This window comes from Symbioplanes lichenis (assembly GCF_030709675.1).
Classification (GTDB): Bacteria; Actinomycetota; Actinomycetes; order Mycobacteriales; family Micromonosporaceae; genus Actinoplanes; species Actinoplanes lichenis.
The window spans coordinates 1-50,657 of sequence record NZ_JAUZQD010000031.1; the positions used below are offsets into that span (position 1 = coordinate 1).

General features: G+C 72.3%; 44 protein-coding genes and 2 pseudogenes. 31 read left to right on the forward strand and 15 right to left on the reverse strand.

Annotated elements, in window-relative coordinates; all coding sequences use genetic code 11:
- The 4 genes and pseudogenes from RAN62_RS40530 to RAN62_RS40545 form a co-directional block, all read left to right on the forward strand.
- Window positions 1–169 (forward strand): annotated as a pseudogene (locus tag RAN62_RS40530) (sugar ABC transporter ATP-binding protein); the annotation flags it as partial.
- Window positions 166–1,377: a sugar ABC transporter permease gene (locus tag RAN62_RS40535; protein ID WP_305790219.1), complete on the forward strand. Its 1,212-nt coding sequence runs from the start codon at window positions 166–168 to the stop codon at window positions 1,375–1,377. The pseudogene RAN62_RS40530 and the gene RAN62_RS40535, both read left to right, overlap by 4 nt.
- 79 nt (window positions 1,378–1,456) lie before the next feature.
- Window positions 1,457–2,839, forward strand: coding sequence for a hypothetical protein (locus tag RAN62_RS40540; RefSeq protein ID WP_305790220.1), 1,383 nt, complete (start codon window positions 1,457–1,459; stop codon window positions 2,837–2,839).
- A gap of 128 nt (window positions 2,840–2,967) precedes the next feature.
- On the forward strand, window positions 2,968–4,437 hold the full coding sequence (locus RAN62_RS40545; RefSeq protein WP_305790221.1) for an ADP-ribosylglycohydrolase family protein: 1,470 nt from the start codon (window positions 2,968–2,970) through the stop codon (window positions 4,435–4,437).
- 11 nt (window positions 4,438–4,448) lie between these two features.
- Here the strand turns inward: RAN62_RS40545 and RAN62_RS40550 are convergent, their stop codons facing one another.
- The gene (locus RAN62_RS40550) at window positions 4,449–4,709 is read right to left on the reverse strand and encodes a hypothetical protein (protein WP_305790222.1); all 261 of its coding nucleotides are present in this window, start codon (window positions 4,707–4,709) and stop codon (window positions 4,449–4,451) included.
- A 120-nt stretch (window positions 4,710–4,829) separates the two neighbouring features.
- On the opposite strand from RAN62_RS40550, the gene RAN62_RS40555 reads away from it, so the two are divergent.
- The 3 genes from RAN62_RS40555 to RAN62_RS40565 all read left to right on the forward strand — a co-directional run bounded on the left by RAN62_RS40555 (window position 4,830) and on the right by RAN62_RS40565 (window position 7,544).
- Window positions 4,830–5,024 carry a hypothetical protein gene (locus RAN62_RS40555; protein ID WP_305790223.1) on the forward strand — a complete coding sequence of 65 codons (195 nt, stop codon included), beginning with the start codon at window positions 4,830–4,832 and terminating at the stop codon, window positions 5,022–5,024.
- A 523-nt stretch (window positions 5,025–5,547) separates the two neighbouring features.
- Window positions 5,548–6,063: a peptidase M23 gene (locus RAN62_RS40560; RefSeq protein ID WP_305790224.1), complete on the forward strand. Its 516-nt coding sequence runs from the start codon at window positions 5,548–5,550 to the stop codon at window positions 6,061–6,063.
- Window positions 6,064–6,680: 617 nt separating this feature from the next.
- Window positions 6,681–7,544 carry a TIGR03620 family F420-dependent LLM class oxidoreductase gene (locus RAN62_RS40565; RefSeq protein WP_305790225.1) on the forward strand — a complete coding sequence of 288 codons (864 nt, stop codon included), beginning with the start codon at window positions 6,681–6,683 and terminating at the stop codon, window positions 7,542–7,544.
- Here RAN62_RS40565 and RAN62_RS40570 read toward each other — a convergent pair.
- Genes RAN62_RS40570 through RAN62_RS40580 form a run of 3 tightly spaced genes read right to left on the reverse strand, consistent with a single transcriptional unit; the run spans window position 7,541 to window position 12,298 of the window.
- A complete protein-coding gene (locus RAN62_RS40570; protein ID WP_305790226.1) occupies window positions 7,541–8,143 on the reverse strand; it encodes a TetR/AcrR family transcriptional regulator in 603 nt (200 codons plus the stop codon). The two genes, RAN62_RS40565 and RAN62_RS40570, sit on opposite strands and share 4 nt — an antisense overlap.
- A gap of 4 nt (window positions 8,144–8,147) precedes the next feature.
- A complete protein-coding gene (locus RAN62_RS40575) occupies window positions 8,148–9,371 on the reverse strand; it encodes an SGNH/GDSL hydrolase family protein (RefSeq protein ID WP_305790227.1) in 1,224 nt (407 codons plus the stop codon).
- The gene (locus RAN62_RS40580) at window positions 9,371–12,298 is read right to left on the reverse strand and encodes a glycosyl hydrolase 115 family protein (RefSeq protein WP_305790228.1); all 2,928 of its coding nucleotides are present in this window, start codon (window positions 12,296–12,298) and stop codon (window positions 9,371–9,373) included. Before RAN62_RS40580 ends, RAN62_RS40575 begins: the two co-directional genes overlap by 1 nt.
- Window positions 12,299–12,482: 184 nt before the next feature.
- On the opposite strand from RAN62_RS40580, the gene RAN62_RS40585 reads away from it, so the two are divergent.
- Window positions 12,483–13,178, forward strand: a complete 696-nt coding sequence (locus RAN62_RS40585) for a siderophore-interacting protein (RefSeq protein ID WP_305790229.1) — start codon at window positions 12,483–12,485, stop codon at window positions 13,176–13,178.
- 14 nt (window positions 13,179–13,192) lie between these two features.
- On the opposite strand, the gene RAN62_RS40590 is transcribed toward RAN62_RS40585, so the two are convergent.
- The 3 genes from RAN62_RS40590 to RAN62_RS40600 form a co-directional block, all read right to left on the reverse strand.
- Window positions 13,193–13,639, reverse strand: coding sequence for a YsnF/AvaK domain-containing protein (locus tag RAN62_RS40590; RefSeq protein ID WP_305790230.1), 447 nt, complete (start codon window positions 13,637–13,639; stop codon window positions 13,193–13,195).
- A 78-nt stretch (window positions 13,640–13,717) separates the two neighbouring features.
- Window positions 13,718–14,533: a DUF2382 domain-containing protein gene (locus RAN62_RS40595; protein ID WP_305790231.1), complete on the reverse strand. Its 816-nt coding sequence runs from the start codon at window positions 14,531–14,533 to the stop codon at window positions 13,718–13,720.
- Window positions 14,534–14,716: 183 nt separating this feature from the next.
- The gene (locus RAN62_RS40600; protein WP_305790232.1) at window positions 14,717–15,583 is read right to left on the reverse strand and encodes a hypothetical protein; all 867 of its coding nucleotides are present in this window, start codon (window positions 15,581–15,583) and stop codon (window positions 14,717–14,719) included.
- Window positions 15,584–15,714: 131 nt separating this feature from the next.
- Here RAN62_RS40600 and lon point away from each other — a divergent pair, with 131 nt between their 5' ends.
- The 4 genes from lon (at window position 15,715) to RAN62_RS40620 (ending at window position 20,635) form a co-directional block, all read left to right on the forward strand.
- On the forward strand, window positions 15,715–18,024 hold the full coding sequence (gene lon / locus RAN62_RS40605; protein WP_305790233.1) for an endopeptidase La: 2,310 nt from the start codon (window positions 15,715–15,717) through the stop codon (window positions 18,022–18,024).
- 102 nt (window positions 18,025–18,126) lie between these two features.
- A complete protein-coding gene (locus tag RAN62_RS40610) occupies window positions 18,127–18,690 on the forward strand; it encodes a Uma2 family endonuclease (protein ID WP_305790234.1) in 564 nt (187 codons plus the stop codon).
- Window positions 18,687–19,517 carry a helix-turn-helix domain-containing protein gene (locus tag RAN62_RS40615; RefSeq protein WP_305790235.1) on the forward strand — a complete coding sequence of 277 codons (831 nt, stop codon included), beginning with the start codon at window positions 18,687–18,689 and terminating at the stop codon, window positions 19,515–19,517. Before RAN62_RS40610 ends, RAN62_RS40615 begins: the two co-directional genes overlap by 4 nt.
- On the forward strand, window positions 19,514–20,635 hold the full coding sequence (locus tag RAN62_RS40620; RefSeq protein ID WP_305790236.1) for an acyl-CoA dehydrogenase family protein: 1,122 nt from the start codon (window positions 19,514–19,516) through the stop codon (window positions 20,633–20,635). The genes RAN62_RS40615 and RAN62_RS40620 overlap by 4 nt, the downstream gene beginning before the upstream one ends.
- On the opposite strand, the gene RAN62_RS40625 is transcribed toward RAN62_RS40620, so the two are convergent.
- The 3 genes from RAN62_RS40625 to RAN62_RS40635 form a co-directional block, all read right to left on the reverse strand.
- The gene (locus RAN62_RS40625; RefSeq protein ID WP_305790237.1) at window positions 20,595–23,534 is read right to left on the reverse strand and encodes a TIM-barrel domain-containing protein; all 2,940 of its coding nucleotides are present in this window, start codon (window positions 23,532–23,534) and stop codon (window positions 20,595–20,597) included. The two genes, RAN62_RS40620 and RAN62_RS40625, sit on opposite strands and share 41 nt — an antisense overlap.
- Window positions 23,535–23,599: 65 nt before the next feature.
- On the reverse strand, window positions 23,600–23,833 hold the full coding sequence (locus RAN62_RS40630; protein ID WP_305790238.1) for a 2Fe-2S iron-sulfur cluster-binding protein: 234 nt from the start codon (window positions 23,831–23,833) through the stop codon (window positions 23,600–23,602).
- Window positions 23,834–23,837: 4 nt separating this feature from the next.
- Entirely contained in the window at window positions 23,838–24,680 is an 843-nt protein-coding gene (locus RAN62_RS40635) for an FAD binding domain-containing protein (protein ID WP_305790239.1), read from the reverse strand.
- Window positions 24,681–24,757: 77 nt separating this feature from the next.
- On the opposite strand from RAN62_RS40635, the gene manD reads away from it, so the two are divergent.
- Both manD and pepN read left to right on the forward strand, forming a co-directional pair.
- Window positions 24,758–25,966: a D-mannonate dehydratase ManD gene (manD, locus tag RAN62_RS40640; protein WP_305790240.1), complete on the forward strand. Its 1,209-nt coding sequence runs from the start codon at window positions 24,758–24,760 to the stop codon at window positions 25,964–25,966.
- A gap of 52 nt (window positions 25,967–26,018) precedes the next feature.
- Window positions 26,019–28,421: an aminopeptidase N gene (gene pepN, locus RAN62_RS40645; RefSeq protein ID WP_305790241.1), complete on the forward strand. Its 2,403-nt coding sequence runs from the start codon at window positions 26,019–26,021 to the stop codon at window positions 28,419–28,421.
- 29 nt (window positions 28,422–28,450) lie between these two features.
- Here pepN and RAN62_RS40650 read toward each other — a convergent pair whose 3' ends face one another.
- The gene (locus tag RAN62_RS40650) at window positions 28,451–29,620 is read right to left on the reverse strand and encodes a UDP-N-acetylglucosamine--N-acetylmuramyl-(pentapeptide) pyrophosphoryl-undecaprenol N-acetylglucosamine transferase (protein WP_305790242.1); all 1,170 of its coding nucleotides are present in this window, start codon (window positions 29,618–29,620) and stop codon (window positions 28,451–28,453) included.
- A 274-nt stretch (window positions 29,621–29,894) separates the two neighbouring features.
- Here RAN62_RS40650 and RAN62_RS40655 point away from each other — a divergent pair, with 274 nt between their 5' ends.
- The 7 genes and pseudogenes from RAN62_RS40655 to phtC all read left to right on the forward strand — a co-directional run bounded on the left by RAN62_RS40655 (window position 29,895) and on the right by phtC (window position 35,378).
- A complete protein-coding gene (locus tag RAN62_RS40655) occupies window positions 29,895–30,065 on the forward strand; it encodes a hypothetical protein (RefSeq protein ID WP_305790243.1) in 171 nt (56 codons plus the stop codon).
- A gap of 80 nt (window positions 30,066–30,145) precedes the next feature.
- A pseudogene (locus RAN62_RS40660) lies at window positions 30,146–31,111 on the forward strand (ATP-grasp domain-containing protein); the annotation flags it as partial.
- A gap of 78 nt (window positions 31,112–31,189) precedes the next feature.
- Complete coding sequence (locus RAN62_RS40665) at window positions 31,190–32,188, forward strand: D-isomer specific 2-hydroxyacid dehydrogenase family protein (RefSeq protein WP_438874609.1); 999 nt, start codon at window positions 31,190–31,192, stop codon at window positions 32,186–32,188.
- Window positions 32,181–33,221, forward strand: a complete 1,041-nt coding sequence (gene vanA, locus RAN62_RS40670) for a D-alanine--(R)-lactate ligase (protein ID WP_305790244.1) — start codon at window positions 32,181–32,183, stop codon at window positions 33,219–33,221. Before RAN62_RS40665 ends, vanA begins: the two co-directional genes overlap by 8 nt.
- 5 nt (window positions 33,222–33,226) lie before the next feature.
- The gene (gene vanX, locus RAN62_RS40675; RefSeq protein WP_305790262.1) at window positions 33,227–33,850 is read left to right on the forward strand and encodes a D-Ala-D-Ala dipeptidase VanX; all 624 of its coding nucleotides are present in this window, start codon (window positions 33,227–33,229) and stop codon (window positions 33,848–33,850) included.
- Between the two features lie 6 nt (window positions 33,851–33,856).
- Window positions 33,857–34,678 (forward strand): hypothetical protein, encoded by an 822-nt coding sequence (locus RAN62_RS40680; RefSeq protein WP_305790245.1) that lies wholly within the window; start codon window positions 33,857–33,859, stop codon window positions 34,676–34,678.
- Complete coding sequence (gene phtC, locus RAN62_RS40685; protein ID WP_305790246.1) at window positions 34,659–35,378, forward strand: 3,4-dihydroxyphthalate decarboxylase; 720 nt, start codon at window positions 34,659–34,661, stop codon at window positions 35,376–35,378. Before RAN62_RS40680 ends, phtC begins: the two co-directional genes overlap by 20 nt.
- A 9-nt stretch (window positions 35,379–35,387) precedes the next feature.
- Here the strand turns inward: phtC and RAN62_RS40690 are convergent, their stop codons facing one another.
- Window positions 35,388–35,567 carry a putative quinol monooxygenase gene (locus tag RAN62_RS40690; protein WP_305790247.1) on the reverse strand — a complete coding sequence of 60 codons (180 nt, stop codon included), beginning with the start codon at window positions 35,565–35,567 and terminating at the stop codon, window positions 35,388–35,390.
- A gap of 80 nt (window positions 35,568–35,647) precedes the next feature.
- Here RAN62_RS40690 and RAN62_RS40695 point away from each other — a divergent pair, with 80 nt between their 5' ends.
- Window positions 35,648–36,109, forward strand: a complete 462-nt coding sequence (locus tag RAN62_RS40695; RefSeq protein ID WP_305790248.1) for a MarR family winged helix-turn-helix transcriptional regulator — start codon at window positions 35,648–35,650, stop codon at window positions 36,107–36,109.
- A gap of 24 nt (window positions 36,110–36,133) precedes the next feature.
- On the opposite strand, the gene RAN62_RS40700 is transcribed toward RAN62_RS40695, so the two are convergent.
- Window positions 36,134–37,912, reverse strand: a complete 1,779-nt coding sequence (locus RAN62_RS40700; RefSeq protein WP_305790249.1) for a multicopper oxidase family protein — start codon at window positions 37,910–37,912, stop codon at window positions 36,134–36,136.
- A gap of 58 nt (window positions 37,913–37,970) precedes the next feature.
- Window positions 37,971–39,269, reverse strand: coding sequence for an AfsR/SARP family transcriptional regulator (locus tag RAN62_RS40705; RefSeq protein ID WP_305790250.1), 1,299 nt, complete (start codon window positions 39,267–39,269; stop codon window positions 37,971–37,973).
- 58 nt (window positions 39,270–39,327) lie between these two features.
- On the opposite strand from RAN62_RS40705, the gene RAN62_RS40710 reads away from it, so the two are divergent.
- Genes RAN62_RS40710 through RAN62_RS40720 form a run of 3 tightly spaced genes read left to right on the forward strand, consistent with a single transcriptional unit; the run spans window position 39,328 to window position 41,929 of the window.
- Complete coding sequence (locus RAN62_RS40710) at window positions 39,328–40,119, forward strand: alpha/beta hydrolase (RefSeq protein WP_305790251.1); 792 nt, start codon at window positions 39,328–39,330, stop codon at window positions 40,117–40,119.
- A 19-nt stretch (window positions 40,120–40,138) separates the two neighbouring features.
- Complete coding sequence (locus RAN62_RS40715; RefSeq protein ID WP_305790252.1) at window positions 40,139–40,903, forward strand: oxidoreductase; 765 nt, start codon at window positions 40,139–40,141, stop codon at window positions 40,901–40,903.
- Window positions 40,904–40,945: 42 nt separating this feature from the next.
- Complete coding sequence (locus RAN62_RS40720) at window positions 40,946–41,929, forward strand: hypothetical protein (protein ID WP_305790253.1); 984 nt, start codon at window positions 40,946–40,948, stop codon at window positions 41,927–41,929.
- Here RAN62_RS40720 and RAN62_RS40725 read toward each other — a convergent pair.
- Window positions 41,919–43,076, reverse strand: a complete 1,158-nt coding sequence (locus tag RAN62_RS40725; RefSeq protein ID WP_305790254.1) for an MFS transporter — start codon at window positions 43,074–43,076, stop codon at window positions 41,919–41,921. The genes RAN62_RS40720 and RAN62_RS40725 overlap by 11 nt on opposite strands.
- A 236-nt stretch (window positions 43,077–43,312) precedes the next feature.
- Between RAN62_RS40725 and RAN62_RS40730 the strand changes: the two genes are divergently transcribed.
- The 6 genes from RAN62_RS40730 to RAN62_RS40755 are packed head-to-tail and all read left to right on the forward strand — an operon-like array spanning window position 43,313 to window position 50,645.
- On the forward strand, window positions 43,313–43,438 hold the full coding sequence (locus RAN62_RS40730) for a hypothetical protein (protein WP_305790255.1): 126 nt from the start codon (window positions 43,313–43,315) through the stop codon (window positions 43,436–43,438).
- On the forward strand, window positions 43,435–43,524 hold the full coding sequence (gene kdpF / locus RAN62_RS40735; protein ID WP_305790256.1) for a K(+)-transporting ATPase subunit F: 90 nt from the start codon (window positions 43,435–43,437) through the stop codon (window positions 43,522–43,524). Before RAN62_RS40730 ends, kdpF begins: the two co-directional genes overlap by 4 nt.
- The gene (kdpA, locus tag RAN62_RS40740) at window positions 43,524–45,170 is read left to right on the forward strand and encodes a potassium-transporting ATPase subunit KdpA (RefSeq protein WP_305790257.1); all 1,647 of its coding nucleotides are present in this window, start codon (window positions 43,524–43,526) and stop codon (window positions 45,168–45,170) included. Before kdpF ends, kdpA begins: the two co-directional genes overlap by 1 nt.
- The gene (gene kdpB / locus RAN62_RS40745) at window positions 45,167–47,290 is read left to right on the forward strand and encodes a potassium-transporting ATPase subunit KdpB (protein WP_305790258.1); all 2,124 of its coding nucleotides are present in this window, start codon (window positions 45,167–45,169) and stop codon (window positions 47,288–47,290) included. The genes kdpA and kdpB overlap by 4 nt, the downstream gene beginning before the upstream one ends.
- A gap of 5 nt (window positions 47,291–47,295) precedes the next feature.
- The gene (locus tag RAN62_RS40750; RefSeq protein WP_305790259.1) at window positions 47,296–48,159 is read left to right on the forward strand and encodes a potassium-transporting ATPase subunit C; all 864 of its coding nucleotides are present in this window, start codon (window positions 47,296–47,298) and stop codon (window positions 48,157–48,159) included.
- A gap of 5 nt (window positions 48,160–48,164) precedes the next feature.
- The gene (locus RAN62_RS40755; protein WP_305790260.1) at window positions 48,165–50,645 is read left to right on the forward strand and encodes a DUF4118 domain-containing protein; all 2,481 of its coding nucleotides are present in this window, start codon (window positions 48,165–48,167) and stop codon (window positions 50,643–50,645) included.
- Window positions 50,646–50,657: the final 12 nt, after the last annotated feature.

Here is a 50,657-nt window from a genome sequence, read left to right on the forward strand (position 1 = left end):
TCTCGGCGTGGTGCTCATCTCGCACAACATGAACGACGTCTTCGCCGTCGCGGACAGCATCGCCACCCTGTTTCTCGGCCGCATGGTGGCCCAGGTACGCCGGACCGAGGTCACGCAGTCCCAGGTCGTCGAGCTGATCACCGCCGGCCGCAACGGAGGTGACTCGTGACGACCGTCACCGGCTATGTGCACCGGTCGTGGGACCGCGTCCGCGGCGGCGACCTCGGCACCCTGCCGGCCGTACTCGGGCTGGTCGTGCTGTGCCTGATCTTCGGCCTCGCCCGGGACACCTTCTTCAGCGCCCTCAACTTCGCCAACCTGTTCACCCAGGGCGCCCAGGTCGTCTTCATCGCCATGGGCCTGGTCTTCGTGCTGCTGCTCGGCGAGATAGACCTGTCGGCCGGCTTCGCCAGCGGCGTGTGCGGCGCGATCATGGCCATCCTGCTCACCGAGCAAGGACTGCCGTGGTCCGTCGCGATCCCGGCCGCGCTGGCCACCGGCACGCTCATCGGCCTGGGACTCGGGCTGCTCGTGGCCAAGGTCGGGATCCCGTCGTTCGTGGTCACCCTGGCCGCGTTCCTCGGTTTCCAGGGGATCCTGCTCGTCCTGCTCGGCGGGGGCAAGAACATCTCGATCCGGGACGACTTCGTCGTGGCGCTGAACAACAGCAACGTACCGGTCGGGTGGAGCTGGGGGCTGGCGGTCGCGGCCGTCATCGCGTACGCGATCAATCAGGCCGCCCGGCTGCGGGCGCGACTGGTCCGCGGGTTGCCGGCCGACCCGATCGGCATCGTCGCGCTGCGCGTGGGACTCCTCGCGGTCCTCGTGCTGGCGGCCACCGCCGTGCTGACCCAGGAGCGCGCGGTCAACCCCGCGATCAACTCGCTCAAGGGCGTGCCGATCGTCGTGCCGATCATCGCCGCGTTCCTGGTGCTGTGGAGCTTCGTGCTCGGCCGCACCGCGTACGGGCGGCATGTCTACGCCGTCGGCGGCAACGCCGAAGCCGCGCGCCGGGCCGGCATCCCCGTCGACCGGATCCGGGTCTCGGTCTTCGTGATCGGCTCGTTCATGGCCGCGGTGGGCGGCATCATGGCGGTCAGCCGGGCCAGCTCGGTCGACCCGAACACCGGCGGCAGCAACATCCTGCTCTACTCGGTCGGGGCGGCCGTCATCGGCGGCACCAGCCTCTTCGGCGGCAAGGGGCGCGTGCTGAACGCGGTCGTCGGCGGGGCCGTCATCGCCGTCATCGACAACGGCATGGGCCTGCTGGGCTACAGCGCCGGCACCAAGTACATCGTCACCGGTCTCATCCTGCTGGTGGCGGCCAGCGTCGACGCGCTCGCCCGCCGCCGGGCCGCGATCACCGGGGCCCGCTGACCCCGCGAATGTACGACCGCTGTACGGACGGTTCCTAGCCTCCTGCTGTCACTGATTCGTCAGCAGGAGGGCACATCAGGTGAGAGCACACAGGATCCTGGCCGGTCTGACCGCCGTCGTCGTGGCGGCGGGCGGGGCGTTCGCCGCCACGCCCGCCTCGGCGGCGACCACGACCACGCTCATCGAGGACACCAACTCCGGGCAGGTGCAGTTCTCCACGGGCTGGAACCCCTGCTCGGGCAACTGCGGCGCGGCGTCGGACAACAGCTTCCGCTGGACGTCGACCGCCGGCTCGACGGCGGCCGTACGGTTCACCGGCTCGCAGATCACGCTCTTCGGCATGAAGGAGCCGTGGGCGACCATCGCGACGGCAAAGATCGACAGCGCGGCTGCCACGGACGTCGACTTCTACGCGGCGACGCCGACATCGGAGACGGTGGACGTCTACACCTCGCCGGTGCTGGCGCAAGGCCCGCACACGCTGGTGCTCACCATGACCAGCCGGCGCAACCCGGCATCGACCGGCGGCTCGTCCATCACCTTCGACAGCGCCCTGGTCACCGGTGACCCGGCGAGCGCCCACCGCTCGGGCCTGCCCTGGTCCGACGGCGGCTTCTTCACCCACAGCAGCGAGGAGGCCGAGAACTTCCAGGAGTGGCGCGGCCGCCCGGTCGACAACGTCGTGGCGTTCACCACCCGCGACAACTGGAACATCCAGCTCAACACCTGGTGGGCGGACACCGTGCCGAGCACCTTCCAGCAGGCGACCGACGACTTCATCCTGTCGGTGCCGCTGTGGACCGAGGACGGCGACTACGGCACCGACGCCCAGTGGCGGCAGCTCGCCCGGTCGATCGCCGACGTCGACCCCGACGGCTACGTCCGTCTCGGCTGGGAGATGAACTGCTGCTTCTCCCACGCCACCAACGCCACCACCTGGCGCAACCAGTACTCCCGCGCCGTCGACCTGATCCGCGGCGCCGCCCCCGGACTCAAGATCGTCTTCAACCCCAACGAGGGCGTCAGCAACAACGGCACCGTCGCCGACCCGCGCTCCCTCTTCGTCGACGGCAAGGCCGACGTCATCGCCATCGACTCCTACGACTGGTGGGAGCCCTTCACCACCGACGCCGGCGCGAACAACCACTTCACCAAGACGTACGGCTGGAACTTCTGGTACGACTTCGCCCAGTCCAAGGGCCTCCCCTTCGCCCTCGCCGAATTCGGCGTCATCTCCCGCGACACGGCCGCCAACCACTCCGGCGGCGACAACCCCAAGTTCCTGACGTACGCCTACAACTGGCTGAAGGCGAAGAACAGCGCGAAGCCGGGCTCGATCGCCTTCGTCTCCTACTTCAACGACACCAACCCGGACGGCTGGAAATCCAACGTCTACCCGGCGACCCCCAACCCGAACTCGGCCGCCCGCTACAAGCAGGTCGTCGACGCGGCCGCCCAGTAACAATCCCGTGCCAGCGGCGGCGGTCCCATCGGTGGCCGCCGCCTCGGCCACGTCGTCGGTGCTGCCGGAGACTTTTCGCGGAGGATGTGCCAAGAGAGGTGAACCGGCGCGAGAGGGTGGACGTGGGAATGCTGACGGCGATGCAGAGCGATCGGGCGGCCGGGGTGCTGCTCGGGGCGGCTTGCGGGGATGCGCTCGGGGTTCCGTACGAGTTCTCGTCGCCGCCGCCGGAAGGGCAGGCGCCGCGGATGAGCGGGGGTGGGCTCGGGGATTACGCGCCGGGGGAGTACAGCGACGACACGCAGATGGCGGTGTGCATTGCGGAGGTCGCGGCGACCGGGGCGGATCTGCGGGAGGCCGATGCGCTCGATCGGATCGCCGCCAATTTCGTGCGGTGGCGGACCGAGGGTGCGACCGATGTGGGGATTCAGACGAGCCGCGTGATCGCCGAGGTGCGGCGGCACGGGTCGAAAGGGCTCGGCGCCGCCATGCGGGAGGCGGGCCGGGCGTTGCACGAGGAGACCGGGCGCAGCGCCGGGAACGGGTCGCTGATGCGGACCGGAATTGTCGCGCTCGCGTACCTGGACGATCCGGTGGCCATGGCGGAGGCCGCGCGGGCGGTGAGCGAGCTGACGCATTTCGACGATCTGGCCGCCGACGGGTGCGTGCTGTGGTGCGAAGGGGTCCGGCACGCGGTCGTGCACGGCACTTTCGACGGGGTACGCCGGGGGCTCGAACTGATTCCCGAGCAGCGCCGCGACCAATGGGCCGGCTGGCTCGACGAGGCGGAACAGCACGAGCCACGGCATTTCCCGAACAACGGTTTCGTCGTCACGGCCTTGCAGGCGGCGTGGTCGGCGATCGTCCGGACACCGGTGCCGGCCGACGATCCGGGAAAGCCGTCGTTCGCGTGTGACCATCTGCGCGACGCCTTGTACGCGGCCGTCGGCGCGGGAAACGATACGGACACCGTGGCGGCCATCGCCGGGGCGTTGCTCGGCGCGCGGTGGGGCGCTTCGGGCGTACCCCTGAAATGGCAGCGAGCCGTGCACGGCTGGGAGCGCAACCGGGCCGCCGACCTGATGCGAATGGGTTTGCTGACCGCCGCGGACGGCAAGCCGGATCGGGTCGGATGGCCCGGGGCCGACCGGATGGAGCCGCCCCTTCCGCGTCCCCTGGCGGCGGCGCATCCCGACGACGCGGGAGTGGTGCTCGGCAATTTGATGACGCCGGTCGAGGGCATCGACGCGGTGGTTTCCTTGTGCCGGGTGGGGGTGCAGCAATTCGCGTCGGTGCCCGCGGAGAACCAGGTGCAGGTGTGGCTGGTCGATCAGGCGGGCGCCAATGCGAACACGGCCTTCACGGTGGACCAGGCCGCTCGGGCGGTGGCCGAGCTGCGCGAGGAGGGGCACAAAGTGCTGCTGCATTGCGCGGCGGGGCAGAGCCGCACGCCGGCGGTGGCCGCCCGGTACGCCATGCTGCGAACGGGCAAGAACGGGCCGGCGGCGTTGGCGGAAATGCGCACTTTGCTGGACGGGCACGGCTACTACGTGAACGACGAACTGCGCCGGGTGGTGGAGGCGTTCGATGCCGGATAGGCGCTTCGTGCTCATGCAGTCGCGGGCGCGACATTCGCGCCGGTTGCTGCCGACAACTGCGACGGCTCTGGTATCCGCGTCTCGGCCTGGTTCCGCACCTGGCGCCGGCCGGCGTCGAGCTGACGATCGGCGACTGCGGGCTGCTCGCGACCACGTTCGGGCGGCTCGATGACGATTTCGCCGCGCGGGCCGAGGGCGGTGACTGGGAGACGTGGGTCCGTCGGGCGGAAGAGCTGTTCGAGCTGAGCGACTGCTGGGACGAGCACGACCACGAGCGGTGCTTCCACGTGCGCGCCGGGCGGCATGGTGTGGGCTCAGTCCTACCGGGCGGGCCTTCATCGGGCGGCATCTGGTCGACCTGGCGGCGCGCCACCGGGCCGGGGCCGGAGTCGGTGAGCTGGCTTCCGCTGTCGAGGACCGGCTCGACTGGCAGGATCTCACGCCGGAGGGCCACCGGTGGCAGCGGCTCCTGCGACTGGCCGGCCGGGCGGGACTGCCCCACCGCACGGCTGGTGCCGGACATCGAGACGCCCGCCGAGCTGATGATCTTCGCGAGCGACGACGAGCTGGCCGTCGTTGCGGGCTGACGGCTTCTGGGCGGCGGAGGGTGGGTGTCCGTTCCGGCGAACCAGTGAGCCGATGCGGGTGCTGGCGCTGGGGGAGAGCTTGCTGCGCAGCGGCCGGTGTCGGCAGGTGGCGGTCACGCTGTGTGCTCCGGCGTTTGAGGAGAGCATTCAGCGGAGGTGGACGGAAGTGGGGCGCCTGGTGCGGTCCGCGTGCGGGTTGAGGTTGTCGTTTCTGCCGCTCGAGGTGCTTGTGGCGGTCGGCGGGCATCCGGGGGCTGAGGCGCTGGGGGAGCGTTTCGGCATCGGTGTGGCGGAGCGGGCATCGGCGCGGTCCCGAGGCGTTGATGCCCGCTCCGAGCGTGGTGGCGTTGGTGTCACTGTTGGGTAGTTCGGCGGTGGGGGCCGGGTTGGATGCGGTCGGGGCGTGGGTGTTTCGGGCGGCGGGCAGCGGCGTCGCCGGGGGCGCGTGGTGGATGGGTCGGGGTGAGGGAATGCCGCCCTGTATCCTTCGCCGGGCTCCCCACCCCGGAAGGTCTTTCACGTCGTGCGTGCGTTGTTCGTTGTTGCTGTGGCTGTGCTGGCCGGTTTTGTTCTCAGTCCGTTGGTCCGCACCGATGCGGCGGCTTGTGCGCCGGCGCCGGCGGTGTCCACTCCGGCTGGTTGGAGCAAGGAGCAGCTCGCCAACGCGCGGCTCATCGTGACGGTCGGCAGCGAGCGGCGGGTGCCGGTGGAGGGGCAGGTCATCGCGGTGGCGACGGCCATTCAGGAGTCGCGGCTGCGGAATCTGCGCGGGGGCGACCGGGACTCGGTCGGGCTGTTCCAGCAGCGGACCAGCCAGGGCTGGGGGACGCCGCGGCAGCTGGCCGATCCCGAGTATCAGACCGGCAAGTTCTACGACGGGCTGCTCGCCGTCGAGGGGTGGCGGGAGATGCGGCTCACCGAGGCCGCGCAGGCCGTGCAGGTGTCGGCCCACCCCGAGGCGTACGCGAAGCATGCCCGCGCCGCCACCCGCCTGGTCGACGCCCTCGGCGCCCCGAAGGGCTGCGCACCGACGGTGTAATAGCCCCCCAGTGTGAGAGCCCGCCGTGTGAGAGCCCACTGTATGAAAGCGCTGCCCCTGCGAGAGCGCTGCCCGTATGAGGGCGGCGGCTGAGGGATCTCAGCGCCCGCGCGGCGGGGAAGAGCTCGTCCCGCCGCGACTCGCTCGGCGGGACCGCTCACAGGCAGCAGCCGACGCTTGCTGGGCCTCATGAGCGCGCTCGCAAAGCTCAGCAGCGAGGTCGCGCAATTGGGAACTCGTGGCCAGGACCGCGGCCATGTCCACATCGCCCATCCACACCTCCCTCCCGCTTTCCGCTCGCACTGCCGCCCGTCTCGCCATGTCATTCTGCCTCGAACCGACGCAGGAAACGACGCAACATGACATATGTCCTCCATGTCGGTGACGTTTGGCATGAAAACGACCCAGGTTCCTAGGACGCCCAAGGCCACGTGCGGAGGCTCACGCGATAGGCGGCGGGCTACGAAATGGCCGGGCGGCTGCGGAACGGGCGGCCGCAGGCTGCGGAACGGGCAGCCGCGGGCTGCGGAACGGGCAGCGGACGAAGGAATGCGCGGCGATCACCCGGCGTTCGACGTGTTACTGTACCGAGGGGTACAGAAAGAGGGAGGCGAATGATGTCGGATCGTGTGGGTGTGTGGAGCATGGAGCTGCGCGGGGCCGCCCGCCCGGCCGTCCGTGACGCCGCGGCGGAGCTGGGCGAGCTCGGCTGGAAGACGCTGTGGCTGCCGGGTCTCGACGGCACCGGCGTGCTCGACGACGTCGACCAGCTGCTCGCCGCGGCGCCGGGCAGCCGGGTCGTCACGGGCGTTCTCAACATCTGGGGACAGACGCCCGCCGAGCTGAGCCGGCGCGTGGCCGAGCTGGATCGCGCGCACGGCGCCCGTACCGTGATCGGTCTCGGCATCGGCAGCCCGGCCGGTGCCCGCGCGCGTGGCCTCGACTACGGCAACCCGCTCACCACGATGAAGCACTACCTGGACGACATCGACGCGTCGGTGCTGCCCCGGGAACGGCTGCTGCTCGGCGCGCTCGGCCCGCGGATGGTGGACCTCGCCGCCGCGCGTACGGGCGGCTGGCATCCCTTCCTGGTGACGCCCGGTTACGTCGCCGAGCAGCGGAAGCGGGTCGGGGCGGAGCCCTTCCTCGCGCCGCACCAGGCCGTCGTGCTCGACACCGATCCGGAGCGGGCGCGTGCGGCGGCGCGGGCCGGCATCGGGATGTTCCTGGGCTTCCCGACCTACCAGCAGAACCTGCGCCGCATCGGCTTCACTGACGAGGATTTCGTTCCCGGCGGCAGTGACCGGCTCATCGACGCGGTGGTCGCGCACGGCAGCGCCGAGGACATCGCCCGCCGGGTCCGCGAGCACCGCGACGCCGGCGCCGACCACGTCGCGCTGCACGTCCTCCGCACGCCGGGCGCGAGCGGCCTCCCCCTGGCCGAGTGGCGTGAGCTGGCGGCTCTGACCCGGGAAAGCTAGCGGGGGATCGCCTGCAGCGCGATGTCGACCGTGGCGTGCAACTCGGCCCGGTCGACACCCGCCGCGGCGTGCACGGCGTTGCCCTCGCTGACCGTCATGACATAGCGGGCGAGGGCCGCCGGGTCGGTGCCTCCGGGCAGGTCGCCTTCGTCGACCGCGCGGGCCAGGCGGGCGGCCAAAGCCCCTTCGCCGGCGAGCCGGCTCGCGGCCAGAAATTGCGAGACGTGGCCGTTGTCACTGCCGCAGGCCAGCCCGCCCTGGATCGACAGGCAGCCGGCCGGGCGATCGGTACGCGTCACCGCGTCGGCGTTGTCGTGCAGGAACTTCGCAATCACCGCGTACGCCGTCGGCTGCTCGAGCGCCGCCCGCGCATAGGCCATGTCCTCCTCGGCGTAGCGCGCGACGGCCCGCTGGAACAGTGCTTCCTTGTTGCCGTACGCCGCGTACATGCTGGGCCGGTTGATGCCCATCGCGCTGGTCAGGTCCGCGAGTGACGCGCCCTCGTAGCCGTGCTTCCAGAAGACCTCGACGGCCCTGTCCAGCGCGGCGTCCGCGTCGAAGCCCCGGGGCCGTCCGCGTTCCTTCGTCTGCTCCGCCATCCCCCTATCTTAACCGCCCGGTACAGAAAGCGGCCAGGGCGGCGTAGCCGGCGGGGTTGAGGTGCAGGGCGTCGCCGGTGTCGTAGGCCGGGGCCAGGCGGCGCGGCTCGGCGGGGTCGCGGACGGCCGCGTCGAAGTCGATCACCGAGGCGAAAGCGCCACTGCGACGGATCCAGTGGTTGACCGCCTGGCGGGAGCGTTCACGCAGGCCGCCCGGGTCGTCGTAGCCGGCGTTGCCACCGAACGGGGTGATCGTCGCCCCGATCGTGGCGATGTCGCGGGCCTCCGCGCGGACGATCACCTGGCGGTAGGCGGCGATCAGGTCGGCGACCACCTGCTGCTGGGCGGCGTCGGTGGCGGGCGCGGTGCCGATGTCGTTGACGCCCTCGAAGAGGAGCAGCCGGCTGACGGCGCCGAGGGCGAGCACGTCGCGGTCGAGGCGGGCGAGGACGCTCGGGCCGAGGCCGTCGTGCAGGACCCGGTTGCCGCCGGCGGCCTGGTTGAGCACGGCCACGCCGGGCAGCCGGGGCTGAAGCTGGTCGGGCCAGCGGTCGTTGCCGTTGGTGGTGGAGCCGCGGCCGTCGGTCAGCGAGTCGCCGACGATGACCAGGGCGCGGGCGTCGGCGCGCACTTCGACGCCGCTGATCAGGTACCAGTGGTCGACCGGCGTCGCGCCGGGCAGGTCGGTGGCGCCGTGGTGGTCGCCGGCGAGCAGGTGGCTGGTGGTCCGTGAGCCGGGGTGGGACGTGAGGCTCAGCGTCTGCTGCCCGGCGGCCAGGTAGGTGGTGACGGTCAGGTTGGCGCGGGCAGCGATCGGCAGGTCGACGGGGTCGGACACCACCTGGGCGCCGGCGGGCACCACGGTGGACAGGTGACCGCCGAAGGTGAGCGGCCGGCCGGTGCCGGGCTGGACGTCAGCGACCCCGGCGCGTCCCCCGGCGGGCAGGGCCACGGCGGCGGCGGTGATGGGGAGCTCGGCGCCGCCGAAGGCGTTCGAGAAGCGTACGCGCAGCCGGGTCCCGCCGATCGAGGTGTGCACGGTCTGCCGGATCGTGGTGTCCACCAGCACCGAGTCCGGGCCGGTGAAGGGCGCGGGCGGCAGGTTGTTCGGCTCGGTGAGCTGTGGCATGGCCACCCACGTGTGCACCCAGCGCGCCCGGCGCGACGACGGCCGGGGGAGCGGCAGGAACACCGCCCCGCCGAGCCCGAGCAGGCTACGCCGGCGCATCAGGCGCGCCTGCTCGACGGCGGACCGAGATAGCTGTACGGCAGCGGAGCCGTCTCGACGACCAGCCGCTGCACGATGACGGTCGGGTCGACCATGTGGAAGCTCAGCGTGTGCCGCCCGGGCCGGGTGACGGTGTGCACGGTGGTGGTCTTGTTGATGTTGTCGGAGGTGTTCTTGGCCCACTGCGTGTTCATCGTGGTGTCGTCCGATCCGGTGGCCCCGATGATGTCGACGACCTGGGGAGTCGCGCCGTCGAGCGAGACCGCGTAACGCAGCCCCGGGGTCGGCAGGACGTTGTTGCGCGGGGACAGGTACGCGGTGACGCGTACGGGGCCGGTGGTGGTCAATGTCATGTCGTAGTCGAGCCGGGCGCCGGGGCTGTGCGGCGTGAGCCCGTTGCCCGTACGCCCGATGTCCCGCAGCAGTTCCCAGTCGCCGGCCTTGCGCGTGTAGTGGTCGGCTTCCATGGCGACGTAGCCGTTCGCCTCGAGGAAACCGGCGGCAGGCACGGCCGGGCGGCGCACGGGCGCTTGCACGGTGTACGAGCTCCCGGCGCCCGTCACCGTGATCGGCACCGTGGAGACACCGGCCGGCGCGCGCCGCCAGTCGACGGTCACCGTGGCGCGGACCTGGTCGGTGACGCGACCGGACGCCGGCGTGACGTGGACCCAGGGCTGGGCGGCGGTGATGGCGTACCGGAAGGCGGTCGTGCCCTTGTTGTAGACCTCGATGTACTGCCGCGGTTGCGCCTGCCACGGGCTGAACTCGGGGAGGGTCACGGGGTCGCCGCCGTCGAGGGCCACGCCCAGCGCGGCTGCTTCGGGCACGTCAATCCGCTGCAGGTGCGGGTAGATCGCGTCGGGCAGGGCGACGTTGTTGAGCTCGGGCTGTTGCCACGGCGCGTTGGGACCGTAGCGCTCGACGTCGCCGTAGCCGATCTTCGGCTGCGTCTGCCAGCCCTTCCACTTCCCGCCCGCCAGCGTCGAGTTGTAGTAGTGAGTCATGGCCTGGTCCTGGGCGAACAATGCCTCGGCCCGGTCGGCGAGCGCGTTCGTGGCGGCGCGGCCCTGGCGGGCGTACTCGATGTTCGTGAATTGCGCCTGTCGAAGTGCGTACACGATGGCGGTGTCTTTGATCTGGTAGTAGACCAATTGGTAGAAGGCGTCCTGCCAGGCGGCGGGGACGAGGCCGCGGAGCCGTTCGGCGCGGGCCGCGAGGGCCTGCCATTGCGCGGTGACCCGGTCAAGCTCGCGATAGGCGGTCAGGCTGAACGGAGTGTTGCGGTCGTCGTAGGTAATGCTCGCCCCGGAGCCGGTGATCCTCCGGTTGAGCAGTTCCGGCTTGCGGCGCGACTGCAATGTCGCATAGTCGTGCAGCAATGCGGCGACCGCGGGCGCCAGGTGCGGGCCGAAGTTCTGCGCGGTGAAGGTACGCAACCACGGCCCGGGGGTCAGCGAAGGGTTCCAGGCGTAGTCGAGGAAGAACTGCGTGGGCACCTCCTCGTTCTTGAGATCGCCGACGTTGACCATCCAGAGGCGGTCCACCCCTTTGCCGTACGCCAGCCGCAGTTGCTCCCACGTGTTGGTGAGATTGACCGTGTCGGCCCACTTGTAGTTGCGTCCCACCCCGACGTAGTCGAAGTGGTAGTACATGCCGTAGCCGCCGCTGCGCTGCTCGCCGGCGGGCAGCTTGCGCAGGTTGCCCCAGTTGTCGTCGCAGAAGACCACGGTCACGTCGTCCGGCGGCCGGTAGCCCTCGTCCCAGTAGCGCTGCACCTCCTTGTAGAGGGTCTGCACCTGCGGCCGGTCGATGAGCCCGGTGTCGCGCAGGATCTGCCGCTGGGTGCCGATGATGTCGCTCATCAGCTCGATGCCGTCGCCGTCGGGCAGGCTGGTGTCGCCGTTGCCGCGCATACCGAGCGTGATGACGCCCTCGATGTCCTGGTCGGCCATCCGCTGCGCGCCGTCGCGCCAGTACGCCTCGATGGCCGCCCGGTTGCGGATGAAGCTCCATTCCCCGGTGCCGGTGGGATGCCGGTTCCATTCCTCGATGCCGCGCATCATCGGCGCCTCGTGCGAGGTGCCCATGACGACGCCGTAGAGCGTGGCGGTGGCGTGGTTGAGCGGGTCGTCCTCGGCGAACGCGCGGCCCCACACCGCCGGCCACAGATAGTTCGCCTTGAGCCGCAGCATCGTCTCGAAGACCTGCGCGTAGTACGCCGCGTTGAGCCCACCCGGATGGCCGGGCGCTTTGCCGGGCCCGAAGTAGCCGGGCGCCCAGGTGCCGGTGGCCGGGTTCTCGTCGTTGATGAAGAAGCCCCGATAGCGTACGGCCGGAGTGCCCTGGGTGTGCCGGCCCGGCAGCACGTAGACGGCGTCGTGGCGGGCGGCCGGCACGTCGTCCCAGAACTGCCACGGGGAGACGCCGATCGCGCGCGACAGGTCGTAGGCGCCGTAGATCGTGCCGCGCTGGTCGCTGCCCGCGATGACGAACGCGCGCCTGACGCCGGGCAGCGGATCGGTCACGACCTGCTCGATCGTGGTCTCCCACTTGCCACGCAGGGTGCGGACGTCGAGTTTGCCGCGGGCGACGATCCGGTCGATCAGCGGGCTCTTGCCGAGCGTGCCGATGATCACCGGTTGGCTGCCGGCGGGTACGCGATCGTGGGCGACGGCCGGGCGGACGCCGGTGACCTGCTCGATGTCGGTCTGCACGTCGTCGGCGACCCGGATGACGCCGGCGTGGTCGGCGGTGCTGACCACGACGGGTGCCGCATGCCGGCCGGCCACGATCGGGAAGCGGCCCGGTCCCGGGTGGAAGGCGACATATCCGTCCTGAGCCTGGGTCTTGGCCTGGGCCTGGGCCTCGGCGGCGGCGGGCACGGCGAGCAGGGGAGCGACCAGGAGGAGAGCGAGCAGCGACCGCATGGGAGACTCCGGAAGTTTCGGAAACTTATGGGCCGAACTTCCGTAACGTATAGGTGGCTCTCGATGGCGTCAAGGGACGTGGCGGCTTTCCGGTATGCCGTGGCGGCGCACCGGTGGGGCGGGTGAGCGGCACTCTCTAAAGTCGATCTCGGAATGGGCCGACCGAAGGGCGGAATGGAGAAAAATGACCCGGCTATCCGATCTTCTGGCCGATCTGGGCGCTCTGCCGCGCGCTGTTCAGGTCACCGGAGTCGAGCGTCTCACGCCGGCCTTCACGCGGGTGACACTGGCGGCCGAAAGCTTCCGGAGAACGGCGTGGACGCCGGGGGCGAAATTGCAGATCCGGCTGCGGTCCGCTTTTCGCACGTACACGCCGATCGGCTGGGACGGCGACCGGGGTGCGACGGATCTGCTCGCCTTCGCGCACGGCAGCGGTCCCGCGGCGCAATGGTTCGGCCGGGTGGCGTCCGGCGAGACGTGTCAGGTGTTCGGGCCGCGCCGGTCGATCGACCTGTCCGAGGTGGCTGGTCCCGTCGTGTTCGTCGGTGACGAGTCGAGCGTGGCGCTGGCCTGTGCCCTGCGAACCGTGACCGCCGACGTGACGCACGTCCTCGAGGCCCGCGACCCCGGCGAGGTGGAGAAGGTGCTGACCGGTCTCGGGTTCGCCGGGCCGGCGACGGTCGTGGCCAGGACGACCGACCGCGCCGAGTTGCTGCGCCGGGCGCGGGATGCCGCGGTCGCCACGCCGTTCACCCTTGTCGTCACCGGGGACGCGGCCACCGTGCACGCGGTGCGGCGGGACAGCCGGAGCTGGGAGTGCCGGCCGGGCCGCGTACAGGGGAAGGCGTACTGGGCCGAGGGGCGCACCGGCCTGGACTGACCACGCGCCCCGGCTCAGCCGAAGGTCATCGGCGGGCGGCCGGGCAGGTCGGCCTCGATGCGCTCCTTGCGGACCTCGCCCGTGGCGATGTGGTTCTCGGTCTCGACGAGCTTGCTCAGGCGCACCCGCTCGACCGGCACGACCTCGGTGGTCACGACCGGGCGCTCCTCGTGCAGGACCACCTCGAAGATCACGCCACCGTCGGGGCCGCCGAACTCCTCGACCGTGCCGATGGCGTCCGGGTCCGCGACGGGGGTACGCGCATGCTCACCGACCGGGATGCGCTCCAGCCGGAGCTCCTCGCGGCGCACTTGGACGGTGATCTGCACGTCCTCGGTGACCACGTGCTTGCGCAGCCGGGCGCGGCCGGTCTCGTGGACCTCCGTGCCGGCGACCAGGCGCTCCTCCGAGCGGGTCATCGCGTCGTCGGTGGCATCCGCCTGCGGCTGTCCGGGAATCATGTCGCCTCCGCCGGTCGTGGGAAAAAGGGGGAGCCGTACGGTGCCGCCAGGGCCGGCGGCACCGTACGGAAGAACCGGTCAGCGCCGGGTGGCGTCGGGGCCGTCGAAGTCGATCCGCTCCTTGCGGACCTCGCCGGTGACGGTCTCCTCGTCGCGGACGGTCTCCTTGCCGAGCCGCACCCGCTCCACCGGGACCGCCTCGGTGTCGACCACCGGGCGCTCGGCGCGCAGCGTGACCTCGTGCTCCGCCTCGGTGATGTCGGCCCCGGCGTACGCGTCGCCGCGGTTGGCCTCGGTGATCGGCTCGCGCTCCAGGCGTACCTCCTCGTGCGCGACCGGCACCGTGACCTGCTCCTTCTCGGTGACCACGTGCTTGCGCAGGCGCGCCCGGCCGGCCTGCTCGGTCCGCGTGTCCGCGACCAGCCGCTCCTCGGAGCGGGTCATCGCGTTGTCGTCGCCGCGGTCGTGGCCCGCGGTGCGCTCGTAGCCTGCGCTCTGCTCGTAGCTTCTGCCCCGCTCGTAGCCGCCGGCCTCGCCGGTGACCGTGCCGGTGCGCTGGGTGCTGCTGCCGGACTCGGCGCCGCCGGACTGCACGCCGTAGTAGCTGTAGAGCTCGTTCTCCTCGGTGTAGCTGAGCTCGCCGTCCGGGTCGATGCGCGGGGCGTCCTTCACCGTGGCCTTGTCGTAGGGCACGGTGATCCGGTCCTCGCTGACGCTGGCCCGCTGCAGCGGCACGAAGGTCTCCTTGGTGCCGAACAGCCCGGTGCGCACGGCCACCCACTCGGGGGCGCCGGTGTCGGTGTCCAGATAGACCTGCCCGACCGAGCCGATCTTGTCGCCGTCATTGTCGTAGACAACGGCGTCGTTGAGGCGTGCGAGATCGTTCTGCGTCATCACGGCAATTCCTTCCGGAGGGGATTCCATCCCATTGGGGAATGGCGGGAAGCAGTGCTTTCTTGCTGCCTTGACACCAATTCTGGTGCCCTGCTCCGATAGCCCTAAACGGCCTCGCTGCTCATCCTCGGGCCGTGATCACCCGGCCGGGTGAATGCCGTGCAACGTGGATTCACCAATGGTTCAGAGGGCGGCGAGCAGGGCTTCCGTGGCCGGCCCCGCGCGCAGCGGCACGTCCAGCGCGGCGTCCTCGCTGCTCAAGGTCACGATCGTCACCGCCGGGTACGCGTCGTGCGGCCGGGTGCGTACGCCGGTGATCCCCGCCCGGGGCAGGACGGTCCGCGCGATCGAGTGCACCTTCGTGCCGCCCCGGGTCAGCCGCTCGCGGCGGTGCAGCAGGTGCAGCTCGCGGTCGTCGGCCAGGCTGATCGCCGCGTGCAACGTGACGGGCCGCAGCAGAGGGAGCCCGCGCACCTGACGGCCGAAGGCCGATCCGACCACCTCGCGGCCGGTCGCCCCGAGCAGGCGCAGGCCCGGCTCGGCGTCCAGCAGCAGCTCGTACGCGGTGACCAGCGCCACGTCCTCACGCCCGAGGGTGACCGGCTCCCGGGGCGCGGGCGGCGTGGTGCGCGGCGGCAGGTAGAGCTCGCGGATCAGCCGGATCATCCGGCGCATCGGGGCCGGGTCGACGGCGTTGTACGTGACCTCGGTCGCCGCCCCCGACGCGGCCCGCAGGATCAGCCGGCCGTCGAGCAGGGCGACACTGTCCTCGATGGCGACGATCTGTGTGCCCGGCAGGTACGCCCGGTCGTACCAGTCGTCGCGGCGGCGCAGCACCGTGACCGCCGTGTCGTCGACGGCGAGCAGGAAGTCGTACAGGTGCATGTCGGGGTCGGCGTGGCGCCGCTCGATGGTGCGCGGCACCTTGAGGACGAGCCGGTGCGCCGCCGGGTCGATGCCGGCGTCGCGGTAGAGCCGCGGCAGGTCCGCGACGGTGCGGACCTCATAGATGTAGGGCCCGAAGGCATCGAACTCCGCGGTACGTCGCACGAACAGGCTCCCCGAGGTCGAGCAGGAACTCTGTGTACTGTACGCCGCCGTTGTTCGCTGGCAGTGAACGCCGGAAGAGGATCGCCGGGCCCGAAGTTGAGCTGCACGTACTCAACTTTCGGAGGTACCCGGTGGCCACCAAGCAACTTCCCGTGTTGTTCCTCGACGACATCGTCCTGCTCCCGGGCATGGTCGTGCAGGTCGAGCTCGACGAGGCCGCCCAGGCCGCGGTCGACGCCGCCCGCACCTCGTCCGGCTCCGAGCTGCTCATCGCGCCCCGGCTCGAGGACCGCTACGCCTCGCACGGCGTCGTGGCGAGCGTGCGCCAGGTCGGCAAGTCCCGCGGCGGATCGCCCGCGGCCATGCTGCGCACCGGCGTGCGCGCCCGCATCGGCGGCGGCGTGACCGGCCCCGGCGCGGCGTTGTGGGTCGAGGCCGAGCCGGTCGCAGCCGGCACGCCGACCGCCCACGTGCGCGAGCTCGCCGCCGAGTACAAGCAGCTGGTCGTCTCCGTGCTCCAGCGCCGCGAGGCGTGGCAGGTCATCGACTCGGTCAGCGCCATCGACGACCCCGGTGACCTGGCCGACACCGCCGGCTGGGCGCCCTACCTGTCCAACGACCGCAAGCGCGAGCTGCTCGAGACGCCCGACGTCGAGGCCCGGCTGCGGCTGCTCGTCGAGTGGACCCGCGACTTCCTGGCCGAGTCCGAGGTCAGCGACAAGATCGAGACCGACGTCCGCGAGTCGGTCGAGAAGCGCAACCGCGAGTACCTGCTGCGCGAGCAGCTCAAGGCCATCCGCAAGGAGCTCGGCGAGGGCGACGCGGAGGGCAAGGACGACTACCGCGCGCGCGTCGAGGGGGCCGAGCTGCCCGATGCCGTACGGGAGGCAGCCCTGCGCGAGGTCGACAAGCTCGAGAAGGCGGGTGACCAGAACCCCGAGGCGGGCTGGATCCGGACCTGGCTGGACACGGTCCTCGACCTGCCCTGGAGCGAGCGGACGACCGACACCACCGACCTCGAGGCGGCCCGGGCCGTGCTCGACGCCGACCACCACGGCCTCGACGAGGTCAAGGACCGCATCGTCGAATATCTGGGCGTGCGGGCGCGGCGCGAGTCCAAGGGCCTGACCAGCGTCGGCGGCCGCGGCTCGGGCGCCGTGATCCTGCTCGCCGGCCCGCCCGGCGTCGGCAAGACCTCGCTCGGCGAGTCCGTCGCGCGCACCCTCGGCCGCAAGTTCGTGCGGGTCGCGCTGGGCGGCGTGCGCGACGAGGCGGAGATTCGCGGACACCGGCGTACGTACGTCGGCGCCCTGCCCGGCCGCATCGTGCGCGCCGTCCGGGAAGCGGGGTCGATGAACCCGGTCGTGCTGCTCGACGAGGTCGACAAGGTCGGCAGCGACTACCGGGGCGACCCGGCGGCGGCCCTGCTCGAGGTGCTCGACCCGGCCCAGAACCACACGTTCCGCGACCACTACCTCGACCTGGACCTCGACCTGTCCGACGTGCTGTTCATCGCGACGGCCAACGTGCTGGAGACCATCCCGCAGGCGCTGTTCGACCGGATGGAGCTGATCACCATCGACGGCTACACCGAGAACGACAAGGTCGCCATCGCCCGCGACTTCCTGGTGCCCCGCCAGCTCGAGCGGGCCGCCCTGTCCGCCGACGAGGTGACGGTCACCGACGCCGCGCTGCGCGAGATCGCCGCCAACTACACCCGCGAGGCCGGGGTCCGCTCGTACGAGCGGCTCCTCGCGAAGGCGTTCCGCAAGGTCGCCCTGCGCGAGCTGCCGGTGACCGTCGACGCCCCCGAGCTGAAGGACCTGCTCGGGCGCCCGCGCTTCGAACCCGAGTCGGCCGAGCGCACGGCCGTGCCCGGCGTGGCGACCGGTCTGGCCGTCACGGGGATGGGCGGCGACGTCCTCTACATCGAGGCGTCGCTGCTGCCCGGCGACAAGGGCGGCCTGTCGGTCACCGGCCAGCTCGGCGACGTGATGAAGGAGTCGGCGCAGATCGCCCTCTCCTACGTCCGCGCCCACGCCGACGAGCTGGGCGTCTCCCCGGAGCAGCTGGACCACCCGATCCACCTGCACGTCCCGGCGGGCGCCGTGCCCAAGGACGGCCCCTCCGCCGGCGTCACCATGACTACGGCCCTGGTGTCGCTCCTGCTGGGTCGCAACGTCCGCGCCGAGGTCGGCATGACCGGCGAGGTCTCCCTGACCGGCCGCGTCCTGCCCATCGGCGGCGTCAAGCAGAAGCTCCTCGCCGCCCAGCGCGCCGGCCTCACCGAGGTCTTCATCCCGGCCCGCAACGCCCCCGACCTCGACGACGTCCCCGCCGACGTCCTGGCCGCCCTGACCGTCCACCCCGTGACCGACGTCCGCGACATCCTCGAAAACGCCCTCGAGCCCGTCTCGACCGGCGTGCCCGCCGCCGCCTGACCCACCCTGCCCCGGCCGCCTGCCGTCACCCCCTCCGGTGCCGGCAGGCGGCCGTCGCTGCTGTATCACTGGGGAGATGCTGACCGCCGACCAGTACGCGACGTGGACCGAAGAGCAGCGCGCGGGCATCGAGATCGTCGACGGGACGGCCGTCGCCCGCCCGAGCGCCACCGCCGTCGGGCGCGGCTCCTCGCGAACGCCCTGGACTCCGCCGCCGGGCCGGACCGGAACGCGGACACCGGCTTCGACGTCCGGCTGCACGACGAGCCGCTCACCAGCCTCCGCCCCGACGTGACGGTCTACCGAGCCGACACCCTCGACATCACGCCGGCGCGCCCCGAGCACGTCCTGCTCGTCGTCGAGGTGGTCCCGCCCGGGCCGCAAGCCACCGGCCGACCCCACCGACACGGCCGCGCCGGCATTCCTTTCTTCTGGCGCGTCGAGCAGGCCGCCACCGGCGCGCCGCTGGTTCACACCTACGTTCTCGACCCGGCGGCCGGCCGCTACCGCGACGGCGAGATCTTCACCGGCGTGGTGAAGGTGTCCGCGCCCTTCCCGGCCAAGATCGACCTGCACCGGATCCGACCCGGCGCCGTGGTGTCCGGCGAGCGTGGTAGTTACTGGGCCAGGCTGTCGCGCCGGCCGCGGGCGATCATGGACGGGTGAGCGCAGGCAATGATCTCGGGGTGGCCCTCCGGCGGTGGCGTGACCGGGCCGCCCCGCCCCGCGATGGCTTCGGTCCGCCCACCCGTCGCCGGGCGCCCGGGATGCGACGGGACGAGCTGGCCGCCGCGGCCGGGGTGTCGGCGGAGTACATCAAGCGTCTCGAGCAGGGCCATGGCCGGCCGTCCGCCGCGGTGCTCCACGCGCTGGCCCGGGCGTTGCGGCTGTCCCGCCCGGAGTACGAGTACTTCTGTGCGCTGGCCGGCCACGTCCCGTCCCTGACCGGCCGGGTGCCCGCCGAGGTGGGGCCCGGCACCCGGCGCCTGCTCGAGCGGCTCGGGGACGTCCCGATCTGCGTTCTCGACGCGGCCTGGACGCTGCTCGCGTGGAACACCGCCTGGGAACGGCTGTGTTCGACGTCGGTGCTGGCCGACGGCCGGGGGCGCAACATGGCCTGGCGTGCCTTCACCGGTGACGAGCACCCTCTGACGGAACGGCAGATCCGCTTCCGGTCCTCGATCGTCACGGACCTGCGCGCCACCGCGGTGCGCTATCCCGGCGACGACTGGTTGACGGATCTGGTCACCGATCTGCGGGCCGCCAGCGCCACTTTCGCCGCTCTGTGGCGGACGCCGGTGGACACCCGGCACCGGGACTGTCAAGTCACGGTCCGCCACCCGGATGCCGGGGACGTCACGCTCGACTGCGACATCATGACCATTCACGAGGGCGACCTCCGCGCTGTCGTCTACACCGCGGAGCCCGGCTCCGCCGACGGCGCGCGTCTGGCGTTCATCCAGGCTTGTGCGAAGGACGATCAACTGCTGTGAACGAGAAGCTGCTCCATGCTGCCCGTACGATCGCGCCGGCTCTCGCGGCGAACGCGGCGCTGACCGAGAGCGAAGCCCGACCGGCGCCGGACAGTGTGGCGGCCGTGCGCGACGCGGGACTGTTCGCGCTGACGGTGCCACGCCGGGACGGCGGGCACGAGGCCGACCTGCGCACCTTGGTGGAGGTGCTGGCCGAGCTCGGGCGCGCGTGCCCGTCGACCGCGTGGGTCACCGGCTTGTCCGCCTCGGGCAAGGCGCTGATGCTGCGGATGGCCACCGAGCGGGCCCGGGCCGCCCTGGTGGCCGACCCGCACGCGGTGGTCTGCGCCTCCGGGGTGCCCCGGGGCAGCGGCGGCAGCAGCGTCCCCGGTGGCCTGCGTGTCTCCGGGCGCTGGGCGATGGCGTCCGGGTCGGAGCTGGCCGCCTGGGCGATGGTGATGGTGCCGCTCACGGGCGCCGCCCCGCCGGTGGTGCGCCCGGTTCTGCTCCCGGTCGCGGAGCTGGCGATCGAGCGTACGTGGCAGGCGGCGGGCCTGGCCGGCACGAGCAGCCACACCCTGGTGGCCGATGACGTGTTCGTGCCGGAGGACTTCGTGAGCGAGCCCGGTGCGAGGCCGTCGCCGGTCACTGTGTTCACCGGCGGTCTGGCCGCGCTCGCACCGATGATCGGGGCGGTACTGGGAGCGCGAGATGTGGTCGCGGAGGCGGTCGCCGGCGGGCGCGCCCCGTACGCGACGACCTACGCCCGGGTCGCGGACTCGCCCCTCGGGCGTTACTGGTTCACCGAGGCGGTGCAGCGGGCCGACTCGGCCCTGCGACGCACTGTGGACGTCGCCGGCGCGCTGGATGCGTTGCCTGCCGAGGCGGCGGTGCCGGTGGCCGAGCGGATCAGGTGGCGGGTCGAGCTGGCGGCGGCCGCCCGGGAGTGCCGGGAGGCGATGGAGTTCCTGCTCGACCTGCACGGCGCGAGTGGTTTCGCCCGGGACAACCCGCTGCAACGCTTCTGGCGCGACGTCGCCGTCGGCACTCGCCACCCGTACTTCACGCCGTACATCCTCGCCGAGGACTACGGCCGGGTCACCTTTGACGTGCAGCCGACCGTGTCGCTGACCCTGTGACGGACATGATGAGGTTGTCCAGGTTCGGGCCGCCGGCGGTCGTGGCGGTGGCCCGGATGCGCACGGCTGAGCCGGTCGGCAGCGCCGCATTCACCGACACCGTCCGCCACGTGCGCCAGTCGCCGGTGGGCGGGAAGGACAATGTCCCCGCGGTCGTGCCATTGACCGTGATGTGCAGGGGACGGTCGGCCGGGCCTCCGTTGGCGTAGCGGAACCCCAGGGGGTACGGGCCGGCGGCAGCCACGGGCACCGTCCACTCGACGTAGCCGGGGTCGGAGACGTAGTCGACGTAGCCGGTACCGGTGTAGCCCGGGTGCTGCGAGCCGAGCACCGCCCCGGAGCGCGCGGCCTCCTCGGCGCCCCACACAGTCGTCGGCTGCACGGCGGGGAAAAGATCGCCACTCGGCTCGACAGTGGCCGCGGTGCCGCCGCCGGTCACAACGCCGATAGCCGGCGTCACCACGCTCAGCAGTTTGCGCGCCGCATCCCAGACCTGGCCGCTGCCGTGCAGGATCGCCGCCGCCTCGCTTGTGAAGGCGGGCAAGATCGGCCTGTCATTGATCCGCATCCCGACCGGCCCCGGCAGTCCGTGCAGGCGGACGACGTACCGCCGGGTCGCCGGCGCCCCCGGATAGGTGCCCACGGGATGACCGATCGTCACGCGCAGGGCGGCGTCGGTGAAGGCCAGCTCGGTGGCCGACGAAGCCGGCAGCGAAGTGACACCGTCGTCCTCGTGGACCGTGAAGGAGCCGTCGCGGCCCGTGTAGACGTCCAGCTCCAGCTGCGTCTTGTCGAGCCACGCGGTGCTCTGGGCGTACTTGTAACGGGGGAGGATGCCGCCCGCCCGCACGTACATGATGATTTCGCCGGTGCTGGTGACGTAGCTCTTCTCGGTCGTGTCCGAGCCGGCGTTCTTCGCGTCGGACCAGAAGTTGTACCAGGTGTCGCCGGCCGGCAGCCACACGCGCTGCACGGCGCCGGCGGTGTCCGTGGTGACGGGCATGACCAGGATCGACGGGCCCCACATGTACTGCAGGTCGTGGCTGTACGCCAGCGGGTTGTGCTGGTGCTCGATCACCATGGCCCGGGCCATCGGCAGGCCGGTGGTGCTCGCCGTGCGGGCGATCGAGTAGATGTACGGCATCAGCGTGTACCGCACCCGGCTGTACTTGAGGAAGTCCGCCTGCTCGGCCGCGCCCTGGTCGATCGGCCAGCGCGACGCGGCCGGGCCCAGCGTGCCGGTGTCACCGTTCGAGTGCGGCCGCCACACCGGAGACAGCGACGACCAGGCCGCCACCCAGTTGCGGTACAGCCCGCCGGAGATGACGCCGCCGAAGAAGCCGCCGCCGTCGATGTTGGCGAACGGGAAGCCGCCCAGCCCGGCGTTGAGCATGCCGCGGATCTGCTCCTGCATCTCGCCGTACGTGGAATTGATGTCGCCGGTCCACAGGTGCCCGTAGCGTTGCTGACCCGCCGTCGCGCCCCGGGTGAAGATCCACGGGCGCTTGGCCGCGCCGATCGCCCGGTCCCAGCCCTCCTGGCCGGCCGCCTTCTGGCAGTAGAGGAAGAACGCGTTGCGCAGCTCGGACCAGCGCTGCCCGTTGCCGGCGAGGGCACCGTAGGGGATCGGGCCCATCTCGTCCGGCTCGTCGATCCACAGGGCGTCGCCCGGGTAGCCCAGCCGCGGGTCGAACGCCTTGGTCCAGAACACGGTCCAGAGCCAGGCGCGGGTGGCGGGGTTGCTCCAGTCGGGCACCGCGTCGCTGTCGCTGACCCCGGCGACATCGGCCGGGGCGAAGCTGTAGGACGGGCTCCACCCGGCCATCTCGTTCGAGTTGTTGCGGTTGTAGTCCAGCGTCGTGAGCACGCCCTGCTCGTCGGCCCAGCGCTTGAACCCGGCCGGATCGGGCCAGCGCTGCCGGCTGAACTCGAACCACGACCCGGCCCACTCGCCCGAGCCCTCGCGCCAGCGGTTGTCGTTGACCTGCACGTCGAAGGGGAAGCCGGCGTCGCGCAGGCCGGTGATCCGGCTGACCCACCAACTCTGGTCGCTGACCCGCGGGAAGTTCTTGTCCGACAGCTGCAGCCCGAAGACACCGAGGCGCGGGAAACGCGGCCGCCCGGTCAGCTGGGTGTAGCGGTCGAGCAGCTGCGCGAAGTCCGGGCCGAAAATGACAAAATAATCCAATTGCGGCCGTACGCCCGGAGCGTCGTGCCCGTCCGCGGAGAACTCGTAAACCCCGCCGTTGCCGAAGCTGAACGTGGTGTCGAAGGTCGTGTTGACGAAGACCGCGTAGCCGCGCGACGACAGGTAGAGCGGCACGATCGCCGGCGCCTGCTCCGCGTGGTTGGACGCCAGCGGATAGTTGTGCGCGACGAGGTCGCCGGTGCGATCGACGCGCGGCGCCCGGCCGTAGAGCCCGTGGCCCGCCTTGACGAACCGCTCGTCGGCCCCGGCCGGCGCGAAGGTCTGCCGCACCACACTGCCGGTCCAGCGCAGGCTGTGCGTGGCGTCCTCTCCGGCCAGCAGATCGTCGCCGTGGTACGACAGGCGCAACGGGTTCTTGCGCACCACCACCCGCGGCCCGCCGGTCGTGAGGGTGAGCGCGTCCCCGGTCTCGGCGACGCTCAGGCGGCCGGTCATGCGGGCGTGCGCGGCCGGGTCGACCATCTCATAGCGGTCGTCGGCGAAGAACGTCTCGCCGCTGCGCACGGCCCGCACCCGGACGATGTGGTCGCCGTAGGCGGTGAGCCGCAGCTGCTGCCCGTCCACGCTGGTCACCGTCACGCTGCGCCCGTCGGCGACGTGGCTGCCGTAAGCGGCGAGCGTCTCATCGGCGGCAAGCGTCTCGCCGGCGGCGAGCGGAGCGTTCGGGACGGCGCTCAGCCCGAGAGACATGCCCGCGGCTTTGAGAACGGTGCGGCGCGAGGGATTCGGCATTCCCCTACATTGATGCCGGTCAATCACCTTGTCAACGTTGTCAAGGAGCCTCCCGCGCATTGGACGGCGAAGATCGTGCACGACCGGGTCTCCTCGCCGTCGAGCAGCACCGTGCATTCCCCGCAGGTGCCGTCCGTGCAGCCGTGGCGCACGCCCGGCAGGCCGCACCGCTCGCGCAGGAGCCGGTCGAGCGGCTCGTCGGCCTCCGCGTCGAAGTCCCGGCGGTCGTCGTTGACGATCAGGGTCACGCGCACCATGCCCTCACAGTCCTTCCCGTGCCTGGGTCAGCGCCCGGCGCGTCAGCATCCGGACGGCTCGCTGCTTGGCGGGCCGGTCGCCCGCCGGGAGAGCGGACAGGTCGGCGTCGAGCTCCGCGGCGGCCTCGGCGGCGGCGCGGATGGCGGCGTCGCTGAACGGCGCGCCCCGCAGCACCTGCTCCGCCGCGCGGGCCCGGACGGGACAGGGCCCGGCGTTGACCAGGCCGATCAGCGCCGTGGTGATCAGCCCGTCCACCACGGTGACCGCCGCCATGGCCGCCGTCTCGGCGAACTTGGCCCGGGCCGGCCGGTGCTCGGCGAACCCGGCGCCCGTGCCGGCCGGCAGCAGCGGCAGGCGGACCTCGGCCAGCAGCTCGTCGGGCCGGCGCACGGTCGTGAACGACCCGGTGAAGAACCGCTCCGCGGGCACGGTGCGGCGCCCCCGCTCGGTCACCAGCTCGAGCTCGGCGCCGAGGATCACGGCGAGAACGGGCCACTCCGCGGCCGGATGCGCGTAGGCGAGGCTGCCGGCCATCGTGCCCCGGGCCCGGATCGGCGGATGTCCGATGTGGCGCACGACTGTGCGCAGCATGGCGCCGAGAGCCCCGCCGACCGCGTCGGACTCGAAGGTGCGGTGGCGCACCAGCGGCCCGGCCCGCAGGACGCCTTCGGTCTCGGTCAGCAGCTCGAACTCGGCGACGGCGTTGATGTCCACCACCCGGGCCGGGCACAGCGCGTGATTGGTGACGTCGAGGACCAGGCTCTGGCCGCCGGCGAGCACCACGGTGTCCCCGTCGGCGAGGGCGGCCGTCACCTCGTCCGGATCTTTCGCGGCGATGTATTCCATCGCGGCCCACCTCTTCATCGGGAATTGTCCATGGAACGCATTGACACGCTGCCCGACTGATCTTTGTATGACAAGCTGTGGCCACAATCGAGCGTGTCGACATTCTGGTGACCTCGCCCGGGCGCAATTTTGTCACCCTGCGGATCACGACGTCCGACGGCGTCACCGGACTGGGTGACGCGACCCTCAACGGCCGCGAACTGGCCGTGGCGGCCTATCTGCGGGACCATCTGGCGCCCCTGCTCGCCGGGCGTGACCCGGCCCGCATCGAGGACACCTGGCAGTACCTCTACCGGGGCGCCTACTGGCGGCGCGGGCCGGTGACGATGACCGCGATCGCCGCGGTGGACGTCGCCCTGTGGGACATCAAGGGCAAGGTCGCCGGGCTGCCGGTCTATCAGCTGCTCGGCGGCCGCTCCCGCGACGGGGTGCTGGTCTACTGCCACGCCAGCGGCGCGGACGTCCCGGCGCTGCTCGACGACGTGGACGCGTACCGGGAGAAGGGTTTCCGGGCCATCCGCGCGCAGGCCGCGGTGCCGGGCCTGAGCGGCAGTTACGGCGTGCGCAAGGGCACGATCTACGAGCCGGCCGCCACCGCGCTGCCCGACGAGCAGGGGTGGGACACCGAGGCCTATCTCGACTTCGCGCCGCGCTACCTGGCGGCGGTGCGGGAGCGGCTCGGGTCCGGCATCCACCTGCTGCACGACGTGCACCACCGGCTCACCCCGATCGAGGCGGCCCGCTTCGGCAAGAGCGTCGAGGAGCTGCGGCTGTTCTGGATGGAGGACCCCACCCCGGCGGAGAACCAGGACGCCTTCCGGCTGATCCGGCAGCACACCACCACCCCGATCGCCACCGGCGAGGTGCTCAACTCGATCTGGGACGTGCGGCAGCTGATCACCGAGCAGCTCATCGACTACGTCCGGACCACCGTGGTGCACGCCGGGGGCATCACCCACTTGCGGCGGATCTTCGACCTGGCCGCGCTCTACCAGGTACGCACGGGCTCGCACGGCGCCACCGACCTGTCCCCGGTCTCCACCGCCGCCGCGGTCCACGTCGACATCGCGGTGTCCAACTTCGGCATTCAGGAGCACATGGGCCACACCGAGGAGACGCTGAACGTCTTCCGCGGCGGCCCGCGCCTGGAGAACGGCATGCTCCACCCGTCGGAGGAGCCGGGGCTGGGCGTCGAGTACGACGACGAGCTGGCGGCCCGCTATCCGTACGAGCCGCGTTACCTGCCCGTGGCCCGGCGGCTCGACGGCTCCCTGCACGACTGGTGACCGCGCGCACATAATGAACCCGAGATCCGAATGGCGAGACGGGGAGGCCGGTATGGGTGTGCGGAGCCTGACGCAGGGGGAGGCCGAGGAGCGGGGCGCCCTGCTGGCCGTGCAGCGGTACGACATCGAGGTGGACCTCGGCGAGCTGCCGGACGGTCCCCGGGTGCGCACCACGTCCACGATCAGCTTCACGTGTGCCGAGCCCGGCGCCACGAGCTTCGTCGACGCGGCCGCGACCGTGCTGCGCGCGACGCTCAACGGGCGGGAGCTGGGCCCGGCCGCGGAGGGCCGGCTGGCGCTGCCGGACCTGGCCGCGAGCAATGTGCTGGTGGTCGAGTGCGAGCAGGAGAACACCCGCGACGGCGCCGGCGTGCATCGGGCGGTCGACCCGGCCGACGGCGAGGTCTACCTGTGGATGTCCTTCGAGCCCGACCAGGCCCGGTGGGTGTGGGCCTGCTTCGACCAGCCCGACCTCAAGGCGCCGCACGCGTTCACGGTCACCGCGCCGCCGGGCTGGACGGTGACCAGCAACACCGGCGACGCCGTCGTCGAGGGCAACCGGTGGGTGTTCCCGGCCACCCCGCCGCTGTCCCCGTACAACACGGTCGTCAACGCCGGGCCGTTCCACCAGCTGCGGCGTACCGTCGACGGCTTTGACCTGGGTCTTTACTGCCGGCGTTCGCTCAAGGCCGTGCTCGAGCGGGACGCGGACAAGCTCTTCACCACGACCGCACAGGGCCTGCGCTTCTTCGGCGAGCAGTTCGGCATGCCGTTCCCGCAGCGCCGCTACGACCAGGTGTTCGTGCCCGAGTTCGGCGGCGCGATGGAGAACTTCGGCTGCGTGACCTGGTCGGACTCGCTGCTGCCGCGGGCCGAGCCGACCCCGGCCGAGGACGCGCTGGTCGTCCGGGTGCTGCTGCACGAGATGGCGCACATGTGGTTCGGCAACATCGTGACGATGCGCTGGTGGGACGACCTCTGGCTGAACGAGGCGTTCGCCGAGTTCGCCTGCAAGTGGGCAGCGTCACGCGCCACGGAGTACACCGACGCGTGGGCCCGGCACACCGTCGCCGAGAAGCTCGACGCCTACCTGGTCGACCAGGGGCCCGTGTCGCACCCGATCCACCAGCCGATCGCCGATGTGGCCCAGGCCGCCTCGATCTTCGACGCGATCACCTATCCCAAGGGCGCCTCGGTGCTGCGCCAGCTGCAGGCCTATGTGGGGGAGGACGCGTTCCGGGCCGGCATGACCGCCTATTTCGCGCGCTTCGCCTGGGGCACCACGACACTGCAGGACCTGATCGACGCGCTGGCCACGGCGAGCGGCCGGGACCTGGACGCGTGGCGCGCCGGCTGGCTGGCCACGGCGGGCACCGACCGGTTCACCCTGGAGAGCGACGGCGACCAGCTCGTGCTCGTCGGGCGGGGTCCGGCCGGGCCGCCGCGCCCGCAGGTGCTCGCGATCGGCGCCTATGCCGATCAAGACCATTCCCTGGTACGCACGGAGCGCGCCCTGGTCGAGGTCAGCGCCGCCCGCACGCCCGTGGACCTGCCCGCCGCCGACTTCTATCTGGTCAACGACGAGGACCTGACCTTCGCGACCGTACGCCCGGCCGCCCCGCACGAGGCCGCGCGGCTGCCCACGCCGGACGCCCGCGCCGTCGCCGTCGCCTCGGTCTGGGACGCCCTGACCACCGGGGAGGCGACCGCCGCCGAGACCGCCGAGGCCCTGGTCGCGGTGCTCCGGGCGGAGACGGCGCCCACCGTGATCGAGCCCTGCCTGCGCCTGGCCGGCGACGTCGCCGAGCTGTGGACGCCGGAGGCCGACCGGCCCGCCGTCGCCGCCCTGGTCGCGGACGTCTGCGCGGAGCTGGCGCGGCAGCCGGCCCACCGGCGCAGTGCCGTCCGCGCACTGGCCCGCGTCACCACCGACCCGGCCGCCCTGGCCGAGCTGGCCGGCGACGACATCGACCTGCGCTGGCGGACCCTGCTCCGCGCCTCGGAGCTCGGTGCCGACACCGCCGCGGCGGTGGACGAGCTGCTCACCCGCGACCCCGACCCGGACGCGACGTTCCAGGCGATGACGGTCCGGGCCGCGGCCCCGGACGAGGCCGCCAAGGCCGCGGCGTGGCAGGCCCTGAGCACCGGCGAGGTGTCCGCGGGCCAGTTCGCCCCGGTCTCGGCGGCCTTCTGGCGTCCGGGGCAGGAGGAGCTGCTGGCTCCCTACGCCGATCGCTACCTGGACCTGCTGCCCGGCCTGAGCAAGGGCGGCATGATCTTCGCGTCCTACTACGCCCGCGGGCTGTTCCCCAAGTTCGCCGTGGACGAGGCGTGGCTGGCGCGGGCCCGGGAGGCGGCCGAGCGGGGCGACCTGGTGCCGGTCGTCGCCACAACCGTGCTGGGCCAGTCCGACCTGGTCGGCCGCATGCTCCGCGCCCGCTCAGCGACCCGCTGAGCCGCCTTTCCCGGCCGGCTTGCGCTGCTTCACCGGCCGGCTGAGATCGTCAGGATCTCGGTGACGACGCGGCCGGCGGCGTCGGGGCGGCCCTGGGCGGTGGCGGCCTGCGACATGGCGGCCCGGCGGTGCGGGTCGGCCAGCAGCTCACCGAGGGCGGCCCGCAGCCGCTCCGGCGTGGCCGTCTCCTTGTCCAGCATCACGGCGGCGCCGGTCTGGGCCAGGTGGCGGGCGGTGTGGCGCTGCTCGTCGCCGGCCGACACCGGATAGGGGATCAGCACGGACGCCTTGCCGAGGGCGGTGAGCTCGGCCACGGTGCCGGCGCCGGCGCGGGCCACGACCACGGCCGCCGCGGCGAGCAGGTCGGGCAGCTCGTCGTGGATGAAGTCGACCACGCGGTAGCGGTGCGCCAGGTGGGCGGGCAGGCCCCGGGCGACCTCCTGCATCTCGGTGAGGCCGTGGCTGCCGCACTGGTGCACGATCTGGCAGCGCTCGAGCAGCCCGGGCAGCGCGCCGGTCAGCATCCGGTTGATCTGCTGGGCGCCGAGCGCACCCCCGGTGACCAGCACGAGCGGCACCGACGGGTCGAGGCCGTAGGCGGCCAGGCCCTTCGCCGGGTCGCCGTTGAGCACGGCCGGGCGTACGGGATTGCCGGTGACGACCGCCCGGCTGCGCGCGCGGGCCGGCAGGTGCTCGAGCGAGGCCTCGTGGCTGAGCAGGACCCGGGTGGCCACCCGGGCCAGGATGCGGTTGGCCAGGCCGACGCTCAGCGTCTGCTCGTGCATCAGGTAGGGCACCCGGAACAGGGCCGCGGCCAGGCCGATCGGCACGGAGACGAAGCCGCCGGTGCTGAAGACCACGGCCGGCTTGGTGCGGGCCACGGTGAAGGCGGCCTGCAGGATGCCCAGCGGGATGCGGAAGGCGTCGGCGATGTTGCGGCCGATGTCGCGCGGGCTCAGCGAGCGCCGCAGCTTGCCGGTGGTGACCGCCTTGAACGGGATGCCGTTGCGCTCGGCGATCGTGGCCTCGAGGCCGGTGGCGACGCCGACCCACAGCAGCTCGGGCGTGGTGCCGGTCTCGGCCAGCCGGGCCTGGAGGGTGTGGATCGTGGTCAGCGCGGGGTAGGTGTGGCCGCCGGTGCCACCGCCGGTGACGATCATGCGCAGGGCATGCAGGCGCTGGGTGCTGTAGAGGGACATGCGGAGCCACTCCGAGGATCGCGGTGCCGGTCGGGTCGAGGCAGTGTATCGACCGTCCCCGGACGGCCGCCTCCCTCGACCCGGCTCACCCACAGTGACTGATCGGTGTCGTTCCGCGCCGGGCGGCATACGGCGGCGCCAGGGCTCTTACCAGGAACAACGCGCGACCCGCCACCCTTCTCGGGGTAGCTCGACTCCCCAAGGCCCCGACAGCTAGAGTGAGCGCTCTGTATACGGTCGAGCGACCAGGAATCGACGAGGTGCGAGAGGAAGCGTGGTGACCGGACCGGGGGGTGCGCTGGACGGCCGACGTTACTATGTCGGCTTCGTCGCGCACCGGGCGACCGGCGGCCGCATGATCGCGGTGGCCGGCGAGGTCAGCACCACGGCAGCTGTCCTGTTCCCCGGCGTGGGGCGATCGGTCGCCGGTGCCACAGCATCGTGAGCGGGAGTCCGGCCGACGCTGACGGGGCGAGGGCCACGCCGACACGGAAGGAACCGCAAGTGACGAAGCTCCGCATCGGCGTGCTCTACGGCGGTCAGCACCCCGGTCCCGACGTCTCCTACGACGCCGCGGTCGCCGTGCTCGCCCACCTCAACCGGGAGCGCTTCGATCCGGTGCCGGTGCGGATCTCCTCCGGCGGCCGCTGGCGGGTCGCCGCGCCCACCGAGAGCCCCGGCCAGCGGATCACCGCGCCCGCGGGCGTCGCCGCCCGGGGCCAGGGCACCAAGCCCAACGCGCCGGCCGCCCGCTCCGCCGCCCTGACCTCGGCCATGAAGGCCCTCGCCGGCGTCGACGTCGTCCTGCCCGTCCTGCACGGCACCCCCGACGAGGACAGCACCGTGCGCGGCCTGCTCGACCTGCTCGCCGTGCCCTACGTGGGCCGCGGCGTCGCGGGCGGCGTGATCGGCATGGACAAGGCCTTCACCCGCGCGGTGCTGCGGGCCGAGGGCATCAAGGTCGCCGACGCGGTCGTGCTGCGCAGCCCCGGCGAGACCGTCGGCGACAGCGACCGGGCCCGGCTCGGGCTGCCGCTGCTGGTCAAGCCGAGCTGCGGCAACCCGGGCGAGGGAGTCACCCGGGTCGACGACGCCGCCGCCCTGGACGCGGCGGTGGCCGAGGCGTTCCGCTTCGACGCGAAGGTGCTGGTCGAGCGGGCCGTCCCCGGGCAGGAGATCAGCATCTCGGTGCTCCAGCACCCGGACGGCCGGCTGGTCGCCTCGCCCCCGGTCCACCCGCTCGGCGACGCCGGCGACGGCCCGGTGGTGCCGCTGGACCCCGCGCTCTGCGCCGCCCTCGACGAGATCGCCATCCGCGCCTTCCGCATCCTCGGGTGCGCCGGGCTGGCCCGGATCAACTTCCTCGTCGACACCGCCGGGGGCCGCACCTCGGTCGTGCTCCACGAGGTCGACGCCCGCCCCGTGCTGGTGCCGGGCTCGCCCGACGCGGCCGCGTGGAACAGCGCCGGCCTGCCCTATGCCGCCCTGCTCGACGTCCTGATCGACACCGGGCTGGCCCGGCGCGGCAGCCTGCCCGTGCCGGCCGATGCCACCTTGCCCCGCTCGCACATGTCGCCCTCGTCGCTGTCGCCGGTGATCCGCCCCGAGACAGGCATCACCGTCTTCAGCTGCGCGCCGGACGAGGCCGTGCTCTTCCGCGAGATGGCGCCGCACCTCGGCGTGGTCACCACGATCACCGCGGAGCACGTCTCCGAGGCCAACGCGAGCCTGGCCGCCGGCAACCGGTGCGTCAGCGTGGGCCACAAGTCCAAGGTCACCAACGCGACGCTGCTCGCGCTCAGCCGGGTCGGCGTGCGGTACATCTCCACCCGCAGCGTCGGCTTCGACCACATCGACATCACGTACGCGCAGAGCGTCGGCATCACCGTCGGCAACGTCTTCTACTCGCCGGACAGCGTCGCCGACTACACGATCATGCAGATGCTCATGCTCCTGCGGGACGCCAAGTCCACGATCCACCGCACCGACGAGCACGACTACCGGCTGCACGAGGTGCGCGGCAAGGAGCTGCGCGACCTGACCGTCGGCGTCGTCGGCACCGGGCGCATCGGCACCGCGGTCATCGACCGGCTGCACGGCTTCGGCTGCCGGATCCTGGCCCGCGACAGCAGCCCGGCGACCGCCGCCTCGCAGATCCCGCTCGACATCCTGCTGCAGCAGAGCGACATCGTCACGCTGCACACGCCGCTGAACGCGAGCACCCATCACCTGCTCAACAGCCGCAACCTCGGGCAGGCGAAGAAGGGCGCGTTCATCGTCAACACCGGGCGCGGCGCCCTGATCGACACCGCCGCCCTCGTCTCGGCATTGGACAACGGCAAGCTGGGCGGTGCGGCGCTCGATGTGATCGAGGGCGAGGCGGGTATCTTCTACGCCGACTGCCGGGACCGGCCCGTCGAGAACAAGCTGCTCCTGCGGCTGCAGGAGATGCCGAACGTGCTGATCAGCCCGCACACGGCCTATTACACGGACCGGGCCCTGAGCGACACCGTGGAAAACTCCATCATCAACTGTCTGAGTTTCGAAAGCGAGAATCGGCGTGGCTAAGCTGAAAATCGGAATCCTGTTCGGCGGCATCTCGGAAGAGCACCCGGTCTCGATCAAGTCCGCGTCGGAAGTCGCCAAGCACCTCGACCTCGAGAAGTACGAGCCGTTCTGGATCGGCATCACCCGCGACGGCGCCTGGAAGCTCTGCGACGGCCCGAGCGCCGAGTGGGAGCAGGGCACCCTGCGCACGGCCGTGCTGTCCCCCGACCGTGGCGTGCACGGCCTGCTCGTGCTCGGCGCGAACGGCGTCGAGACGATCAAGCTCGACGTGGTCCTGCCGGTGCTGCACGGCAAGGGCGGCGAGGACGGCGCCATGCAGGGCCTGCTCGAGCTCTCCGGCATCCCGTACGTGGGCTGCGACGTCCAGAGCTCCGCGGTGTGCATGGACAAGGCCCTCGCCTACTCCGTCGTGCAGAGCGCGGGCATCGCCACGCCCGGCTTCTGGATCGTCTCGCCGGCCGACAAGTTCGACGACGAGCAGCTGACCTACCCGGTCTTCGTCAAGCCGGCCCGCTCGGGCTCGTCCTTCGGCGTCACCAAGGTCACCAGCCAGGAGGAGCTGCAGGCCGCGCTCGACGTCGCCGCCGAGTTCGACTCCAAGGTGCTCATCGAGCAGGCCGTGATCGCCCGCGAGATCGGCTGCTCGGTCATGGGCAACGACGGCGAGCTCTTCGTCGGCGAGCTGGACCGGGTCGCGCTCACCCACGGCTTCTTCCGGATCCACCAGGAGGACGCCCCGGAGCAGGGCTCCGAGAACTCGTCCTTCATCGTCCCCGCCGACATCACCGCCGAGGAGCGCGAGCTCGTCCGGGAGACGGCCAAGACCATCTACCGGGCCCTGGGCTGCCGCGGCCTCGCGCGCGTGGACACGTTCCTCACCGACGACGGCAAGGTCGTCCTCAACGAGGTCAACACGCTGCCCGGCCTCACCTCCTACAGCCGCTACCCGCGCATGATGGCGGCCGCCGGCCTCTCGCTCGGCGACGTCATCGACCGCACGGTGTCGCTGGCGCTGACGGGCAAGATGCAGTGACGTCGTTGCCCGAGGGCTCTCTCCCTGACGGCTTCGCCTACGTCGACGAGCTGGTCCCCGGCGTCCGCTGGGACGCCAAGTACGCCACCTGGGACAGCTTCGTCGGCAAGCCGGTCGACGGCTATCTGGTGAACCGGATCGTCGCCACGCGCGAGTTCTGCGCGGCCCTCACGGTCGCGCGGGACAAGGCCGAGGCCCTCGGCTTCGGCCTGCTGCTCTGGGACGCCTACCGCCCGCAACGCGCTGTGGACCACTTCATGCGCTGGGCGGAGGAGCCGGAGGACGGCCGCAAGAAGGAGCGGCACTACCCGAACATCACGCGCCCCGAGATGTTCGAGCAGGGCTACGTGGCCACCAAGTCAGGGCACAGCCGCGGCAGCACGGTCGACCTGACGCTTTTCGACCTGGCCACCGGCGAGCTCACGCCGATGGGCGGCGACCACGACGTCATGGACCCGATCTCGCACCACGGGGCCGAGGGCGTGCCGCAGGTCGAGGCCAGGAACCGCGAGCACCTGCGGTCGATCATGGAGGACGCCGGGTTCGTGTTCTACGCCTGCGAGTGGTGGCACTACACCCTGGCGAACGAGCCCTACCCGGACACGTACTTCGACTTCCCCGTCGCCTGAGGGCTCGTGCAGCGGGAGCCGGCCATCGAGCTCGGCCGGGTCGAGGACCCGGCCGGGCCGGGGCGGCTCCCGGTGCGCACCCTCGTCGTGGTGGCCGTGGCGGGGGTGCTGGTGGCGGTGCTCGTGCCGCTCACCCGCCGGGGCGCGCCCGCGGCGGCGCCCGAGGCCCGGGCGGCCGTCGTCCTGCGGTCCGCGGCCACGGCTGCGGAACGTGAGCAGTCCGGCGGGCCCCAGCACCGGACGACGCGGCTGATGACCGTCGACGTCGTCGAATATCCGGACGGCCGGCTGGTGCCCGAACGCACCTGGACCGTCACCGAGCAGTGGGTGCCCGCCGACCCGTACACGGAATGGCGTCTGCGCTCCTATGACCTGGCCGCGCCGACGCTGGTCAGTGATCTGCACGGCCGCTGCGGCTCCTACTACGCGTCGCCCGGCGAGGACCCGTGCGCGGCACCCGGTGACTGGCGGGCGCCCACCGCACGCTTCCTCGGCACGCTGCCGCACGAGCCGGTCGCGATGCTGGCCCGGCTGCGGAAAGCCGGCTCGGACCCGTGGGAGAACGGCACGGCGGCCCTCGAGAGCGGCGCCCTGCCCGCCGGGCTGATCGCTGTGGTCTACCGGGCCCTGGCCGAGCTGCCCGGGGTGCTCGTGGAGGCCCGCGCCGGCCGCCTCTTCGTCTATCGCGAGTCGGGCGGCGCCCGCTTCGGCGTCCTGCTCGACGAGCGCACCCTGACGCTGACCGGGCACGAGCGGTGGCGGGCCGGCACGCTGATCGACAGCGCCGAGACGGCCATAATCATCGACCATGAAGGACTTCGCCGCTGAGCGCGAGCTGGTCGCCGCCGCGTGCCGGGTGCTGGCCGCCCGGGGGCTCGCGCCCGGCTTCCTCGGCCACGTCAGCCTGCGCGTCGACCCCTGGCGGCTGCTGATCCGCTGCCGGGGCCCGCACGAGCGCGGCCTCGCCTGGACCACCGCCGCCGATGTCCGGCTGGTCCACCTCGACGGCTCGACGGCGGCCCGCGGCGAACTGGACGGCTGGAGCGTGCCGCACGAGCTGCCGCTGCACACCGGCATTCTGCGCGTACGCCCGGAGGTGTCCGCCGTCGTCCACGCCCACCCGGAGGACGTGGTCGCCGCCGACCTCGCCGGTCTCGCCATCCGCCCGATCGTCGGCGCACTCGACATCCCGGGCGCGCGCCTGGCGGCCGGCGGCGTCCCGGTCTATCCGCGCAGCGTCCTGATCCGCACCCCGGCGCTGGCCGCGGAGATGGCCGCCGTGCTGGGCGACCGCCCGGTGGTGCTGCTCCGCGGCCACGGCCTGACCAGCGCCGCCCGCAGCGTGCCCGAGGCGGTGCTCCAGGCGCTGTCGGTCGACCGGCTGGCCCGCCTGACGCTGGCGGTGGCGTCGGCCGGCGGGGTGCCGCGCGACCTGCCGGCGGAGGACCTGGCCGAGCTGCCGGACCTGGGCGCCGGTCTCAACACCGAGATCGCGTGGCGGCACGAGCTCGCCCGGCTCGACGACTGACGGTGTCGGTCACGAGTCGCTCGGGGACAGCAGCGGGCGCCCGGTCGCGTCACCGAAGCGTGTGATCGTGGGGAGTTCGGCGACGGCCGGGCGGATGACCTCCACGAACGCGGCGAACCCGGGCGAGCTCAGATGCGTCTGCAGCGCCTCGTCCGACGCCCACTCCTCGGCCAGCACCAGAGCAGACATGGCAAGCCTCTCCTCAAAACGTTCAGCTGTTGAATCATTCTGTTGCTAACGTATGCCCGAGCCGGGATATCGTGCAACGCATGAACGATGCCGACGCTGACGGTCCGACCATGGCCGAGGGGGTTGCCGCCCGGCCCGCGCTCCTGCTCGCGCACGTCGGCAGCGCCCTCGAAGCCGCCGCCGACGACTGGCTGGCCCCGAGCGGACTCAGCGGCCGCGACTACGCGGTGCTCGCCATCCTCACCGCGGACGCCCCCGACACCCAGCACGAACTCGCCCGCCTGCTCGGCAAGGCCCCGGGCATCGCCGTCATCGCGGTCGACCGCCTCGAAGCGGCCGGCCTGGTGGCGCGGCGCCGCGACCCGGCCGACCGCCGCCGCAGCCGGGTCGAGGCCACGCCGGCCGGACGCGAGGCCCTGCGCAAGGCGGACCAGCTGTCGGCCGACGGCCTGGGCCGGCTGTTCCCCGGCCTCGACGCCGGTCAGCGCGACACGCTCTGGCAGCTGCTCGCCGCCGGCATCACTCGCCCGCCGGCGCCCTGATCGAAACCGCGCCGACCGGCGGGGTCACTCGGGGGCGTGGTCCGAGGAGTAGGGCGTCGTCACGCCGACGTAGGCGAGGTGGAGGATCATGCCGTTCGCGCCGTGGCGGAAGTTGTGGCAGTGGTCCATCCAGATGCCCGGGTTGTCGGCGCGGAACTCCAGTTCGTAGGTCTGGCCCGAGCCGATGTTCAGGGTGTCGGTCCACCACGGGCTGCCGGTCACCGGGTCGCCGTCGCGGGACAGGACCCGGACGCGGTGGCCGTGCAGGTGGAACGGGTGGTCGATCATGCCGCGGTTGGCGATGCGCACCTTGACCCGGTCGCCGCGGGTCACCTCGAGGGTGGGGACGGCGGGGTAGAGGCGGCCGTTGATGAGGCTGGTGACATAGGAGAAGCGGCCCTGGCTGAAGCCGAAGCCGTCGTCCAGCCGCAGGTCGAAGGTGCGCTGATAACCGCCGCCGGCCGGCGCCGGCCCGGACCCGTACGCGATCGGGTCGAACCGTTCCCCGTCGCCCGGCGCGACCGGATCCGCCGTGCCGCCGGGGCTGAACGCCAGGGCGACGTCCGGGCTGCCGTCCAGCGCCAGGGTCACCGGGCCGTCCGGCACCGTGAACGTGATGTCGTAGCGGCCGCCCGCGGCGAGGGGCAGCGCGGTGCCGGCAGCGAGCGGCGTGGCGCCGGGAATGGCGTTGCCGTCGAGGGCGGTGACGCGGAAGGGTGCGCCGCCGACGCGTACCACCTGGGGGTCCTCGGAGCTGTTGATCAGCCGGACGAGTTGCTCACCGGTCGCGGCCCGGCGCTCCGGCCCGTCCGACCGGCCGAAGGCGGCGATGTCGCCGGGCCACGCGTGGGTGAAGACCGTGGTCCCGCCGGCCGGACCGATGACCAGGGCCCCGAAGAGACCCCTCTGGACGTTCACGGCCCCGTCCCGATGCGTGTGGTACCAGAACGTCCCCTCGCGGCCGGGCACGAACCGGTAGACGTGCCGTTGCCCCGGGGCCACGGCGTCCTGCGTCACGCCGGGCACCCCGTCCTCGGCGTTGGGCACGTCGACGCCGTGCCAGTGCAGGGTCACGCCCTCGGTCACGTCGGTGTTGACCAGCGTGACCTCGACCAGCTGACCCCGCGCGGCGCGGATCTCGGGGCCGGGGGAGGAGCCGTTCAGGGTCAGCCCGTCCACGACGCGCCCCGAGGCCAGCCGCACCTGGCCGTGGGCGGCCGTCAGCGTCAGGCGTACGCCGGGGGTGCCTTGTCGTGGGCCTGTCAGCTGGTCGACGCTCAACTGTCCGCTGTGCCGGTGGCCCTCCGCGGCGGCGTTCGCCCGCTCGGCGCCGGCCAGCGTGACGGCCGGGATCAGCACGGCGAAGGCGGCGAGCCACGGGAGGCCGGACGCGCGCGAGCCCGAGGTGCGCCACCGGCCCACGCCCACGGACGCCGCGGCGACGGCCGCCAGCGCCACCACCGACCCGGCGACGACGAGCACCGTGTCCTGCGGGCCGAAGGGCGCGAGCAACCACCACACCGACAGGAGTACGCCACCCGCCGCGACGTGACTCGCGGTCCGCCCGGGCCGGATCAGCGCCCACGCCACCGGCAGCACCGCCAGGGGAAGCTGCACGACGAGCCGCGACTCCGCCAGCAGCACACTGCCGCCGAGAAGCAGTCCCGCCACGGCGAGCCGGGCCGTCACGAGGGCGGCGAGAACATAGAGCCAGCGGCGGGCCGTGCGGATGCCGGCGAGCGGCGCGGCGATCAGCGCCAGGACGGCGAGCGTGGCGTCGGCGAGGATGAGAATTCCGTACACCACCTCACCGTGCCGCCCGCCAGGTGCCGGTCGCGTCGGCACCGGGTGCCTACGTCCGTCACGGCCCGGCGGGCACCGGGCGGACGGGCGCCTCGAGGGGAACGGGCTGGGCGCCCTCGTGGGCGATCAGGCCGGTCAGGCAGAAACGGCTGATGGCGACCACGAGGCACTCGGGCTCGGCGGGGAGCAGGGCGCGGACCTCCCGGCTGCCCCGGGCGTCGTCGAGGACGAAGAGCAGCTTGCGGCCGCGTACCGTCCGGTGGAAAGCCGCCGCCAGCTCCGCCTCGCCGCCACCCGCCGGCATCGGGGCGCCGAGCGCTCGCAGGAAGCCGCGCAGCACGTCCGCCGGCTCGGCGCCGGCCAGGCTCACATAGAGCTGGCCGTCGGGGAACTGCCCGGCGACGCGGTGCGCCCATTGCAGGGCGAAGGCCGTCTTGCCGATGCCGGCGAGCCCGGTGACGGCGCAGATGCGGTGACCCGCCGTGGCCGGGCGGCTGAGGGTGGCGTCCGCGGCGGCCAGCTCCCGCTCGCGGCCGGCCGGCAGGGGAGGCGCCGGCGGCAGATCCCGGGGCGTGGCGGGCGCGGGAGCCCGTACGGGGGCCGGCGCGGTCCGCTCCACAACCCGGCGCCGGGCGTCGCCGAGCAACCGATCGGGGGTGATGCCCAGCTCGTCGCGGAGCCGCCGCGCGATGCCGGCGTAGACCTCCAGGGCCTCCGCCCGTCGGCCGGTGGCGCTCAGGCAGTCGATGAGCGCGGCGTGCAGCGGCTCGTCGAGGGGGTGCCGGTCCGCCAGCAGGAGCAGGTGCGGGACGACCTCGCCGGGGCGCACGGCCGGGGCGGCCGCCGCCAGCGCGGTCTCCACCCGTTCGCGCTCGATGAGCTGAAAGACCGCGGTCTCGCGCAGGGGCAGCCCCAGGCCGGGCGGGCCGGGGGCCAGCGCGAGCGCCTGCAGCCGCAGGTCGGTCGCCGTCGCCGGATCGGCCCCCGCCGCCTGCTGGTTGAGCAGCCGGAACCGGCGCAGGTCGCACGAGACGGCGTCGACCAGGATCCGGTAGCCGGTGCCCGACCGCACCAGCCAGCGCCCCGGCGCCCGGGCCGGCAGCTCCGGCTCGAACGTGCGGCGCAGCTCGCCGACGTGCCGGTGCAAGGAATTCATCGCGCTGGCACCGGGCCGGTCGCCCCACATCGCGTCGATCAGGTCGCCGGCGCCGACGCCGCGGCCGTCCGCGGCCAGCAGCAGGCCGAGCAGGGCCCGGCGCTGCGGTGGGCCGAGGTCGAGGGGCTGCTGGGTGCGCCAGGCCCGCACGCCCCCGAACAGCGAGAAGTAGATCTTCGGCCCGGGCAGGAGATCCTCCACGTGACGACCGTAGGGCATCTCCACACTTTGTCCACTGGCCGTTCGTAGCGTCTGCGCCATGTCTGTCCCCGTTGTCTTCATTCATGGACTGTGGCTGCACGCGTCGTCGTGGCAGCCCTGGATCGACCTCTTCACCGAGCGCGGCTACGAGCCCGTCGCCCCGGGCTGGCCCGGTGACGGCGCCACCGTCGAGGAGACCCGCGCGAACCCGGACGCGCTGACCGGGCACGGCATCGACGACGTCGTCGAGCACTACGCCCGGATCATCGGCGACCTGCCGGCCCGCCCGATCCTCGTCGGACACTCCTTCGGCGGCATGATCGCGCAGAAGCTCCTCGGCCTCGACCTCGGCGCCGCCGCCGTGGCCATCGACGCCGCCCAGATCAAGGGCGTGCTGCCGCTGCCGCTGTCGGCGCTGCGCTCCAGCTTCCCGGTGCTGGGCAACCCGGCCAACCGGCACCGGGCCGTCGCGCTGACCCCCGAGCAGTTCCGCTACGCCTTCGGCAACGCGATCCCCGAGACCGAGGCCCGATCCCTGTACGACCAATGGTCCATCCCCGCGCCCGGCAAGCCGCTCTTCGAGGCGGCGGCCGCGAATTTCGACCCGCACTCGCCGGCCAAGGTCGCCACCGCCAACGAGTCCCGCGGCCCGCTGCTGCTCGTCGCGGGCGGCAAGGACCACACCGTGCCCGAGGCGGTCGTGCGCGCCACCCTCAAGCAGTACCGCCACTCCCAGGCGGTCACCGACTTCGCCGAGTTCCCGGACAAGGCCCACTCCCTGACCATCGACTCCGGCTGGCGCGAGGTGGCCGAGGCTGTGCTGGCGTGGCTGAAGGAGCAGGGCCTGTGAAGCGCTCGGTGGTCTTCGCATGAACCTCGGACTGGAGGGGCGCACCGCCCTGGTCACCGGGGCCAGCCGCGGCATCGGGCTGGCCGTCGCCGAGGCGCTGGCGGCCGAGGGCGTCCACGTGGTGGCCGGCGCCCGCACCAAGCCCGACGCCGCCGTGGATTTCGTCGCCGCCGATCTCAGTACGCCCGACGGCCCGGCCGCACTCGTCGAGGCGGCCGTCGCATTGCTGGGCGGGCGGCTGGACATCCTCGTCAACAACGTCGGCGGCGTGCACCCGCGCACCGGCGGCTTCCTGACGGTCACCGACGACCAGTGGCAGGAGGCCCTGACGATCAACTTCCTTTCTCCCGTACGCACGACGCGCGCCGCGTTGCCGTACCTGCTCGAACGGGGTGGCGCCGTGGTCACCGTCGGCTCGGTCAACGCCTCGCTGCCCGACCCGCTGGTCATCGATTACAGCGCGGCCAAGGCGGCCCTGGTCAACTTCGGCAAGGCGCTGTCGAAGGAGGTCGGCCCCCGGGGCGTACGCGTCAACACCGTCAGTCCCGGACCCGTCGCGACCGATCTCTGGCTCGGCGCCGGCGGTGTCGCGGAGACGGTCGGCGCGGCCGGCGGCCTGGACCCGTCCGCAGTCGCCGAGAAGGCCGTCGGCGGCACCGCCACCGGCCGCTTCACCCGGCCCGAGGAGGTGGCGGACCTGGTACTGCTGCTGGCGAGCGGCCGCGCCGGCAACGTGACCGGGGAGGACATCATCATCGACGGGGGCCTGACCACGTCGCTGTAACGGGATGGACGGCGGTCGCCGTCGTACGGTGCAATGACGGTCATGCCGATCGATCCGTCCCGGCCGCCCGGGGAAGGCCGGGGCCGGTCGCTGGCCGGGGCGGTGGTCAGCACGGTCCCGCTGGTCCTGCTGCCCTTCGCGGTCAACGTGGCCAGCGACAGCCTGCCCGGCGGCGCCCAGCGCTGGGCCTGGCTGTCCTGGCCGGTGATCATCATCCTGGTGGCGGTGTCCTGGCGCCTCGGCACGCCCGGCGCCCCGCCCGCCCCTCCGCCGCCGTCGCCCAGCCCGCCGCCGACGTACAGCCCACCGCCGATGTACAGCCCACCGCCGACGTACAGTCCGCCGCCCGCCTACGACCCGCCGCCTACTTACACGCCTCCGCCTCACTCCTACGGCACGCCGCCGCGTAGGGCCGGGTGGGTGCCGAATCCCGCACCCCACCGCCCGGCGCCCCCGCCCCGCGTGCGCCCGTCGGACCGGCCGTGGCGGATCCTGGCCGTCCCGGTGGCGGCCTCGTTCACCGGCGTCCTGCTGAGCCAGTTCGACGTGATCGGCGTACACGCGCCGTTCCTGGCCGCCATGCTCATCCTGCTCATCGCCGTGGTCCTCTGCCTCGCCGAGGTGATCACACCCCGCCGGGTGCCCCGAGGAGTGGCGGCCGGCCTGGTCTACGCCGTCCTCGCGGGCGCGGCCGTCTGGCGGTGGGACTCCGCCCGCGCCGACCTCTGGTACGTAGCCGAGTCGAGCGCCATCCTCGGCGCGGGCATCTTCCTGGCCTCACGCGTGCGAGACCCCCGGACCTCCCGGCGCGTCCTGCCCGGCGTGGTGCTCGCCTTGCTGGGCTGGGCCGCGATGGGCGTCCTCTTCGCGATCTACAGCCAGAAGAACGACGACACGGCCGTGGCCAACGCCGCCTTCTTCGCCTGCCTCTCCACCGTGGTCGCCGGCACGATCGCCACCGGCCTCCAAACCGCCGCCGACCGCGACCCCCGCCCGCCGGCCGGGCCGGAGCCGGTCAGCGGGTGACGGGCTCGGGGGCGCGGAGGCCGGCCAGGGCGCGGACGGCGAAGAGGGTCAGCACCAGCCCCACCGTGGGCACGAGGAAGGCCAGCCGCAGCCCGACCGGCTCCGACAGCGCCCCCAGCAGCACGGCGCCCAGCAGCGCGCCCGCGTAGTTGAAGAGGTTGACGCGGGCGATGACCTCGTCGCTGCGGCCGGGGGTGGCTTCGCCGGCGGCGGTGAAGGTCAGGGGGACCAGGATGCCGACGCCGAGGCCGGCGAGGGCGAAGCCGGTGACCGCCGCGCCGACCGAGGGGACGGCGACCACCAGGGCGCAGCCCAGCGCGCACGCCAGCAGGCAGCCGGCGGCCGACACCGCGCGACCCAGGCGGGGGACCAGGTGGTCGCCGGCGAGGCGGGAGATCAGCACGGTGGCCTGGTAGGCGGCGTAGCCGAGCGGGGTGACCGCCGCTGAGGCGGACAGCGAGTCGTGCAGGTAGACCGAGCTCCACGTGCTGACGGCCGAGTCGGCGAGGAAGGCCGTGCCGATGAAGGCGCCGCAGACGAGGACGACGCGGCGGCTGCCCGGGGTGCGGGTGCGTTTGCCCTGGTGGAGGACGACGGTGCGGGCCGGTTCGAAGGCGCCGAAGCCGGCCAGGGCCACGGTGGCCGCGACCACGGCCGCGGCACCGACGGCCACGGCGGCGCCGGCGCTGGTGGCGGCGAAGGCGGACATGAGCAGGGCGGCGAGGATGGCGGCGGCGGTGTACGCGGCGAAGAGCCGGCTCATCACGCTGCGGCCGAGGCGGGCCTGGACGAGTACGCCCTGCATGCTGAGGCTCGCGTCGACCGCGCCGAGGCCGATGCTGTAGCCGACGAAGATCAGCGTGAACACCGGCTTGGGGGTGTGGAACGTCGTGAGCGCCAGGGCCGAGGCGATGGTGAGCAGGCCGCCGCTCAGTGCGTAACGGCTGCCCCAGCGGGCCGCGACCTGGTCGGCCAGGATCGAGCCGCCGGCCGCGCCGAAGCACACCAGCAGCAGGATGACCGACACGTAGCCGTCGCCGATGTCCTGCCGCGACTTGAAGAGCGGCAGCGCGGTGACCACGGACGCGTAGCCCAGCCCCTGCGCCGCGTAGCCCGCCCCGATCCAGACGGCGCTCCGAACCCCCATCCGCCGATCATCGTCGCCGCGGCCCGGCGAGTACAGCGTCACACCGAATTTCCCCTAACCCGGTCGTGGATCGCGGTCAGCAACAGCAGCTCGGGATTCTTCTCCGGGGTGGCCCGGCGGCCATCCTGCCATCCGTGACGGCCGCCACCCCGGGCGTTAAGACCGCGTCAAGAAGCCGCCCGCCCGCGTAGTCATCGCGTGAACGCCGATGACGCGGGGCCGGAGGCGCGCTGAGCTTGCACAGCACCAAGCAGGCAATCCCCCTTCAAGGAGTCCTCGTGGCCGACGTCGTGTTCGTCCTTCTCACGGTGGCGCTGTTCGCAGCGCTGACCGTGCTGGTCCGGGCGGTCGAACGCTCGTGAGCGCCGTCAATCTCATCGGTCTGGTCGTGGCCGTGCTGCTCGGCGGCTTCATGGTGGCCGCCCTGCTCTTCCCGGAGAAGTTCTGATGGCCGGCTGGATCTTCGTCGTCACCCTCGTGCTCGCCGTCGTCGCGGCCTATCGCCCGTTCGGCGACTACATGCACCGCGTCGTCACCGGCACCCGGCACAGCGTCGCCGAGCGCGGCCTCTATCGCCTCGTCGGCGTCGACCCGGCCGCCGGGCAGAGCTGGGGCGTCTACGCCCGCAGCGTCCTGGCCTTCTCCGCGGTCTCGATCCTCTTCCTCTACCTCTTCCTGCGCGTGCAGGACAAGCTGTGGCTCTCGCTCGGCCTGCCCGCCGTGCCGGACCACATCGCCTGGAACACCGCGGTCAGCTTCGTGACCAACACCAACTGGCAGGCGTACGCCGGGGAGTCGACCCTCGGGCACCTGGTCCAGATGGCCGGGCTGGCCGTGCAGAACTTCGTGTCCGCCGCGGTCGGCATCGCCGTGGCTGTCGCGTTCATCCGCGGTTTCGTGGCCCGCAAGCGCCCGGAGCTCGGCAACTTCTGGGTCGACCTGACCCGGATCACCCTGCGGATCCTGCTGCCGGTGAGCATCGTCGCCGCCCTGGTCTTCCTGGCCGCCGGCGCGGTGCAGAACCTCTCCGGCGGCACCGACGTCACCACGCTGACCGGCGCCACGCAGCACATCACCGGCGGCCCCGTCGCCTCGCAGGAGGCGATCAAGGAGCTGGGCACCAACGGCGGCGGCTTCTCCAACGTCAACGCGGCGCACCCGTTCGAGAACCCGACGACCTGGACCAACTGGTTCCAGCTGTTCCTGATCCTGCTGATCCCGTTCAGCCTGCCGCGGGTCTTCGGCCGCCTGGCCGGTCAGAACCGGCAGGGGTACGCGATCGCCGCGGTCATGGCGGTCCTGGCGCTCGCGAGTGTCGCACTGACCGTCGCCTTCGAGGTGCACGGCGCCGGCACGGTGCCGCAGGCCGTGGGCTCGGCGATGGAGGGCAAGGAGACCCGCTTCGGGGTGCCGGGCTCGGCGGTCTACGCGGCGATCACCACGCTGACCTCGACCGGCTCGGTCAACTCGTTCCACGACTCGTACACGTCCTTCGGCGGCATGATGCCGATGATCAACATGATGCTGGGCGAGGTGGCCCCCGGCGGCACCGGCTCCGGCCTCTACGGGCTGCTGATCCTGGCGATCATCACGGTCTTCGTGGCCGGGCTGATGGTCGGCCGCACGCCGGAGTACCTGGGCAAGAAGATCGGCGCCCGCGAGATGAAGCTCGCCTCGTCGTACTTCCTGATCACCCCGGCGCTCGTGCTCGCCGGCACGGCTGCGGCCTTCGCCACCGGCAACAACAGCACGGCGCTCAACTCCGGGCCGCACGGCCTCTCCGAGGTTCTGTACGCCTTCACCAGCGCCGCCAACAACAACGGCTCGGCGTTCGGCGGCATCACGGTCAACACGCCGTGGTGGGACACCGCCCTGGGCCTGGCGATGCTGCTCGGCCGGTTCCTGCCGATCGTGCTCGTGCTCGCCCTCGCCGGCGCCCTCGCCCGGCAGAAGGTCACCCCCGAGTCGGAGGGCACGTTGCCCACCCACCAGCCCCTCTTCGTCGGCATGGTCGTCGGCGTGACGGTCGTGCTCGTCGCCCTCACCTTCCTCCCCGCGCTCGCGCTCGGACCCATCGCCGAAGGCTTGTCATGACCCCATCCAACCGCCCCACCACCGCCCCTGACCGGTCTGAAGGATCAACCCTTCTGCTGGAAAAGCCCGCCACCGTACGCAAACCCGCCGTGCAAGACCCCGCACAGCTCTGGAAAGCGTTGCCGGAGGCGCTGGCCAAGCTCGACCCGCGCACGTTGTGGCGCAACCCCGTCATGCTCATCGTCGAGGTCGGCGCGCTCTTCACCACCGTGCTGTCGATCGCCCGGCCGAGCACCCTGTCCTGGATCATCACCGGCTGGCTCTGGCTCACCGTGGTCTTCGCCAACCTGGCCGAGGCCGTCGCCGAGGGCCGGGGCAAGGCGCAGGCCGCCACGCTGCGGCAGTCGAAGCGGGACACCGTCGCCCGGCGGCTGGTCGACGGCGTCGAGCGGGCGACCCCGGCGACCGAGCTGAAGCAGGGCGACCTGGTCGTCGTGGAGGCCGGCGAGATCATCCCGGGCGACGGCGACGTGGTCGAGGGCATCGCCAGCGTGGACGAGTCGGCCATCACCGGCGAGTCGGCCCCGGTGATCCGCGAGTCGGGCGGCGACCGCTCGGCCGTCACGGGCGGCACGAAGGTGCTCTCGGACCGGATCGTCGTCACGATCACCCAGAAGCCGGGCGAGAGCTTCGTCGACCGGATGATCGCGCTGGTCGAGGGGGCCAACCGGCAGAAGACCCCGAACGAGATCGCGCTCAACATCCTGCTCGCCGCGCTCACCCTGGTCTTCCTGCTGTCCGTGGTCACGCTGCAGCCCCTCGCCATCTTCTCCAAGGCGTGGCAGGCGGCGGCCCCGGACACCGCGGCGATCGACAGCCACGGCATCACCGGCATCGTGCTCGTCTCGCTCATCGTCTGCCTGATCCCGACCACGATCGGCGCCCTGCTGTCCGCGATCGGCATCGCCGGCATGGACCGCCTGGTGCAACGCAACGTGCTCGCGATGAGCGGGCGCGCGGTCGAGGCGGCCGGTGACGTCAACACGCTGCTGCTCGACAAGACCGGCACGATCACGTTGGGGAACCGGCAGGCGGCTGAGTTCGTACCCGTCAATGGTGTGTCGGCCGCGACCCTCGCGGACGCCGCGCAGCTCGCCAGCCTGGCCGACGAGACGCCCGAGGGGCGCTCGATCGTGGTGCTGGCCAAGGAGCAGTTCGGGCTGCGCGAGCGGGAGCCGGGGCTGATCGCCGGGGCGACGTTCGTGCCGTTCACCGCGCAGACCCGGATGAGCGGCGTCGACCTCGACGGCCGGCAGATCCGCAAGGGCGCCGCGACCGCCGTGCTCAAGTGGGCGCGGACCAACCCGGTCGAGGTGACCGACATCGTCGAGCGGATCAGCAGCTCGGGCGGCACGCCGCTGGTCGTCGCGTCCAGCGTCGACGGTGTGCTCGGCGTCATCCACCTCAAGGACGTCGTCAAGTCCGGCATGCGCGAGCGCTTCGCCGAGATGCGGCGCATGGGCATCCGGACGGTCATGATCACGGGCGACAACCCGCAGACCGCCAAGGCGATCGCGGACGAGGCCGGCGTCGACGACTTCCTGGCCGAGGCGACGCCCGAGGACAAGCTGGCGCTGATCAAGAAGGAGCAGGAGGGCGGCCGGCTGGTCGCGATGACCGGCGACGGCACCAACGACGCGCCGGCGCTGGCCCAGGCCGACGTCGGCGTGGCCATGAACACCGGCACGTCGGCCGCCAAGGAGGCCGGCAACATGGTCGACCTCGACAGCGACCCGACCAAGCTCATCGAGATCGTGGAGATCGGCAAGCAGCTGCTCATCACCCGCGGCGCGCTGACGACCTTCTCGATCACCAACGACATCGCCAAGTACTTCGCGATCATCCCGGCCGTGTTCGCCGCGGTCTATCCGGGCCTCGACGCGCTCAACGTCATGCGCCTGCACTCGCCGGGCTCGGCCATCCTGTCCGCGGTCGTCTTCAACGCCCTCGTGATCGTCGCGCTGATCCCGCTCGCCCTGCGCGGCGTGCGCTACCGGCCGTCGTCGGCCGCGGCCCTGCTACGGCGCAACCTGCTCGTCTACGGCCTCGGCGGCGTCGTCGCGCCCTTCCTCGGCATCAAGCTCATCGACCTCCTCGTCCAGTTCATCCCCGGGATCTGATCACCATGCGTCTGCCCTCGTGGCTCGCCCAGCACCTCGCCGCCCTGCGCGCCCTGCTGGTCCTGACCGTCCTCACCGGCCTGCTCTACCCCCTCCTCCTGGTCGCCGCCGGCCGCCTTCCGGGTTTGTCGGATAAATCGGACGGCTCGCTCCTCAGCGTGGGGGGAAGAACGGTCGGCAGCTCGTTGATCGGCCAGTCGTTCGCCGACGCCGACGGCAACGCCGACCCGCGCTATTTCCAGTCGCGCCCGTCCGCCGCCGGCGACGGCTACGACCCCACCGCCACCTCGGCCAGCAACCTCGGTCCCGAAAGCGTGGTTGACACCCTCTCCGAGGATCCGGACGACGCCGCGCCGAGCCTGCTGACCCAGGTCTGCGCCCGCAGCGTGGCGGTGGGCAAACTCGAAGGCGTCGACGGCAGCCGGCCCTACTGCACCACCGACGGCGTCGGAGCGGTCCTCGCCGTCTTCCACCGCGACGGCTTCACCGGCCCGATCACCCGCGTGGTCTCGGTCAACCAGACCGGCACACCGTTCGTCGCCACCTACGAGGGTGTGACGGTCGAGCCCGCGACGATCGGCGAGGACTACCAGGCGCTCGGCGGGGTGATCACCCCGATCCGCGGTTCCGTGACCCGTTCGGTGGTCCCGGCCGACGCGGTCACGGCCAGTGCCAGCGGGCTCGATCCGCACATCAGCCCGGCCTACGCGCAGTTGCAGGTGCCACGCATCGCTCGCGAGCGGGGCTTGACCCAGGACGCCGTACGGACAATGGTGCGGAAGCACACCGACGGCCGCGCCCTCGGCTTCCTCGGCGAGCCGGCGGTCAACGTGCTCGAGCTCAACCTGGCCCTCGACGAAGGCAGGTGACGGCTATGGTGCGCGGGGAGCTCCGCATCTATCTCGGCGCCGCGCCGGGCGTCGGGAAGACGTACACGATGCTGGAGGAAGCGCACCGGCGGGCCGAGCGCGGCACCGACGTGGTCATCGGCTTCGTGGAGACCCACGGCCGCGAACACACGCAGAACATGATCGGCGAGCTCGAGGTGATCCCGCGCACGGAGATGCCGTACCGCGGCGCGGGCTTCACCGAGATGGACCTCGACGCGATCCTGGCCCGCCGGCCCGAGCTCGCCGTGGTGGACGAGCTGGCGCACACCAACGTGCCCGGCGCCCGCCACGGCAAGCGCTGGGAGGACGTGCGGGAGCTGCTCGACGCCGGGATCGACGTGCTGACCACGGTCAACGTCCAGCACCTGGAGTCGCTCAACGACGTGGTCGCCCGGATCACGGGCGTCGAGCAGCGGGAGACCGTACCGGATGCCGTCGTGCGCGCGGCGGAGCAGGTCGAGCTGGTCGACATGACGCCCGAGGCGCTGCGCCGGCGGATGGCGCACGGCAACATCTACCGCCCGGAGAAGATCGACGCGGCGCTCGGCAACTATTTCCGGACGGGCAACCTCACCGCCCTGCGCGAGCTGGCCCTGCTGTGGCTGGCGGACAAGGTCGAGGACCAGCTCGGCAAGTACCGCGCCGACCACCGCATCGACAAGACGTGGGAGACCCGGGAACGGGTTCTGGTCGCGCTGACCGGTGGCCCGGAGGGCGAGACGCTGATCCGCCGGGCCACCCGGATCGCCGCCCGCACCAAGGGCGCCGACCTGCTGGCCGTGCACGTGGCGCGCAACGACGGGCTGCACGGCGCCGACCCGGCGACCCTGGCCCGGCAGCGGGTCCTGGTCGAGAGCCTCGGCGGCTCGTACCACCAGGTGGCCGGGCCCGACATCCCGCAGGCGCTGCTCGACTTCGCCCGCGCGGTCAACGCCACGCAGATCGTGCTCGGCGCCTCCAGCCGCGGGCGGCTCGCGCAGATGTTCTCGGCCGGCGTGGGCGCGACCACCACGGCGCTGTCGGGAACCATCGACGTGCACCTCGTGCCGCACGAGCGGGCCGGGGCCGGGCGTCGCGGCCGCCTTCCCGCCGCGCTGTCCCGGGGCCGGCGCATCGCGGGCTTCGTCGCCGTGCTCGCCGGGCTGCCCGTCCTCACGACGCTGCTGAGCATCGGGCCGGGCCTCTCGCTGATCAACGACATCCTGCTCTTCCTCGCGGCCGTCGTCGGCGTCGCCCTGATCGGCGGTCTCGGGCCGGCCCTGCTCGCCGCGGTCGCCGGATCGCTGCTGCTCAACTACTTCTTCACCCCGCCGGTGCGGCGGTTCACCATCGCCGAGGGCGACAACCTGCTCGCGCTGGCCGTCTTCATCGTGGTGGCCCTCGCGGTCAGCTGGGTCGTCGACACCGCCGCCCGCAAGACCCGGCAGGCCGCCCAGGCCGGAGCGGACGCGCAGACCCTGGCCACCGTCGCGGGCAGCGTGCTGCGCGGCGACCGGCCGCTGATCGCGCTGATGGAACGGCTGGCCGAGACCTTCTCGCTGCGCTCGGTCACGCTGCTGGACCAGGGCGTCGTCGTGGCCAGCGTGGGGGAGAAGCCGTGCACCAGCCCCGGCGACTCGGATGTCGAGGTCAAGGTGGACGACGATCTCGCCATGCTGCTCTGCGGCCGTCCCCTGGCGGCCAGCGACCGGCGCATCGTCGAGGCGTTCGCGGCCCAGGCGGCGGTCGCGCTGCGCCAGGAACGGCTGACCGCCGAGGCGGCCACCGCGAAACCCCTGGCCGAGGCGGACCGGTTGCGCACCGCGCTGCTCGCGGCGGTCAGCCATGATCTGCGTACGCCCCTCGCGTCCGCGAAGGCGGCGATCGCCAGCCTCCGCAGCCCCGACGTGGACTTCGGCGACCGGGACCGGGCGGACCTGCTCGCGACCGCCGACGAGTCGCTGGACCGGCTCATCCGGCTCGTCACGAACCTGCTCGACATGAGCCGCCTGCAGGCCGGGGCCCTGGGCGTGGCGGCGGCCGACATCGGGGCCGAGGAGATCGTGCCGCGTGTGCTCGACGACCTCGGGCCGGCCGGGCGTACCGTGCGGGTGCAAGTTCCCGAGGACCTGCCCGCCCTGCGCGCCGATCCCGGCCTGCTCGAACGCGTCCTGGTCAACCTCGCCGCGAACGCCCTGCGGCACAGCCCGCCCGACCGGCCGCCGATGATCTCCGCCAGCGCCCTGGGCGACACTGTCGAGTTCCGCGTCGCCGACCAGGGGCCCGGCATCCCGGGAGACCGATGGGACGACGTCTTCCTGCCGTTCCAGCGCCTCGGCGACCGCGACAACCACACCGGCGTGGGGCTCGGGCTCGCCCTGGCCCGCGGGTTGACCGAGGCGATGGGCGGCACCCTCACACCCGACCACACCCCCGGAGGCGGCCTGACCATGATCGTGTCCCTGCCCACGGCGGCCCGCCCATGACCCGCGTCCTGG

What these genes read in the sequence shown, in the direction of transcription:
- RAN62_RS40545 (WP_305790221.1), top strand. Translation starts at nt 2,968, where the DNA reads ATGCTGACGGCGATGCAGAGCGATCGGGCGGCCGGGGTGCTGCTCGGG.
- RAN62_RS40565 (WP_305790225.1), top strand. Translation starts at nt 6,681, where the DNA reads ATGTCGGATCGTGTGGGTGTGTGGAGCATGGAGCTGCGCGGGGCCGCC.
- RAN62_RS40570 (WP_305790226.1), bottom strand. Translation starts at nt 8,143, where the DNA reads ATGGCGGAGCAGACGAAGGAACGCGGACGGCCCCGGGGCTTCGACGCG.
- RAN62_RS40575 (WP_305790227.1), bottom strand. Translation starts at nt 9,371, where the DNA reads ATGCGCCGGCGTAGCCTGCTCGGGCTCGGCGGGGCGGTGTTCCTGCCG.
- RAN62_RS40580 (WP_305790228.1), bottom strand. Translation starts at nt 12,298, where the DNA reads ATGCGGTCGCTGCTCGCTCTCCTCCTGGTCGCTCCCCTGCTCGCCGTG.
- RAN62_RS40585 (WP_305790229.1), top strand. Translation starts at nt 12,483, where the DNA reads ATGACCCGGCTATCCGATCTTCTGGCCGATCTGGGCGCTCTGCCGCGC.
- RAN62_RS40590 (WP_305790230.1), bottom strand. Translation starts at nt 13,639, where the DNA reads ATGATTCCCGGACAGCCGCAGGCGGATGCCACCGACGACGCGATGACC.
- RAN62_RS40595 (WP_305790231.1), bottom strand. Translation starts at nt 14,533, where the DNA reads ATGACGCAGAACGATCTCGCACGCCTCAACGACGCCGTTGTCTACGAC.
- RAN62_RS40625 (WP_305790237.1), bottom strand. Translation starts at nt 23,534, where the DNA reads ATGTCTCTCGGGCTGAGCGCCGTCCCGAACGCTCCGCTCGCCGCCGGC.
- RAN62_RS40630 (WP_305790238.1), bottom strand. Translation starts at nt 23,833, where the DNA reads ATGGTGCGCGTGACCCTGATCGTCAACGACGACCGCCGGGACTTCGAC.
- RAN62_RS40635 (WP_305790239.1), bottom strand. Translation starts at nt 24,680, where the DNA reads ATGGAATACATCGCCGCGAAAGATCCGGACGAGGTGACGGCCGCCCTC.
- pepN (WP_305790241.1), top strand. Translation starts at nt 26,019, where the DNA reads ATGGGTGTGCGGAGCCTGACGCAGGGGGAGGCCGAGGAGCGGGGCGCC.
- RAN62_RS40650 (WP_305790242.1), bottom strand. Translation starts at nt 29,620, where the DNA reads ATGTCCCTCTACAGCACCCAGCGCCTGCATGCCCTGCGCATGATCGTC.
- RAN62_RS40665 (WP_438874609.1), top strand. Translation starts at nt 31,190, where the DNA reads ATGTCGCCCTCGTCGCTGTCGCCGGTGATCCGCCCCGAGACAGGCATC.
- phtC (WP_305790246.1), top strand. Translation starts at nt 34,659, where the DNA reads ATGAAGGACTTCGCCGCTGAGCGCGAGCTGGTCGCCGCCGCGTGCCGG.
- RAN62_RS40690 (WP_305790247.1), bottom strand. Translation starts at nt 35,567, where the DNA reads ATGTCTGCTCTGGTGCTGGCCGAGGAGTGGGCGTCGGACGAGGCGCTG.
- RAN62_RS40695 (WP_305790248.1), top strand. Translation starts at nt 35,648, where the DNA reads ATGAACGATGCCGACGCTGACGGTCCGACCATGGCCGAGGGGGTTGCC.
- RAN62_RS40710 (WP_305790251.1), top strand. Translation starts at nt 39,328, where the DNA reads ATGTCTGTCCCCGTTGTCTTCATTCATGGACTGTGGCTGCACGCGTCG.
- RAN62_RS40715 (WP_305790252.1), top strand. Translation starts at nt 40,139, where the DNA reads ATGAACCTCGGACTGGAGGGGCGCACCGCCCTGGTCACCGGGGCCAGC.
- RAN62_RS40720 (WP_305790253.1), top strand. Translation starts at nt 40,946, where the DNA reads ATGCCGATCGATCCGTCCCGGCCGCCCGGGGAAGGCCGGGGCCGGTCG.
- RAN62_RS40725 (WP_305790254.1), bottom strand. Translation starts at nt 43,076, where the DNA reads ATGGGGGTTCGGAGCGCCGTCTGGATCGGGGCGGGCTACGCGGCGCAG.
- kdpA (WP_305790257.1), top strand. Translation starts at nt 43,524, where the DNA reads ATGGCCGGCTGGATCTTCGTCGTCACCCTCGTGCTCGCCGTCGTCGCG.
- kdpB (WP_305790258.1), top strand. Translation starts at nt 45,167, where the DNA reads ATGACCCCATCCAACCGCCCCACCACCGCCCCTGACCGGTCTGAAGGA.
- RAN62_RS40750 (WP_305790259.1), top strand. Translation starts at nt 47,296, where the DNA reads ATGCGTCTGCCCTCGTGGCTCGCCCAGCACCTCGCCGCCCTGCGCGCC.
- RAN62_RS40755 (WP_305790260.1), top strand. Translation starts at nt 48,165, where the DNA reads ATGGTGCGCGGGGAGCTCCGCATCTATCTCGGCGCCGCGCCGGGCGTC.